The 57,671-nt window shown below is 39.8% G+C and carries 54 protein-coding genes and 1 pseudogene (1 of these 55 only partly in view); 49 read left to right on the top strand and 6 right to left on the bottom strand.

The genetic code is table 11. From position 1 onward, the window contains the following. Positions 1 to 112 precede the first annotated feature (112 nt). The 17 genes from atpD to spoIID all read left to right on the top strand — a co-directional run bounded on the left by atpD (position 113) and on the right by spoIID (position 17,723). Positions 113 to 1,534, top strand: coding sequence for a F0F1 ATP synthase subunit beta (gene atpD, locus ACRX5O_RS14350; RefSeq protein WP_119710247.1), 1,422 nt, complete (start codon positions 113 to 115; stop codon positions 1,532 to 1,534). A 22-nt stretch (positions 1,535 to 1,556) separates the two neighbouring features. After that, on the top strand, positions 1,557 to 1,961 hold the full coding sequence (locus ACRX5O_RS14345) for a F0F1 ATP synthase subunit epsilon (RefSeq protein WP_251520576.1): 405 nt from the start codon (positions 1,557 to 1,559) through the stop codon (positions 1,959 to 1,961). Positions 1,962 to 2,935: 974 nt separating this feature from the next. After that, positions 2,936 to 3,310 carry an NADH-quinone oxidoreductase subunit A gene (locus tag ACRX5O_RS14340; protein ID WP_433906570.1) on the top strand — a complete coding sequence of 125 codons (375 nt, stop codon included), beginning with the start codon at positions 2,936 to 2,938 and terminating at the stop codon, positions 3,308 to 3,310. Further along, on the top strand, positions 3,301 to 3,813 hold the full coding sequence (locus tag ACRX5O_RS14335) for a NuoB/complex I 20 kDa subunit family protein (RefSeq protein ID WP_066059965.1): 513 nt from the start codon (positions 3,301 to 3,303) through the stop codon (positions 3,811 to 3,813). Before ACRX5O_RS14340 ends, ACRX5O_RS14335 begins: the two co-directional genes overlap by 10 nt. A gap of 3 nt (positions 3,814 to 3,816) precedes the next feature. After that, positions 3,817 to 4,974, top strand: a complete 1,158-nt coding sequence (locus ACRX5O_RS14330; RefSeq protein WP_433906569.1) for an NADH-quinone oxidoreductase subunit C — start codon at positions 3,817 to 3,819, stop codon at positions 4,972 to 4,974. A 3-nt stretch (positions 4,975 to 4,977) separates the two neighbouring features. Further along, positions 4,978 to 6,078, top strand: a complete 1,101-nt coding sequence (locus ACRX5O_RS14325) for an NADH-quinone oxidoreductase subunit D (RefSeq protein WP_119710244.1) — start codon at positions 4,978 to 4,980, stop codon at positions 6,076 to 6,078. After that, positions 6,078 to 7,091, top strand: a complete 1,014-nt coding sequence (nuoH, locus tag ACRX5O_RS14320) for an NADH-quinone oxidoreductase subunit NuoH (RefSeq protein WP_119710243.1) — start codon at positions 6,078 to 6,080, stop codon at positions 7,089 to 7,091. Before ACRX5O_RS14325 ends, nuoH begins: the two co-directional genes overlap by 1 nt. 204 nt (positions 7,092 to 7,295) lie before the next feature. Next, on the top strand, positions 7,296 to 7,715 hold the full coding sequence (nuoI, locus tag ACRX5O_RS14315) for an NADH-quinone oxidoreductase subunit NuoI (RefSeq protein WP_119710242.1): 420 nt from the start codon (positions 7,296 to 7,298) through the stop codon (positions 7,713 to 7,715). Further along, positions 7,712 to 8,233: an NADH-quinone oxidoreductase subunit J gene (locus ACRX5O_RS14310; RefSeq protein WP_433906568.1), complete on the top strand. Its 522-nt coding sequence runs from the start codon at positions 7,712 to 7,714 to the stop codon at positions 8,231 to 8,233. The genes nuoI and ACRX5O_RS14310 overlap by 4 nt, the downstream gene beginning before the upstream one ends. Beyond that, positions 8,230 to 8,544, top strand: a complete 315-nt coding sequence (nuoK, locus tag ACRX5O_RS14305) for an NADH-quinone oxidoreductase subunit NuoK (protein ID WP_066057903.1) — start codon at positions 8,230 to 8,232, stop codon at positions 8,542 to 8,544. The genes ACRX5O_RS14310 and nuoK overlap by 4 nt, the downstream gene beginning before the upstream one ends. A gap of 89 nt (positions 8,545 to 8,633) precedes the next feature. Beyond that, on the top strand, positions 8,634 to 10,502 hold the full coding sequence (gene nuoL / locus ACRX5O_RS14300; protein WP_433906567.1) for an NADH-quinone oxidoreductase subunit L: 1,869 nt from the start codon (positions 8,634 to 8,636) through the stop codon (positions 10,500 to 10,502). Continuing rightward, complete coding sequence (locus ACRX5O_RS14295; RefSeq protein WP_433906566.1) at positions 10,499 to 11,995, top strand: complex I subunit 4 family protein; 1,497 nt, start codon at positions 10,499 to 10,501, stop codon at positions 11,993 to 11,995. Before nuoL ends, ACRX5O_RS14295 begins: the two co-directional genes overlap by 4 nt. A 6-nt stretch (positions 11,996 to 12,001) precedes the next feature. Then, positions 12,002 to 13,519: an NADH-quinone oxidoreductase subunit NuoN gene (nuoN, locus tag ACRX5O_RS14290; protein WP_433906565.1), complete on the top strand. Its 1,518-nt coding sequence runs from the start codon at positions 12,002 to 12,004 to the stop codon at positions 13,517 to 13,519. 460 nt (positions 13,520 to 13,979) lie between these two features. Next, complete coding sequence (locus ACRX5O_RS14285) at positions 13,980 to 14,225, top strand: DUF1146 family protein (protein WP_251520597.1); 246 nt, start codon at positions 13,980 to 13,982, stop codon at positions 14,223 to 14,225. A gap of 164 nt (positions 14,226 to 14,389) precedes the next feature. Beyond that, positions 14,390 to 15,136: a YwmB family TATA-box binding protein gene (locus ACRX5O_RS14280; protein ID WP_433906564.1), complete on the top strand. Its 747-nt coding sequence runs from the start codon at positions 14,390 to 14,392 to the stop codon at positions 15,134 to 15,136. Positions 15,137 to 15,168: 32 nt separating this feature from the next. Further along, positions 15,169 to 16,476, top strand: a complete 1,308-nt coding sequence (murA, locus tag ACRX5O_RS14275) for a UDP-N-acetylglucosamine 1-carboxyvinyltransferase (RefSeq protein WP_433906563.1) — start codon at positions 15,169 to 15,171, stop codon at positions 16,474 to 16,476. A 227-nt stretch (positions 16,477 to 16,703) separates the two neighbouring features. After that, entirely contained in the window at positions 16,704 to 17,723 is a 1,020-nt protein-coding gene (gene spoIID / locus ACRX5O_RS14270) for a stage II sporulation protein D (protein WP_433906562.1), read from the top strand. 20 nt (positions 17,724 to 17,743) lie between these two features. Here spoIID and ACRX5O_RS14265 read toward each other — a convergent pair whose 3' ends face one another. Beyond that, entirely contained in the window at positions 17,744 to 18,118 is a 375-nt protein-coding gene (locus ACRX5O_RS14265) for a VanZ family protein (protein ID WP_433906561.1), read from the bottom strand. A 123-nt stretch (positions 18,119 to 18,241) separates the two neighbouring features. On the opposite strand from ACRX5O_RS14265, the gene spoIIQ reads away from it, so the two are divergent. The 8 genes from spoIIQ to ACRX5O_RS14225 all read left to right on the top strand — a co-directional run bounded on the left by spoIIQ (position 18,242) and on the right by ACRX5O_RS14225 (position 27,098). Next, positions 18,242 to 19,147, top strand: coding sequence for a stage II sporulation protein SpoIIQ (gene spoIIQ / locus ACRX5O_RS14260; protein WP_433906560.1), 906 nt, complete (start codon positions 18,242 to 18,244; stop codon positions 19,145 to 19,147). A 516-nt stretch (positions 19,148 to 19,663) separates the two neighbouring features. Next, positions 19,664 to 21,271 (top strand): gamma-glutamyltransferase family protein, encoded by a 1,608-nt coding sequence (locus tag ACRX5O_RS14255; RefSeq protein WP_433906559.1) that lies wholly within the window; start codon positions 19,664 to 19,666, stop codon positions 21,269 to 21,271. A 14-nt stretch (positions 21,272 to 21,285) separates the two neighbouring features. Continuing rightward, positions 21,286 to 21,894: a pyroglutamyl-peptidase I gene (locus ACRX5O_RS14250; protein ID WP_433906558.1), complete on the top strand. Its 609-nt coding sequence runs from the start codon at positions 21,286 to 21,288 to the stop codon at positions 21,892 to 21,894. A gap of 298 nt (positions 21,895 to 22,192) precedes the next feature. Beyond that, complete coding sequence (locus ACRX5O_RS14245) at positions 22,193 to 22,372, top strand: hypothetical protein (protein WP_430774511.1); 180 nt, start codon at positions 22,193 to 22,195, stop codon at positions 22,370 to 22,372. 140 nt (positions 22,373 to 22,512) lie between these two features. Next, on the top strand, positions 22,513 to 22,815 hold the full coding sequence (locus tag ACRX5O_RS14240) for a DUF4212 domain-containing protein (RefSeq protein ID WP_251520620.1): 303 nt from the start codon (positions 22,513 to 22,515) through the stop codon (positions 22,813 to 22,815). Positions 22,816 to 22,887: 72 nt separating this feature from the next. Further along, positions 22,888 to 24,555 carry a sodium:solute symporter family protein gene (locus tag ACRX5O_RS14235; protein ID WP_433906557.1) on the top strand — a complete coding sequence of 556 codons (1,668 nt, stop codon included), beginning with the start codon at positions 22,888 to 22,890 and terminating at the stop codon, positions 24,553 to 24,555. Then, positions 24,536 to 26,419, top strand: a complete 1,884-nt coding sequence (locus ACRX5O_RS14230; RefSeq protein WP_433906556.1) for a DUF294 nucleotidyltransferase-like domain-containing protein — start codon at positions 24,536 to 24,538, stop codon at positions 26,417 to 26,419. Before ACRX5O_RS14235 ends, ACRX5O_RS14230 begins: the two co-directional genes overlap by 20 nt. 13 nt (positions 26,420 to 26,432) lie before the next feature. Continuing rightward, entirely contained in the window at positions 26,433 to 27,098 is a 666-nt protein-coding gene (locus tag ACRX5O_RS14225) for a 3'-5' exonuclease (RefSeq protein ID WP_433906555.1), read from the top strand. Positions 27,099 to 27,128: 30 nt separating this feature from the next. On the opposite strand, the gene ACRX5O_RS14220 is transcribed toward ACRX5O_RS14225, so the two are convergent. After that, entirely contained in the window at positions 27,129 to 27,965 is an 837-nt protein-coding gene (locus ACRX5O_RS14220) for a LysM peptidoglycan-binding domain-containing protein (protein WP_433906554.1), read from the bottom strand. 662 nt (positions 27,966 to 28,627) lie between these two features. On the opposite strand from ACRX5O_RS14220, the gene spoIIID reads away from it, so the two are divergent. The 8 genes from spoIIID to ACRX5O_RS14180 all read left to right on the top strand — a co-directional run bounded on the left by spoIIID (position 28,628) and on the right by ACRX5O_RS14180 (position 34,207). Continuing rightward, positions 28,628 to 28,900, top strand: coding sequence for a sporulation transcriptional regulator SpoIIID (spoIIID, locus tag ACRX5O_RS14215; protein ID WP_119710225.1), 273 nt, complete (start codon positions 28,628 to 28,630; stop codon positions 28,898 to 28,900). A 334-nt stretch (positions 28,901 to 29,234) separates the two neighbouring features. Then, a complete protein-coding gene (locus ACRX5O_RS14210; RefSeq protein WP_433906650.1) occupies positions 29,235 to 30,236 on the top strand; it encodes a rod shape-determining protein in 1,002 nt (333 codons plus the stop codon). Positions 30,237 to 30,608: 372 nt separating this feature from the next. Next, positions 30,609 to 31,448 carry a flagellar hook-basal body protein gene (locus ACRX5O_RS14205; protein ID WP_433906553.1) on the top strand — a complete coding sequence of 280 codons (840 nt, stop codon included), beginning with the start codon at positions 30,609 to 30,611 and terminating at the stop codon, positions 31,446 to 31,448. A gap of 18 nt (positions 31,449 to 31,466) precedes the next feature. Further along, entirely contained in the window at positions 31,467 to 32,294 is an 828-nt protein-coding gene (locus ACRX5O_RS14200; protein WP_433906552.1) for a flagellar hook-basal body protein, read from the top strand. A gap of 14 nt (positions 32,295 to 32,308) precedes the next feature. Next, positions 32,309 to 32,593 carry a DNA-directed RNA polymerase subunit beta gene (locus ACRX5O_RS14195; RefSeq protein WP_433906551.1) on the top strand — a complete coding sequence of 95 codons (285 nt, stop codon included), beginning with the start codon at positions 32,309 to 32,311 and terminating at the stop codon, positions 32,591 to 32,593. Between the two features lie 108 nt (positions 32,594 to 32,701). Then, complete coding sequence (gene fabZ, locus ACRX5O_RS14190) at positions 32,702 to 33,136, top strand: 3-hydroxyacyl-ACP dehydratase FabZ (protein ID WP_119710220.1); 435 nt, start codon at positions 32,702 to 32,704, stop codon at positions 33,134 to 33,136. A 49-nt stretch (positions 33,137 to 33,185) separates the two neighbouring features. Then, positions 33,186 to 33,884, top strand: a complete 699-nt coding sequence (locus ACRX5O_RS14185; RefSeq protein ID WP_433906550.1) for a polysaccharide deacetylase family protein — start codon at positions 33,186 to 33,188, stop codon at positions 33,882 to 33,884. 47 nt (positions 33,885 to 33,931) lie between these two features. Continuing rightward, positions 33,932 to 34,207: a hypothetical protein gene (locus ACRX5O_RS14180; protein ID WP_433906549.1), complete on the top strand. Its 276-nt coding sequence runs from the start codon at positions 33,932 to 33,934 to the stop codon at positions 34,205 to 34,207. Between the two features lie 226 nt (positions 34,208 to 34,433). Here the strand turns inward: ACRX5O_RS14180 and ACRX5O_RS14175 are convergent, their stop codons facing one another. Continuing rightward, a complete protein-coding gene (locus ACRX5O_RS14175; protein ID WP_433906548.1) occupies positions 34,434 to 34,859 on the bottom strand; it encodes a YwpF-like family protein in 426 nt (141 codons plus the stop codon). A 176-nt stretch (positions 34,860 to 35,035) separates the two neighbouring features. On the opposite strand from ACRX5O_RS14175, the gene ACRX5O_RS14170 reads away from it, so the two are divergent. The 7 genes from ACRX5O_RS14170 to ACRX5O_RS14140 all read left to right on the top strand — a co-directional run bounded on the left by ACRX5O_RS14170 (position 35,036) and on the right by ACRX5O_RS14140 (position 45,870). Beyond that, positions 35,036 to 35,578, top strand: a complete 543-nt coding sequence (locus ACRX5O_RS14170; RefSeq protein WP_433906649.1) for a DUF6944 family repetitive protein — start codon at positions 35,036 to 35,038, stop codon at positions 35,576 to 35,578. An 833-nt stretch (positions 35,579 to 36,411) separates the two neighbouring features. Further along, a complete protein-coding gene (locus ACRX5O_RS14165) occupies positions 36,412 to 37,767 on the top strand; it encodes a tyrosine-type recombinase/integrase (RefSeq protein ID WP_433906547.1) in 1,356 nt (451 codons plus the stop codon). After that, entirely contained in the window at positions 37,760 to 40,162 is a 2,403-nt protein-coding gene (locus tag ACRX5O_RS14160) for a site-specific integrase (RefSeq protein ID WP_433906546.1), read from the top strand. Before ACRX5O_RS14165 ends, ACRX5O_RS14160 begins: the two co-directional genes overlap by 8 nt. 38 nt (positions 40,163 to 40,200) lie before the next feature. Next, positions 40,201 to 42,051: a hypothetical protein gene (locus tag ACRX5O_RS14155; RefSeq protein WP_433906545.1), complete on the top strand. Its 1,851-nt coding sequence runs from the start codon at positions 40,201 to 40,203 to the stop codon at positions 42,049 to 42,051. After that, entirely contained in the window at positions 42,018 to 42,581 is a 564-nt protein-coding gene (locus ACRX5O_RS14150) for a hypothetical protein (RefSeq protein ID WP_433906544.1), read from the top strand. Before ACRX5O_RS14155 ends, ACRX5O_RS14150 begins: the two co-directional genes overlap by 34 nt. 342 nt (positions 42,582 to 42,923) lie before the next feature. After that, complete coding sequence (locus ACRX5O_RS14145) at positions 42,924 to 44,900, top strand: HsdM family class I SAM-dependent methyltransferase (protein ID WP_433906543.1); 1,977 nt, start codon at positions 42,924 to 42,926, stop codon at positions 44,898 to 44,900. Next, entirely contained in the window at positions 44,890 to 45,870 is a 981-nt protein-coding gene (locus ACRX5O_RS14140) for a restriction endonuclease subunit S (RefSeq protein WP_433906542.1), read from the top strand. The genes ACRX5O_RS14145 and ACRX5O_RS14140 overlap by 11 nt, the downstream gene beginning before the upstream one ends. A 200-nt stretch (positions 45,871 to 46,070) precedes the next feature. Here the strand turns inward: ACRX5O_RS14140 and ACRX5O_RS14135 are convergent, their stop codons facing one another. Next, positions 46,071 to 46,427: a helix-turn-helix domain-containing protein gene (locus tag ACRX5O_RS14135; RefSeq protein ID WP_433906541.1), complete on the bottom strand. Its 357-nt coding sequence runs from the start codon at positions 46,425 to 46,427 to the stop codon at positions 46,071 to 46,073. A gap of 51 nt (positions 46,428 to 46,478) precedes the next feature. Between ACRX5O_RS14135 and ACRX5O_RS14130 the strand changes: the two genes are divergently transcribed. The 9 genes and pseudogenes from ACRX5O_RS14130 (at position 46,479) to ACRX5O_RS14090 (ending at position 53,697) form a co-directional block, all read left to right on the top strand. After that, positions 46,479 to 47,141, top strand: a complete 663-nt coding sequence (locus ACRX5O_RS14130) for a hypothetical protein (protein ID WP_433906540.1) — start codon at positions 46,479 to 46,481, stop codon at positions 47,139 to 47,141. Continuing rightward, positions 47,134 to 47,427: an HNH endonuclease gene (locus tag ACRX5O_RS14125; protein WP_433906539.1), complete on the top strand. Its 294-nt coding sequence runs from the start codon at positions 47,134 to 47,136 to the stop codon at positions 47,425 to 47,427. The genes ACRX5O_RS14130 and ACRX5O_RS14125 overlap by 8 nt, the downstream gene beginning before the upstream one ends. 654 nt (positions 47,428 to 48,081) lie before the next feature. Next, entirely contained in the window at positions 48,082 to 48,882 is an 801-nt protein-coding gene (locus ACRX5O_RS14120) for a HipA family kinase (protein WP_433906538.1), read from the top strand. A gap of 4 nt (positions 48,883 to 48,886) precedes the next feature. Next, positions 48,887 to 49,612: a DUF3037 domain-containing protein gene (locus tag ACRX5O_RS14115; protein WP_433906537.1), complete on the top strand. Its 726-nt coding sequence runs from the start codon at positions 48,887 to 48,889 to the stop codon at positions 49,610 to 49,612. A gap of 20 nt (positions 49,613 to 49,632) precedes the next feature. Next, positions 49,633 to 50,226, top strand: a complete 594-nt coding sequence (locus tag ACRX5O_RS14110; protein ID WP_433906536.1) for a hypothetical protein — start codon at positions 49,633 to 49,635, stop codon at positions 50,224 to 50,226. 659 nt (positions 50,227 to 50,885) lie between these two features. Then, entirely contained in the window at positions 50,886 to 51,242 is a 357-nt protein-coding gene (ssb, locus tag ACRX5O_RS14105; protein ID WP_433906535.1) for a single-stranded DNA-binding protein, read from the top strand. 385 nt (positions 51,243 to 51,627) lie between these two features. After that, positions 51,628 to 52,026, top strand: a complete 399-nt coding sequence (locus tag ACRX5O_RS14100; protein WP_433906534.1) for a CidA/LrgA family protein — start codon at positions 51,628 to 51,630, stop codon at positions 52,024 to 52,026. Further along, positions 52,002 to 52,693 (top strand): annotated as a pseudogene (locus tag ACRX5O_RS14095) (LrgB family protein). The gene ACRX5O_RS14100 and the pseudogene ACRX5O_RS14095 overlap by 25 nt, the downstream one beginning before the upstream one ends. Before the next feature lie 77 nt (positions 52,694 to 52,770). Continuing rightward, complete coding sequence (locus tag ACRX5O_RS14090; protein WP_433906533.1) at positions 52,771 to 53,697, top strand: LCP family glycopolymer transferase; 927 nt, start codon at positions 52,771 to 52,773, stop codon at positions 53,695 to 53,697. Positions 53,698 to 53,881: 184 nt separating this feature from the next. Here ACRX5O_RS14090 and ACRX5O_RS14085 read toward each other — a convergent pair whose 3' ends face one another. Together ACRX5O_RS14085 and ACRX5O_RS14080 are read right to left on the bottom strand one after the other, a co-directional pair. After that, a complete protein-coding gene (locus ACRX5O_RS14085; RefSeq protein WP_433906532.1) occupies positions 53,882 to 56,707 on the bottom strand; it encodes a DEAD/DEAH box helicase in 2,826 nt (941 codons plus the stop codon). Beyond that, positions 56,700 to 57,671, bottom strand: partial view of an SWIM zinc finger family protein gene (locus ACRX5O_RS14080; RefSeq protein ID WP_433906531.1) — the 3' portion only. The gene runs 651 nt beyond the window's last position; 972 of the gene's 1,623 nt are visible here — the last part of the coding sequence; its start codon lies off the right edge, out of view; the stop codon is at positions 56,700 to 56,702. Before ACRX5O_RS14080 ends, ACRX5O_RS14085 begins: the two co-directional genes overlap by 8 nt.

The following is a 57,671-nucleotide window of genomic DNA, read 5'->3' as shown; positions in this document are numbered from 1 at the left end:
CCTCGAGGTCACAAGTCAATCCTTTCCGGAGGTCAGGACCTCCTACAAGGCTCGCCTTGTGCTTGTCGGGGCTGAACGAGGCGCTTACGCATTTCTATTAGGAGGGAACACAATGACTAAAGGACGCGTTCTTCAAGTTATGGGTCCGGTTGTTGACGTAAAGTTCGAAAGCGGTCATCTACCACAGATCTATAATGCACTTAAAATTGTAAACAACGCGCAGAGCGAATCTGAAGTTGATATCAACTTAACCCTTGAAGTTGCCCTTCACTTAGGTGACGATACAGTTCGTACCATCGCAATGGCTTCTACTGATGGATTAACTCGTGGAATCGAAGTAGAAGACACTGGTGCTGCTATCTCTGTACCAGTTGGTGATGTAACACTTGGACGTGTATTTAACGTACTTGGTGAGGCAATCGACTTAAATGAGCAGATTCCTGCGAGTGCTCGTCGCGACTCTATCCATAGAGAAGCACCAAAATTCGAGCAACTTTCTACACAAGTAGAAATTCTTGAAACAGGTATCAAAGTAGTAGACCTACTTGCTCCATATATTAAAGGTGGAAAAATCGGTCTATTCGGTGGTGCCGGTGTAGGTAAAACAGTTCTTATCCAGGAGTTAATCAACAACATCGCTCAAGAGCACGGCGGTATCTCGGTATTCGCAGGTGTTGGTGAGCGTACACGTGAAGGTAACGACCTTTACCACGAAATGACTGACTCTGGAGTTATTAAGAAAACAGCGATGGTATTCGGACAAATGAACGAGCCGCCTGGAGCACGTATGCGTGTTGCTCTAACGGGTCTGACAATGGCTGAATTCTTCCGTGACGACCAAGGACAAGACGTTCTTTTCTTCATGGATAACATCTTCCGTTTCACACAAGCAGGTTCTGAGGTTTCTGCCCTATTAGGCCGTATGCCATCAGCGGTAGGTTACCAACCAACTCTTGCTACTGAAATGGGTCGACTGCAAGAACGTATCACATCTACTAACGTAGGTTCTGTTACATCTATCCAAGCGATTTACGTACCTGCCGATGACTATACGGATCCGGCTCCAGCTACAACTTTCGCTCACTTAGATGCAACAACTAACCTTGAGCGTAAGCTTTCTGAGATGGGTATCTACCCTGCGGTGGATCCACTTGCTTCAACTTCTCGTGCATTGTCACCTGATATCGTTGGAGAAGAGCACTACTCAGTTGCTCGTCAAGTACAATCAACATTACAACGTTATAAAGAACTTCAAGATATTATTGCGATCCTAGGTATGGATGAGCTTTCTGACGAAGATAAGCTTATCGTAGCTCGTGCTCGTCGTATCCAGTTCTTCTTATCTCAAAACTTCCACGTGGCTGAACAGTTCACGGGACAACCAGGTTCATATGTTCCTGTTAAAGAAACGGTGAAAGGCTTCAAAGAAATCCTAGAAGGTAAGTATGACCATCTTCCAGAAGATGCATTCCGTCTTGTAGGTAGAATTGAAGAAGTAATCGAATCAGCAAAGAAAATGGGCGTAGAGGTCTAAAATAGGACCAGGAGGGTAAAAAATGAAGACGATTAAAGTCAGTGTTGTTACTCCCGATGGCCCGGTGTATGAATCAGATGTGGAAATGGTAAGCACGAAAGCTCAAAGTGGTGAGCTAGGTATTTTACCAGGACATATTCCAATGGTCGCACCGTTACAAATTGGATCTGTTCGTTTGAAAAACGGCGGCAAAACAGAATACGTAGCAGTAAGTGGCGGTCTTTTAGAAGTGCGCCCTGACCAAGTGTCAATCTTGGCTCAATCTGCGGAAGTATCTGATAGCATCGACGTCGAACGCGCACTACGTGCAAAAGAGCGTGCAGAAGAACGCCTGCGCGAGCAACAACGTGCACACGTAGACTTCAAGCGTGCCGAAATGGCATTGCAACGTGCCATCAACCGTATCTCTGTTTCAGAGAAGCGATAAAACAATCAATCAACCCCCTTGGGCGATCCTTAGTCAGATCGTCGGAGGGGGTTTTTTATGTTTTGATTTCTTGGAGAGCGGGAAAATGGGGGTACGGTAGTTTGGTTCATGTGTGGGTGTGGAAAAACAGTGAGGCGGTAACCAAAGTGGGAGTTAGATTCCCGTGAGTGAGGGGAAAACAGTGAGGCGGTAACCAAAGTGGGGGTTAGGTTCCCGTGAGCGAGGGAAAAACAGTGAGGCGGTAACCAAAGTGGGGGTTAGGTTCCCGTGGGCGAGGGAAAAACAGTGAGGCGGTAACCAAAGTGGGGGTTAGGTTCCCGTGAGCGAGGGAAAAACAGTGAGGCGGTAACCAAAGTGGGGGTTAGGTTCCCGTGAGCGAGGGAAAAACAGTGAGGCGGTAACCAAAGTGGGAGTTAGGTTCCCATGAGTGAGGAAAAAGCTGTGTGACGGTAACCAAAGTTGGACTTTAGTGCCCGTAGAGCCGATAAAAGAGTCCGAATGGTAACTGAAAGAGTGTTTCAATGCCCGTGGAGCCGATAAAAGAGTCCGAACGATAACTGAAAGAGCGTTTCAATGCCCATAGAGCAAGACAAACAACCCCGATGGTAACTGAAACACCATCTCAATGCCCATAGCCCATAAAAAAACTCGTTCACGGTAACTGAACCAAACATACAGCCCCAAACAACTACAAAAATCACCCCAATAATCAAACAATCCTCAAAAATAACAACAATATTTTCATATTTTCAAAATATTATTGATTATTCTCACAGACAAACACCGCTTTTTACCATTTAATAGAATAAAGATTATTATTTCACATACTATATCCTCGAGGGACAAGAAAACATTTTTTTAGAAATTCCAATAAAAGTCTTTGGCTTGTCGACACAAATTTGTAACAGTGTTATAATGAATTCGGTTACATAATTAAATGTTTAGAAAATTATAAGACATTGGAGGGGATGGACATGGAGCTGTTAAATGTATATCAGAATAACTATCTGATTGTCTTTGTGTTTCTATGTCTAGGTGTTTTATTACCTGTGGTTGCGCTGTTTCTTGGGAAACTATTGCGTCCGTATAAGCCTTATGATGCGAAGTACACCACATACGAAAGCGGAATTGAACCATTTCACGATTCAAGAGTGCAGTTCAATGTCCGCTATTATATTTTTGCTCTAATGTTTGTAATCTTTGATGTAGAAACCGTGTTTCTTTATCCATGGGCAGTAGCTTATGAGAAACTCGGTATCTTTGCATTGATTGAAATGTTTATTTTCGTATTAATGCTGCTTGTAGGACTTGTCTACGCTTGGAAGAAGAAGGTGTTAAAATGGACTTAAAATTGGAAAACATCTCACCAGAAGAATTAGAAGAGTTAAAGAGAAATGTATTTTTAACGACACTGGAACAAATTAAAGCATGGGCGCGAAGCAATTCATTGTGGCCAATGACGTTCGGGCTTGCTTGTTGTGCGATCGAAATGATGGGCGTAGGTTCTTCACACTATGACCTTGACCGATTCGGATCGTTTTTTCGTACGTCTCCACGTCAGTCAGATGTCATGATTGTATCGGGTACTGTGACGAAGAAAATGGCGCCAATTGTCCGCCGACTATACGATCAAATGCCTGAGCCTAAGTGGGTAATCGCTATGGGATCATGTGCGACAGCAGGTGGACCTTATGTAAAGTCGTATGCGGTCGTTAAAGGTGTCGATCAAATCGTACCTGTCGATGTGTATATCCCAGGCTGCCCTCCTAACCCAGCAGCACTTATTTACGGAATTAATAAATTAAGGGAAAAAATTCGCTATGAGGCTAAGACTGGGAAGAGGGTGATCTAATCCATGAGTGGGGAAAAGGACCTGGAACAGTTAAAAAAGGAAGCTGCGGAAAAAGCCAAAGCTGCCGCACTTGCAAAAATGAAAGCGAAGGAAGCTTCAACAGAAGCATCCAATGAGAAGCCGATGACGGATGAGGAAAAAGCAAAAGCAAAGGCTGCCGCCGCTGCAAAGGCGAAAGCTGCTGCGTTAGCGAAAATGAAGGAAAAAGAGCAAGCCGAAGAAGAATCGTCTAGCTCAGAGGACACGGATTTAGCTAAACAAAAAGCTGCCGCAAAAGCCAAAGCCGCCGCAGCCGCAAAAGCGAAGGCCGCTGCACTAGCAAAACAGCAAGGTGGAGCAGAAGAAGCACCAGCGGGAGACGACGAAAAGGCAAAAGCGATCGCCGCGGCGAAAGCCAAAGCCGCAGCAGCCGCGAAAGCAAAGGCTGCCGCACTTGCAAAACAGCAAGGCGGGGCAGAAGGTGCTCCAGCAGGAGACGATGAAAAGGCGAAAGCGATCGCAGCAGCAAAGGCCAAAGCCGCAGCCGCTGCCAAAGCGAAAGCTGCAGCACAAGGCGGAACTGCTGGAGATGATGAAAAAGCAAAGGCGATTGCTGCCGCGAAAGCCAAAGCTGCTGCTGCAGCCGCTGCAAGAGCTAAAGCAAAGCCTGCTGAGGAAGAGGCTCCTGAAGAGCTGGTCCCTTCGCCAAACCAACCGTATTTGGATAAATACGTGAAGGTCATTGAAGAGCATCTGGGCAAAGATGTATTAGAAGACTTCTATATTAATAATCTGTCGAAGGACGTACCAACCTTGGTGGCAAAGCCGGAAACATATTATAAAATTGCTGAGTTCCTTCGTTATAATGAGCAGCTTGGCTTCAATTATTTATCAGAATTTCATGGGGGAGATTTTGAGACGCACATGGAAGTGTATGCTCATCTTTACTCATATAATAACCAGCAATCCGTTGCGTTAAAGGTGAAGATTGATCGCGAGAAACCTGAGGTGGAGTCGCTTTCGAAGCTTTGGGCAGGTGCCAACTGGCCTGAGTGTGAAGCATATGACTTACTTGGAATTCATTTTAAAAATCATCCGAACTTATACCGAATTATGCTCGGTGATGATTGGATTGGTCACCCTCTACGCAAAGACTATGAACCATACGATGTGGAGGTGTAACGAGTGCTTCGAACGGAAGAAATGCTATTAAACGTAGGGCCTCAGCATCCAAGTACGCATGGTGTATTCCGACTGGTGTTGAAAATTGATGGAGAAATCATCAAGGAAGCAAAGCCGGTCATTGGATATTTACACCGCGGAACGGAAAAGTTAGCTGAGAATCTACAATACACTCAAATCATTCCTTACACAGACAGACTCGATTATTTAGCAGCGATGACGAACAACTATGTGCTCTGTCATGCAGTTGAAACGATGATGGATTTAAAGATTCCAGACCGAGCGGAATACCTAAGAGTAATCGCGATGGAGCTTGGTCGAGTTGCTAGTCATCTCGTTTGGTGGGGTACATATTTACTGGATATTGGAGCGGTAAGTCCGTTTCTATACGCGTTCCGTGAGCGTGAAATGATTATTAATATGTTAAATGAATTATCCGGTGCGCGTCTTACTTTTAACTACATGCGTGTAGGAGGCGTGAAGTGGGATGCACCTGAGGGCTGGATTGAAAAAGTGGGAGAGTTTATCCCCTATATGCGTGAGCAGCTAAAAGGCTATCATGACCTCGTGACGGGGAATGAAATTTTCATGAACCGGGTTAAGGGTGTGGGTCGCTACACGAAAGAAGATGCGATTAATTACTCATTAAGTGGAGCTAATCTAAGATGTACCGGAGTTAAATGGGATCTTCGCAAAGATGAGCCGTATTCGATTTATGACCGTTTTGACTTTGATGTTCCTGTTCAAGAGGGTGGAGACGCATGGGCAAGATACCATGTTCGTTTAGATGAGCTCGAGGAATCTTTGAAAATCTTAGAACAAGCAGTCGAGCAGTTCCCGAAAGAAGGGGAAATCCTCGCTAAAGTTCCAAAGATTATTAAAGCACCAAAGGGTGAGGCGTACGTTCGTATCGAGTCACCTCGTGGAGAAATTGGATGTTACATCGCGAGTGATGGAAAAAAAGAGCCGTACCGCTTGAAGTTTAGAAGACCTTCTTTTTACAATTTGCAAATCCTTCCAAAGCTATTGGAGGGAGAAAATATAGCAAACTTAATCGCGATTTTAGGTGCAATTGATATTGTCCTAGGGGAGGTTGATGGCTAATGGTAGAGGAACTGCTGCAATCACAACCAGGACTCTTAAACTTTGGGATTTTCTTTTTACTAGCAACGGTTCTATTATTAGTGGTTTTAGGATTTGTTACGTATGCCATTTTAGCAGAAAGAAAAGTCATGGGTTTCATGCAGCTACGTCACGGACCGAATCAGGTTGGAGGACGATGGGGGCTTTTGCAAACGGTAGCTGACGTATTAAAGCTTCTATTAAAAGAAGATACCATTCCGAAGCTAGCAGACCGCCCACTCTTTATTCTTGCTCCTGTCATTGCGTTTGCACCGGCATTTATGGTGCTGGCAACGATTCCGTTAACCGATCACCTGCAGTTTGCTGATATTGGTGTTGGGTTATTGTACTATATCGCCATTTCAGGTTTAACCACTGTGGGAGTGGTAACAGGTGGATGGGCATCGAATAATAAGTACGCACTACTTGGTGGTATGCGTGCGGCTGCCCAAATGATTTCCTACGAAATCCCACTCGTTATGTCGGTAATTGGGGTCATCCTTTTTGCAGGCAGCTTGAATTTGAATGATATCGTCGCCGCTCAGGATGAGCAAGGATGGTTCATTATTTGGCAACCGATTGCGTTTCTTGTGTTTATCATCGCTTCCGTTGCTGAGTTAAACCGTACGCCGTTTGACTTACCAGAAGCCGAGTCCGAACTAGTAGCGGGATTCCACGTCGAGTATTCAGGCTTCCGTTGGGCATTTTTCATGCTCGCTGAATATGTATATCTATTCGCGATGGCATCACTAACAACCGTGTTATTTTTAGGAGGATGGCTACCGCCGTTCGACTTCTTAGGATTCATTCCGGGAGCCGTATGGTTCGCCCTAAAATTCAGCGTCGTCATCTTCTTCCTAGTCTGGATCCGAGTCACCTTCCCGCGCCTAAGAGCGGATCAACTGATGGAATTCGGATGGAAAGTATTACTACCAGTCGCATTAGCGAATATTTTCCTAACCGCATTGGTGAAAGAATTGTTAAAGCTTTTTTAAGATAGAAACTCTGTTGATTATACACTGTGTTGATTGGAGCGGAAGGCGCTTGACTCCTTGGGGATCAGCGTCACAGGCGAGACCCCGCAGGAGCGGTAGCGACGAGGAGGCTCAGGCGTTAGCCCCCAGGAAAGCAAGCGCCCGGAGCGGAAATCAACACCCCAGTTTAACAATAAGCCTACTTACTAGAGAGGGTGAGTCAACGTGCTTGGATTAGCAAAAGGGTTAGCGTATACACTCAAGAACCTAGCAAGGGAAAAAGTAACCTATGATTATCCAAATGAGCCGCTGCCACTTCCGGACCGGTTCCGTGGGATACAGAAGTTTTACCCCGAAAAATGTATCGTTTGTAATCAGTGTGCAGCCATTTGTCCAACCGATTGCATTCAATTGACCGGGAAAAAACACCCTGACCCTACGAAAAAAGGAAAAATAATTGATACGTATGATATCAATTTTGAAATTTGTATCCTATGTGATCTTTGTACGGAGGTTTGTCCGACAGAGGCCATCATTATGACGAATAATTTTGAGCTCGCGGAATATAGCCGGGATGAGCTTTTTAAAAACCTAGAATGGTTAGATGAGAACGATGAAAATATTCGGAAGGTGAATAAAGCATGACAGTTACGGGTGAATTAATCGCATTTATGTCGCTAGCGCTCGTTGCGGTCATTGGCGGCGTTCTGTTATTGAATTTGACGAAGGTTGTTCATATGATCGTGGCTCTTGTGTTCACCTTTGTGAGCATTGCGGGAATTTACGTCATGCTCTCTGCTGAATTTGTCGCTGCGGTTCAAATTTTAATCTACTCAGGCGCCATTACGATCATTATGTTATTCGGGATTATGCTTACCCGCCATAATGATACGAACGAGCCGGAGGAAGGCTGGATTCGGAAGACTCTCCTCTTTATCGGTGTCCTCGGTTTTGCGGTTGTGATGTATATCGGGGTGTATGATTTAGATTTGGCTTCTGTACCAAACACTCTTCATGAAAATAATACCGAGCAAATTGGTGTGGCGCTTTACTCAAAGTTTGTCATTCCATTTGAAATCACTTCTGTCATCTTGTTAGTTGCTTTGATCGGAGCGATTGTGTTAGCGAAAAAAGATGATGAAAAGGAGGCGAATAAGGAATGAGCTCAGTTCCCGTTTCAGCCTACCTCACGCTTGCGTTAATCCTGTTTTGTATCGGATTGTACGGGGCATTAACGAAGCGCAATACGGTTATCGTATTAATTTCAATTGAATTGATGCTAAACGCAGTCAATATTAATCTTGTTGCCTTTAGTAAGTACGGAGCGAATCCAGGGATTACGGGTCAAGTGTTTGCATTATTTTCGATCGCTGTGGCAGCAGCGGAGGCAGCAGTTGGGTTGGCGATTTTAATTGCACTTTACCGTAACCGAAAAACAGTTAATATTGATGAAATGAACACATTAAAGCATTAGAAAAATATGACTCGCTTATTTACAGCGGGCCTCAATCAAACGCGCAACATAACAAAACCGGTGCGCGTTCTAAAAAGGGGATTGTGATATTGATGGAAAATGCATGGATCATACCGCTTTTCCCGCTACTATCATTTTTGTTCCTTCTTCTGTTCGGAAAAAAGCTAAAGGAAAACAGCGCCTATGTCGGTATCCTGCTAGTGGGTGTGTCGTTTGTTTATTCGCTCATCGTCTTATTTGAGCGGTTCACACAACTGACCTATAAAGCAGAGGGCACATGGCTTTCGATCGGAGATGTTCAACTAACAGCGGGTTTTGAAGTAAACCAGTTAAATGCGCTAATGCTCGTCATCGTATCTCTCGTTAGTTTGCTTGTACATACGTATTCAAAGGGATATATGCACGACGATGAACGCTTTCATGTGTTTTATGCGTATTTAGGATTATTTACGTTTGCAATGCTTGGTTTAGTTTTATCGCCCAATCTATTACAAACGTATATTTTCTGGGAATTAGTCGGAGTTGGATCCTTCCTATTAATCGGTTTCTACTTTTACAAGGAAGACGCCAAAAAGGCTGCAAAAAAAGCCTTTATCATGACCCGAATTGGGGATGTTGGTCTTTTTATTGGGATGATTCTATTATTCTGGCAGGTAGGAAGCTTTGAATATGATGAGATTTTTGCTGCGGTAGAGGCAGGCTCGATTTCTGCAGGCATGATCACAGTAACGGCGATCCTTATCTTCATTGGGGCCGTTGGGAAATCAGGTCAATTCCCGCTTCACACTTGGTTACCGGATGCGATGGAAGGTCCGACACCTGTGTCGGCATTAATCCACGCGGCAACGATGGTTGCTGCAGGGGTATACTTAGTAGCGGCTTTGTTCCCGCTTTTCACCGCGAGTGAAACCGCCTTAATGACCGTTGCTGTAGTTGGGGCGATTACCGCTATCTTTGCTGCTAGCATCGGCTTAGTTCAAACCGATATCAAACGGGTACTTGCATACTCTACGGTATCTCAGCTTGGATATATGATGTTAGCGCTTGGATCGGCTGGATATGTGGCAGGGGTATTCCACCTTATGACACACGCGTTTTTCAAAGCGTTATTGTTCTTAGCAGCAGGGAGTGTCATCCATGCCGTTCATACGCAAAACATTGAAGAGATGGGTGGTTTATGGAAAAAGCTTCGCGTCACTGGTCCATTATTTTTAGTGGGAACATTGGCGATTAGTGGTGTTCCATTATTCTCAGGGTTTTTTAGTAAAGATGAAATCTTAATTTCTGCTTGGGTTCATGGAAACACGGCATTATTCTGGTTAGCTGTTATCGCAGCCTTCTTTACTGCTTTTTATATGTTCCGTTTATTCTTCCTTGTCTTTACGGGTGAGGCTAGAAAAGAAATCAAACAGGTTCACGAGTCTCCGGCTGTGATGACTCTTCCAATGGTTGTGCTCGGTGTTCTTGCCGTTGTAGCTGGATATGTGAACACACCTTGGTTTGGAACATTTTTAGGAGATTGGTTAGTGGAAGGCAATGAAGCGCTTGGCCATGGTCACGTCGAAGGTCCAGCATGGATCATGATTGTGGCAACACTTGTGTCACTAGCGGGAATTTTCCTTGCTTATCTCATGTATGGGAAAAAGTCTCTGTCACGCGACTGGCTATCCAGCCGTGCACCAGTGACGTACAGTGTTTTATACAATAAGTACTTTATTGATGAATTTTACGAGTTAACGATTGTGAACCTAACAAAGTTCTTTAGCTTGTTCCTCACGTTTATTGAAGTATTTATTGTGGAAGGAATCATTAAGCTGATTGTGGAAGCTGTTCAAACGTTTGGAAAAACAGGTTCACGTGTGCATAACGGTCAGGTGCAAATGTACGGAACCGTTGCCTTCGTTGGCTTAGCTGTATTATTTGTGATTTTTGCTGTAACAGGGGGGTACTTCGGATGAATTTGATGTTAGCACTCATCGTGTTTTCCCCGTTACTTGGGATTCTCGTTTTATCATTTATGCCAAAAATGCAGGAGAGCTCCATTAAGCTGGTTGGGATACTTGCCACTTTGCCAGCAATGGTTCTTTCATTGGCAGTTTTCTCTCAGTATAAAAATGGAACAGATTTGTTTGCCTACAACCTGAAATGGGACTGGATCCACTTTGGAATAAGTGAAGGAGTATTTGAAATCCCGTTTGAGTTGGGGATGGATGGCTTCTCACTAATCATGGTGGTTTTAACAAGCATTCTTTCCGTGTTAGCGGCCATTGCTTCGTTTCATATTAAGAAAGAGTGGAAGGGTTACTTCATGCTATTCCTTCTACTTGAAGTAGGGATGCTCGGAGTATTCGTTGCCGAAAACCTTATTCTGTTCTTCTTATTTTTTGAAATCACACTCATTCCGATGTTCTTTTTAATCGGAAAATGGGGTTATCATGAAAAAGAAAAAGCAGCGTATAGCTTCCTGATTTACAATGGACTTGGTTCAGCAGTTCTGTTGATTGTCATTATGATATTGTTTGCTCGCACAGGAACATCCAATATTGATGTGTTGCAGCAATTGCTAACAGCGGATGCAGGTCATGCACGAATCACCGACCCTGTAAAAATGGGGCTTTTACTAGCATTATTAATTGCGTTTGGTGTGAAGCTTCCCATTTTTCCGTTACATACATGGATGCTTCGCGTTCACGTTCAGGCTCCACCATCAATCGTTATGCTTCACTCAGGAATTCTTTTAAAAATTGGGGCTTACGGGTTAATTCGCTTCGGGATGGGGATTTTTCCAGAACAATTCACCTCCATTGCATGGTTGCTTGCCACGCTAGGTGTTGTGAACTTGCTGTATGGTGCCTTCCTTGCACTGATTCAAAAGGATTTCAAGATGGTGCTAGCTTACTCTTCGATTTCTCATATGGGAATTGTGTTAATCGGAGTGGGAGCACTAAATGAAGCGGGGATTCAAGGAGCGATCTTCCAAGTGGTTTCACACGGGTTAATCTCTGCCTTATTGTTCTTCTTAGTAGGAATCTTTTACGATCGTTTCCATACGTCTGAGATTACCAAGCTTGGGGGAATGGCGAAGGGGATGCCAATTACGGCTGGGTTCTTACTGGCTGGAGCAATGGCTTCACTTGGTCTACCGGGAATGAGTGGATTCGTAAGTGAGTTCATGGCCTTTTTAGGATTATTCGAGGCAATGCCTGTACTCGCTGCAGTCGGCTGCTTAGGCATCATTTTAACAGCTGTGTACTTACTGCGAGCGGTGTTAGGGATAACGTTTGGAAAAGCGCACCGAGAATTCACAGGGGTAACGGATATTCGTTCCTTTGAATGGGCTCCGGTTCTTGTTCTTGTCGCGTTAATTGTATTAATTGGTGTTTACCCAAGTGTACTAAGTGAGCCACTGCAAGCCACACTTGAGACTATCATGCTTGGGTTAGGAGGGTGATGAAGGATGGATCTTGAACAAATGTTATCGTATCAATGGGCAATTATGACACCGGAGTTCATCATCCTTGGTATAGCAACCGTCCTATCCATCATGGACTTGTTCATGCCGAAAAACCAAGATCGTAAAATTCTTGGCTGGATTGCATTTACTGCCATTATTGCAGCGTTTGTCTCTTTACTAGGATTGGTAGATTTAGAATTAACGAGTATTTTATATGATACGTTTCGCTTAGATTCATACGCAAAAGCATTCAAGCTGTTACTGCTCCTTGGTGCAGCGCTTGTTATGCTACTCGCGATCAGCTATGAACCAAAGGAAGAGATGAAAGAATACAAGGGAGAGTTCTACTATTTGTTTTTAACCGCTTTGCTCGGAGCGATGGTGATGTCGTCGAGCGGAGACTTAATCACATTATTTGTCGGACTTGAACTCTTATCACTTTCTTCCTATATTTTAGCGGGCATTCGTAAAAAGCATCTTCCATCGAATGAGTCAGCCATGAAATACGTCATCAATGGCGGAATTTCAACAGCTGTCACACTGTTTGGATTAAGTTATGTGTTTGGATTAACAGGATCAACCAACTTAACAGAGATTACAGGTGTATTATCAGCGAACTTTGATACACAGCAAATCTACTTGCTTGGATTATCCTTTTTACTAGTATTTGTTGGTTTATCGTTTAAGTTAGCATCTGTACCGTTTCATATGTGGGCGCCAGATGTGTATCAAGGAGCACCAACACCAGTTACCGCATTTTTAAGCGTTGTATCAAAAACAGCTGGATTCGTAATTTTGCTTCGTATTCTTTTGTCTGTATACGGGGCGGCACCATCTGGTTCGAGTACGGCATCGTATCCGATGTTGATTAAGATGCAGGATTATATCGCACTGCTTGCAGGAGCGACGATGATCATCGGGAACGTCATTGCGTTACGTCAGCGCAATGTGAAACGACTTTTCGCTTACTCGAGTATCGCGCATGCGGGTTACCTATTGGTAGCCATTGCAGCACTATCGGCGTTCATGTTTGACGCGATGTGGTTTTACCTAGGAGCATACTTGTTTATGAATCTTGGTGCGTTTGCCATCATTCAGCTGATCAGTGGAAAAACAGATAATGAAGATATTAGTGCATTTGCTGGCCTTTATAAGCGTTCACCAATCTTGGCTGTTTCTATGGGAGTGTTCCTCCTTTCGTTAGCGGGAATTCCAGGGACAGCAGGCTTTATTGGAAAGCTGAACATCTTTATGGGAACGTTCTATGTGGATCCAGCACACTATGTGCTAGCATCGGTCATGATCGCCACGACCGTCATTTCGTACTTCTACTATTTCGGCATTTTTACACAAATGTTCTTCCGACCAGCAGCAACCGATGAAAAAATCCAACTGCCAGCTGGAATCATCGTCGTGTTAGTTATTACGGTCGCAGCAACAATTGTGTTTGGTCTATTCCCGAATTTGGCGTTTGATTTCTTGCACAATAACTTCAACGGCTTTTCGGACATGTTTCAATAAGTAATACAGGGAGAAAAACTAGCAAGAGTTGGGGGACTTTTGCTAGTTACACACGGTAAGATGGGGTTTTAATAGAGGTAGCAAGAAGAGGGTTGGGGGACCCTCTTCTTTTTTGTATATAGAGGTTTTTATTGTTGGGGTGTGGGGTAAAGAGAGTTTTATGACTTGTTAAACGAGAAATTCACTTGCTGCGTGTCATAAAGATCCGTTTATGACATGAAAAGGTGAAAATGAGGATACATAAGGTCATAACTATGGTTTTATGACGCTTAACGGTGGTTCTCAAGCCTTGAATATGTCATAAAACCCCGATCCATTAAAATCTCCCAAAAAAACGAAACTTTTTCACATCCTCATTCGTCAATAATGAGGTATGTGGTTCTGTTTTCGTTACAAAAATGATACAATGAAAGGTAGGCTTGCCCAAAGACCAATTGTACAAGGGAGAGAAGAAGTACCGATGATCGCAGAATTTGGACATCAAGCGTTGATTAGCATTTTGTCGCATTTGTTTTTTATTGCACTTGCCTGGTGGGCGCTACAGTCCATTAATTACGAAAAGCTACTAAGAGCGAACCATGTATTGCAAGCACGAGTGTTGTTTATATTTTTATCGATTGTGATTGGTTCTACTGTTAGTAATTTTTTCCTGGATTACTTACTGTGGTCACAACAACTACCATTACTCTTCCAAATGATTATGTAAAATATAGGTCTTCTGACATTTTTATTAGCGGCTAAATTTAAGTAAAATTCTCTTTGTGTGTTACTGCACAAAAACTTACATAAGACTTGTCAAAAAGTGACGACAATTCCCAAGTATGACCTTGAGCTACCTGGTAACAATGGTAGTAAGGGGAGGAATTGTAGATGAAAAAACTTTCTTATGTCTTATTAATCATTTGCTTAACAGGTTTTGCTATTATAAACATTGGGAATAAAACGATAGTAGCCAAAGAACAGCTTGACTTACTAACGATTGCTTCTGTCGTGGAAGGGGAACAAATTCCCATCACTGAATGGTCTCTACATGCAAGAGAGAAAATGGATCATTTAACCAGTCTTAAGGACGTGAAGGAGTTCAGTAACGACTTGCAAAAAAAATTTCCTGAATGGTCATGGAATGTGAATTCTAAAGCGAATATGTGGGAAGCTACAGGTATAAGCACCACTGACCATGGTCCAAAGGAAAAAATCCAAGTTTTAACAACCCTCACAAATCAGCACCCTCAAACGTATATCATTTATGAGGTGAATGACGAGAAATTTTCGCAACAAACCACACAATTTCTTGAAAAGGAACTACCATTGCAGCTCTCTGACATATTTCGAGGAAAACCAACAATTTTCTCTTGTATAAAAGGCGAATTCAGTGATAAGATGAATACGTCTTTGCCTGATACTGTTAATCGTTTGCTAACGCAGTTTAAGGCAGAAGAGATCGAATCATTAGACGAAAATAATTTTGTATCCACATCGGCGTATTCGCCTATGTTGTCAGAAACCTTAACAAGCAAACAGAAAGAAATGAATCTACAAGTAGGACTTAGAACGCAAGGATTGGGCGCAAAGACTACCCTGGTAGTTGGCACACCAATCATTACGATTGAATATTAATATAGAGAAAATGGACGCGGAGGGGAATACACTTGGAAAAAATCATCGTCCGCGGCGGAAGAAGGCTTAGTGGCTCAGTGAAAGTAGAAGGCGCTAAAAATGCAGTTTTGCCTGTGATCGCCGCAACATTATTAGCAAGTGATGGAAAATGCGTAATTAAAGATGTGCCGACGCTCTCCGATGTATATACAATCAATGAAGTGTTACGCTATTTGAATGCCAATGTCGGATTTAAAGATAACACTGTTACGGTTGATGCATCTGGAGTATTAAGAGAAGAAGCACCATTTGAATATGTTAGAAAAATGAGAGCATCTGTACTAGTAATGGGTTCATTGCTAGCTCGAAATGGCCGTGCACGAGTTGCATTGCCGGGTGGCTGTGCAATTGGTTCACGTCCCATTGATCAGCATTTAAAAGGCTTCGAAGCTATGGGTGCCAAGGTGAAAGTTGGAAACGGATTTATTGAAGCCGAAGCTCCAGAAGGTCGCTTACACGGCGCAAAAATCTATCTAGACTTCCCAAGTGTCGGTGCGACTGAAAATATTATGATGGCCGCGACTCTTGCTAATGGTACGACAGTAATGGAAAACTGTGCGAAAGAGCCAGAAATTGTGGACTTAGCTAATTTCCTTAACAAAATGGGTGCCAAAGTAAGAGGAGCAGGAACAGGTACGATTCGCATTGAAGGTGTAGACGTTCTATTTGGTTGCGAACATCATATTATTCCTGATCGTATTGAGGCTGGAACATTCATGGTTGCTTCCGCTATTACTGGTGGAAATGTGCTTGTAAGAGGAGCCGTTCCAGAACATTTAACCTCACTTATTGCGAAAATGGAAGAGATGGGCGTTATTATTGAAGAAGAGGCTGACGGCTTACGTGTCATTGGACCAGAAAACCTAAAAGCCGTTGATATTAAGACGATGCCACATCCAGGATTCCCAACAGATATGCAATCACAAATGATGGCATTACTTCTTCACGCAAAAGGAACAAGTATGATTACGGAAACGGTATTTGAAAACCGCTTTATGCACGTGGAAGAATTCCGTCGTATGAATGCTGATATTAAAATTGAAGGTCGTTCAGTTATTATGAATGGACCATCTAACCTGCAAGGAGCAGAGGTTGCTGCAACTGATTTACGTGCGGCTGCTGCGCTTATTTTAACAGGATTAGTTGCTGATGGCGTAACTCGTGTAACAGAGCTTAAGCATTTGGATCGTGGGTACGTTGACTTCCATCATAAGCTTGCAGCAATTGGTGCAGATATTGAGCGTGTGACAGAAGTCGTTGAAACGATCGCAGAAAAATACGTTAGCGATATGAATGCTTAAATAAATATATATTCGAAAATGTAAACCGTAGAAGTATTCCATACTCTGCGGTTTTTTACATTTTTATTACATAAAATGATGACCACCTAGAATATTGTGATGCTTCATCGATGTTTTTATTCATGAAAGAAGAAAAAGTCATATTTGCTTGTCCAAGTCCATATGTATGAATGGAGACGGGACTACATATTCCTTGTTACCTAATGCGTACTGGAGGCACAAGCACAATGAAACTAAAACCATTTGTAATCGTATCAGCCATTCTATTTGTCGTCACACTCATGATTCCTACACTCGTCGTGCTCCCTTTTTCAGAGGGTAAGGTAAGTGGTAAACTTGGAGAGGAAACCGCCAAAGAGACGGTAGCTGAAGCACCACCAACGGGTCCAGCCGTAGAAGTTGCTGTCTATCGTACGGCATCAGAATCGGTTGAGACACTTGAACTGGATAACTATGTAACAGGCGTCGTTGCATCAGAAATGCCAGCCACGTTTGAACTTGAAGCTTTAAAGGCACAAGCTCTTACAGCAAGAACCTATATCGTAAGACAAATGATCAGCTCGGAAAAGCTTGAGGTACCTGACGGGGCGCTCGTAACGGACACGGTGCAGCACCAGGTATATAAGAATGAAGAAGAGCTTCGGAAAATTTGGGGCAAGGACTACACCTGGAAAATAGATAAGATCCGTAAAGCTGTACAGGAAACGAGCGGACAGATCCTTACTTACGAGGGAAGCCCGATCGATGCGACGTTCTTTTCAACAAGTAACGGTTACACGGAAAATGCCGAAGCGGTTTGGCAAGGTGCTCTTCCTTATTTAAAAAGCGTCGAGAGCCCTTGGGATTTGGACTCAAAGGAATTTAACGGACAAAAGGTCGTTTCAGTGGCAGACTTTGAACGCCTGTTAGGAGTAAAGGTTGGTTCAGGTGATACGATCGGGAAAGTGGTCGAACGAACATCCAGTAACCGTGTCAGCAAAGTGGATTTTAGTGGCACGGTTTTAACAGGGCAAGACATTCGTACGAAGCTGGAGTTAAAATCCACCGACTTTACGTGGGAGCGAAAAGGCGACCAAATCGTTATTAATACAAAGGGATACGGCCACGGCGTTGGTATGAGCCAATACGGGGCGAATGGAATGGCGCAAGAAGGAAAATCGTATGTGGATATTGTAAAGTACTATTACCAAGGAGCAGAAGTCGTATCATCAAACGATCTGCTCACGAAAATTACTGCCCAGAAATAAGCTAGAGCGACTGCTCTAGCTTATTTCTTTTTCAAAAAATAAAAGCGGTTGACGAAATAATAAGCTACTGTGACACCAATGACGTCTTTTACAAGGTCAATCCATGTGGCAGAGCGGTATGGAACGAAGGACTGGTGGATTTCATCTAGCGCCCCGTACAGGCAAGCGATGACCGCAAAGATGAGGCTCGTCTTTTTTGTAAGCTGTCCATTTCCATATAGTGTAAGGGCGAAGAGAAGATATAGAATTCCAAACTCGACCAGGTGTAGCGATTCTTTAATGATGCGATCGAGGGACAAATCTGGCAGGGCGACAAATTCGTCAGCCGGAAAGCTAGATAGTGTCCAAATGAGCGCCATATATGCAATGGGAAGGGCCCAAAGAATTTTTTTCATAAAACATTCTCCTATCATGAATAATTGTAAAAGCTTTGTCGAAAAATAAGTCTAAAAATTTTTTTTGTCACAACGTATATATTTCTCTCACATTGTTCAAACTGATTGCTGAGGTGATGATAAATGAGAGAGGAAGAAAAGAAACGATCTTCTCAAGATTCAAATGTTAAGCGCTTATTAAAGAAAAGATGGGCATTCCCAGCAATTTATCTAGGAAGCGCAGCGATCATTTTAACCGCGGTTTTATGGTATCAAAGCAGTGCAACAGACTCAGACAAGTTTGGGTACAACAACGAGGCTACTGACGTTACAGACAAGAAGTTCAATGAGCCAGCTGTTGAAGTATCACGTACAATGGAAAATTTTGTAATGCCGGTGACGGATCCAAACAAGGTCGAAATTCAAAAGCAATTCTATGATAATAACGGCTCAACAGAACAGCAAGAAGCAGCCCTAGTATTCTACGACAATTCATACCATCCAAACACGGGTATTGATATTGTTCAAAAAGATGGGGAAGCATTCGATGTAGTAGCAGCAGTTAGCGGAACAGTTACGAAAGTGGTTGATAACGATTCCCTACTTGGAAATGTGATTGAAATTGAGCATGACAAAGGAATTGTAACACAATATCAATCAGTTAGTGACATCAAAGTAAAAGTGGGCGACGAAGTAAAGCAAGGTAAGTCAATCGCAACTGCAGGTGAAAGCCTTGTTAACGAAGAAGCTGGCGTTCACGTACACTTTGAAATTCGCAAAGATGGAGTAGCTCTAAATCCAATTGACTACTTCCAAAAGCCTTTAAGTGCACTGAAAGATGTTAATGTGTCTGATATGGAAAATAGCGGAAAAGATGATCCAAGTGCAGTAGAAGAAGAAGAGGAAGCAACGGATGATGCAGCAGAAAAGAAAGCTGCTGAAGAAGAAGATGCGGACAAGTCTACTGAAGAAGAAGGAACAGATTCTGGTAAAGAAGAAACTCCTGGAACTGAAGAAGGAACCGACAGCACAGATAATTCTGATGCATAGGATATGAGGAAAACCCGCCATGTGCGGGTTTTTTGTTGTGTGGGCGATGTTGAGATGTAGATTTGAGCCATTATCTTTGATTTGTGAGCCTTATCACCAGAAGGGTTATGGGTTTTTGGGTTGCAAGCCGAGCATTTCTCCTTTTAGGAAGAAATTTAGAACAAATACCTATTATATAGGGGGTATTCCACATAATATAGTAGGTTTCAGAATATCAAATTCGATTATATGAGCCTAAATGCCAGATTTAAGAGACTAATGATGAAAAAGCGGAGTCTAAAGGTGAAAATTAGAGCCAAACTAAGTATTTATGAGTCGATATACTAATGGGGGTATGTGAGAAACCCATTTATGCGTAACTTTTAAGATATATGCGTGACTTTCCATCAGATTTGCGTAACTTTTCCATTATATGCGCATCTTTCTCCGATTTTTGCGTAACTTCTTATTATTGGAAAAATTCAAAATCTATCGTATAATATTTCGAAAGACGAAGTTTAATAGGGGGAGTTTCATTTGTCATACCTTACCTATCCGTATCGTTCGCAGCGAATGGCGACGATTGCTAGAAATGGCATGGTGGCGACATCTCAGCCACTTGCAGCACAGGCAGGTCTTGATATGTTAAAAAAGGGCGGAAATGCCGTGGATGCAGCGATTGCGACAGCAGCATGCTTAACCGTTGTTGAACCAACGTCGAATGGCATCGGTGGTGATGCATTTGCCCTTGTGTGGATCAAAGATAAGTTGTACGGGTTAAATGGGAGCGGACCTTCCCCGCAAGGAATTTCAATTGAAAAAGTGAAAGAGCTCGGACATGAAAAAATGCCATCGCATGGCTGGATTCCCGTCACGGTACCTGGTGCTCCATCTGCGTGGGCAAAGCTCTCCAAACGCTTCGGACGTTTGCCGTTAACGGAAGTATTACAGCCAGCGATTACTTACGCGCGTGGTGGTTACCCGGTATCCCCAACGCTAGGAAAGTACTGGGCTGGTGCTTATAAAATTTATCAGAAACGCTTTGGGGATGATGCTTCATACCAGGAATGGTTCCGCGTGTTTGCTCCAGATGGAAAGCCACCACAAATCGGTGAGATGTGGAAGTCGGAGGATCATGCAAATACCCTTCAAGAAATCGCAGAAACCAATGCAGAAAGCTTTTACCGAGGCCGATTAGCAGATGAAATCGATGCTGCATCCAAGGCACATGGAGGATTTTTACGAAAAGAGGATTTAGCAGCCTACCAAGCGGAGTGGGTGGATCCGATTAGCGTAAACTACCGAGGCTACGATGTGTGGGAAATTCCGCCGAACGGTCAGGGTTTGGTCGCGCTGATGGCACTCAATATATTAAAAGGCTACGAGTTTTCGCATCGTGAAGATTTAACTGGATTGCATCTGCAATTAGAAGCGATGAAGCAGGCATTTACAGATGGGAAAACGTATATTACGGATCCAATAACGATGAAGGCAAGTGTTGCAGATATGCTCTCGGAGGAATTTGCCCAGCAGGCGCGCGAAAAAATTACAGATGAAGCTCAGATACCAGAACCAGGCACACTTCCAAAGGGTGGAACGGTGTATTTGGCTACCGCTGATGGAGAAGGGAATATGGTTTCTTTTATCCAAAGCAACTATATGGGCTTTGGCTCTGGTATCGTCGTTCCCAACACAGGAATCGGACTGCAAAATCGCGGCCACGATTTCTCATTGAATGAAAAAGACGAAAATGCTCTTGCTCCTGGGAAAAAGACGTATCACACGATCATTCCTGGTTTTATGACAAAGGGTGGAAAGGCTGTCGGACCGTTTGGTGTGATGGGTGGATATATGCAGCCTCAAGGACATGTGCAGGTAGCAATGAACATGATTGATTTTGACCTCAACCCACAAGCGGCGCTGGATGCTCCTAGATGGCAATGGATATCAGGAAAGAAGATAGAAGTAGAGCATGATTTCCCGAATCATCTGGTTCAGGGGCTAGTGAGAAAAGGCCATGAGATGGTCGTTGCTCATGATTTTGGCAGATTTGGTCGTGGTCAGGTGATTGTTCGTAATCCAGAGACAGGCGTGCTAACAGGAGGTACGGAGAAGCGTACGGACGGTAGCATTGCTAGTTATTAGGGAGAGACACATCTATGAAAAAGCTATTATTAACGGGGTTTGAACCTTTTTTAAATCATCCGATCAATCCAACAGAGGAATTGGTGTTAAGACTCGATGGAGCACAAATTGGTGAATACGAGGTGAAGGGAGTACTTTTGCCAGTAGATTTTGAAAAAGCCCCAGTGGCTATATTGGAAGCGGTTCGTGAGTTTTCCCCTGATGCGGTACTGTCGCTCGGCCTTGCTGCTGGACGGACGGAAATGACACCAGAGCGGATTGCGATTAATTGTCGCGATGGCGCAGCGGATAATAGCGGGCGAGCTTTAGTAGATTCTAAGATCGTTGAAAATGGAGCGGACGGCTATTTTTCTACTCTTCCTATTCGGATACTAGTGGATGCCCTTAATGAGAAAGGATATCCTGCTAGGATCTCCAACAGTGCGGGTACGTATTTGTGCAACAATGTGATGTACATCGTTTTGCATGAGCTAAAGGAGAAGCAGGTGGACATTCCAGCTGGCTTTGTACACGTTCCAGCATCCCACGAGCTTGTGATCGATGAGAAAAAGGCAATGCCAAGCTGGTCCTCAAGAGACTTGCTTGAAGCAGTTAAAATTATGATTAAGGCACTGAGCATGTGAGGTTTCACATGCTTTTTTCGTGTTACAATTCAGGATGGGATATCTAATTTCAACATAGTGTTAACTATAAGGATAAACTCCTTGAAATAAAAAAGTTTTCGACGGATGTTTCATTAGGAAAGTATTGGTAATGCTGAATTTCAAAGTCCCATCTTCAAATTTCGACAAGCCCTATGAAAATTTAATGGCTAGTCTTACTTGACCAAGAGACAGTTTATGTAGATAATAAATATTGAATTTTCTTAAAATTTCAGAAAATTAAAAATTGTTAACGCTTTCACATAAAAGGAGGCAAGAAATGATCTTTTTTGGCTTACTTCTCATCTCAGTCGTTTGTTTGTTTTTTGCATTTAAAAAGAAAAGACCCTTCTTCTTAGTGATTCCATTCCTATCCATTTTTGTTTACTTCATCGTACAAATCATCCTAGTTCCCATGCCATTCATTGATACCATCAAATTTATTTTCAGCTTAAGCTAATACGGTTGATGACTTTTTCTTGCATAAGTGGCGAGTAAAAGTTCATATACATTTTTCGAAAAGAAAGGAGGATCGGTTTTACAAAAAAAGCTGTTCATCTAGACACGCACAGGAACATCATTTTTCATGGGGGTGTAAGTGTGAAGAAAATTGATAAAGAGGTAGCAGATAGTTATTTCCGCGAAAGAACTCGCAATATTATTATTTATTTTATCGTCTGGTTTCTCGTTTCTTTTGGAGTGGTCTTTTTTGCTGAGCCATTAAGTCAGTATTCCATTAATGGATTTCCACTCCATTATTTCATGGGAGCTCAAGGGGCAGTGATCACGTTTATCATTTTACTTTTTGTAAATGCAAAGCTTAGTGACAATGTGGACAAAAAATACGGAATTGATGAGAGCAAAAATGAACAAATCAGTTCTGGAAAAGTGTTCGAGCATTAAAGGGGAATGCTCGGGGGTCTCAAATAGAAAAAGAAGAAACAAGGGGAAATCAATCAATAGGGGGGAATACATTTGGATACACAATTCTTGGTCTCATTAACGATCATTTTAGCGACGTTTGCCCTGTATATCGGGATTGCCATTTATAACAAGGCGAAGGCAACATCTGATTTCTATGTAGCCGGACGCGGTGTACCGCCTATTTTTAACGGAATGGCCATCGGGGCGGACTGGATGAGTGCGGCTTCATTCATTGGTATGGCGGGTACGATTATGCTACTCGGATACGACGGTCTTGCTTATATCATGGGCTGGACGGGCGGATACTTATTGCTTACGTTCTTACTTGCTCCTCAGCTTCGTAAGTACGGTCGCTACACGGTTCCTGAATTTATCGGTGACCGCTTTGACAGCCATACGGCTCGTGTCATTGCGGCTGTCATTACGATCATTATTTCTTTTACGTACTCGATCGGTCAGCTGTCAGGTTCTGGGGTAGTTATCGGACGACTGTTTGAAATCGATGCGAAGCTTGGAACGATGATCGGGGTTGTGTTAATTGCATTCTATGCGGCGTTCGGAGGAATGAAAGGGATTACATGGACGCAGGTAGCTCAGTATATTATTTTGATTATTGCCTACTTGATTCCAGTTATTTTTATGAGCTTGCAAATTACAGGCAACCCAATGCCATGGCTATCATACGGGGAGCTTGTTGGAAAAATGGGTGAACTTGACCGGGAGCTTGGCATATCAGAATACTTTGCACCGTTTACAAACGGAACGAAGTGGCAGTTCCTTGCTCTTATGTTTACGCTCATGGCTGGGACGGCTGGTCTTCCACACGTAATCGTTCGTTTCTATACGGTATCAACGATGAAAGCGGCTCGTTGGTCAGGAGCTTGGGCACTGCTTTTCATCGGATTATTATACTTATCCGCACCAGCTTATGCGGCGTTTTCACGCTTTATTTTAATGACAAAAGTGGCTGGTAGTAAAATTTCTGAGCTTCCGGCTTGGACAAAAACATGGGTGGACACTGGAAAGCTTCAAGTAGCTGATGGCAATGGGGATGGCATTCTTCAGTGGAGTGAGCTAGTAATTTCTAACGATATCGTTGTAATGGCGACACCTGAAATTGCCAACCTAGGTGTATTCGTAATCGGTTTGGTAGCTGCTGGTGCGATGGCAGCGGCTTTATCAACGGCAGGTGGATTGATGATTGCAATCTCCTCTTCCTTTGCACATGATATTTACTATCGTGTGTTAAAGCCAAATTCAACAGAAAAGAAACGTCTATCTGTTGCTCGCTGGTCGATCGTTATTGCGACTTTATTTGCAGGGCTTATCGCGCTTAACCCACCAGGAGCCATCACACAAATTGTGGCTTGGGCGTTTGCGCTTGCAACAGGAACGTTCTTCCCAGCACTTGTTCTGGGTGTTTGGTGGAAGCGTTCGAATGCTAAAGGTGTTATTGCTGGTCTATTAGTCGGACTAGGGGTGACCTTAACGTATATTTTTGCCGCCAAATACGGCGGATTTACGATTTTAGGCATTATTGATACGGGAGCGGGAGTGTTTGGAGCTGCAGCAGCGTTCCTTACTAATATTATTGTTTCTCTATCAACTGAAGCTCCATCTCAGAAAATCCAGGAGGAAGTTATTGACTTACGCTATCCAGAGCAGATGGTGTATAAGAATGGCGAGGTTTGGATGAACGATGGAACAAAACAACTATAATGAAACCATTTTAGAGGCTGTACGGTTTCACCCCTTTTTTCAAGGGGTGGATGTCCGTACGGCCCTTTCCCTTATCGAGCTTTGCGAGCTTCGAATGTATGAAAAGCAAGAAACAATGCTGAAAAAAGAGGCTCAGCGTGACGGCTTACTCCTCATCCTATCAGGGATTGCAGAAGTGTATATAAAAAATGAGCACGGGACGCAGGAGGAAGTGTTAGAGATTGTTCAAAAAGGGGAGTTGATTGGCTTTTCGAGCTTGGCTGATTTCCTAGGTGTCTCCAAACCAGGCAAAGAGGCAGCTACTCAAGTGGAGGTTCGAGCGGTCGAGTCGTGCAAAGCCCTTTATATCCCTTTTACTGTCATTACCAAGCGATGGGATGACCCGAATGTTCATGATTATTTATTAGCTCAGGTGAGTGTGCGGCTTAAGGATATTTATGCCTCGTTAGCGGAGCAGGTTCAGCTAGCGCGTGATTTTGGGGAAAGAGATGCGTTCATGCTGCGCGTTCAAGATTTGATGACGGAACAAGTGGTGAGTGTTTCCCCGACAACAACGGTTCAAGAGGCAGCTCTTCTGATGCATAAAGAGCGCACAAGCTCTGTGCTTGTAACAGAAAAAGGGAGGCTTAAAGGAATTATCACAGAACGAGATTTGGTCGAACGGGTGATTGCGGCAGGACGATCTTTGGATTGTGTTGCAGGAGATGTCATGACACCCGATCCGGTTACCATCTCACGTTTCTCCTATTATTATGATGCGTTATCTTTAACACTGTTAAAAGGAATCAAGCATTTGCCAGTCATAGAAGGTGAAAAACTCCTCGGAGTGGTTACGTTATCGGACTTATTACGGAAAAAGAACGAAAATGTGATGAAGACGATTCAAAAGATCGAGCAATGCACAGAAGAGACGATTGTTCATGTGGAAAAGGCGATTTATGACATACTTGAAACGCTTATTAAAGACAAGATTCCTATGTTAAAAACGTTAGAGATTGTGACTCAGCTGTACGATCGACTAGTAAAGAGAGCGGTGGAGCTTTCCATAGAGGCACTAGAGGAAGAGGCTCCCTGTCACTTCGCTCTTTATCAAATGGGAAGTGCGGGCCGAGGAGAGCAGTTTTTGCTCACGGATCAGGATCATTTTCTTGTTTACGAGAAGGCGGAAGAGAAGGAGTATTTTACAAGATTAGGTAGGGAGATTACAAACATGCTTGAAAAAGCAGGATATGCCCGTTGCCTTGGATTGATGATGTGTAGTGAGGGGAACTGGCGGGGGACAATCGAAGTGTGGCAGGAAAGAGTCAGAGGCTGGATGCTTCAAGCGACGAATAACCATCTCCTACTAGCGCAAAACTTCTTTTCGTATCGTTTTTTAACAGGATCACACCCGTTGAATGAGAGATTTGAAGAGGGAATACGAGAGTTATTACAACGCTCCAAGATTTTTCTGTATCGACTGTCTCAAGTGGAGAGAGAGCATGTGATTCCGACTCTTGATCAACCGATACGGTCTTTATTTAAGCTAGAGCGAAAGCAGCTTGATATGAAAAAGGAAGTGTTATTTCCTTATCATCATAGCTTGCAAATTCTCACTCTTTTACATGGAGGAATGTCTGGGACGTCCGTTGACAAGATTTCCTTTTTAAAAGAGAAAGGGGTGCTTTCGGAAGCGTTTGCCACCGATTTGAAGCAGGCGGCAGAAGAGGTACTGCGCCTGTATGTGACTCAGCGCTGGCAGCAGCAAGGAAAGTCCCATATTGAGTTTGCTAGACTATCAACCCGTGAAAAAGAAGAGCTTATTCTTAGTTTAAGATCATTAAAAGAGTTGCAAAGCCAAGTGTTTGCTAATTTTACTGTATAGAAGGAGGGAAGAGATGTTCTTTTTACGCAAATCAATCACCTGCCCGCTTCTATATCAGGAAATACCGTTATCCACTCCACTAGATGAGCTGAAATTTGTCGTTTTTGACACGGAAACGACAGGGTTCGAAATAGCTACATCAGACAGATTGATAGAAATTGGGGCTGTTTTAGTAGAGGGTTTTAAGGTTTGTGAGGCTTCTAGCTTTCAAACCTATGTGAATCCATCTCGACAAATTTCTCGGGAAATAACGGAATTGACGTCTATTTCTAATGAGCAAGTGGCTGGTGCACGATATGCATTTGAGGCGATTTCTGATTTCTTTTCGTATGTGAGAGAGCAGGAGACCGTGAGTCTAGTCGGGCATTATGTAAGCTTTGATACGCTTGTGTTGAAAAATGAATTGAAGCGAGAAAAAATGGGGCTAAAGGGGACTTTTACGATTGATACACTTGATCTGATTGGGTTTCTCGCTCCGTCCTATGATATGCGCGACCTCGAGCGATACGCGCGTGCGTTTGGAACAAGAATTTATGAGCGGCATAACGCGGTAGGTGATGCAAAGACAACGGCGTATTTATTTGTGGAGCTTATCCAGCAATTTCGTGATCGCGGCTATCATACGTGGGGGGAGCTGGTGAAGGCAACAGAGAGTCAAGCTCGGTTCTTACAGCTGTAAGAGCATGGGGAAAACCCCATGCTCTTTATGTTATTCTGGTTGTAGGGATACTAACGCACCATTTTTATAAGAAAGAATGTACTCTTTACCTGAAAGCTTTTGATAAGCCTCTGCCGTTCCGTAGGACACTTTTAAGGGAAGTGTTCCTGTGGCTGTTTGGAACTCGACGGTAAACTTGTCAATGGCACCAACCACTTTGGCTCTTGTGGTAACTGGTGTATCGGTAATCAGTAATTTTTGCCCGATGATAATCATTTCTGTATTTAGTCCATTTTGTCCTTTTAACACATCAATGGATGTACCAAAGCGCTTTGCTAACCCATAGATTGTATCCCCAGGGGCAACGGTATAAAACTTCGCAAGCTGCTTAACTTTTTGTGATATTTCCTTTTCCTTAGATGGAATGTGTAACGTTTGTCCGATTTTAATTGTATCGGATGATAGTCTGTTTGCTTTTTTTAGTTCTGAAATCGTTGTTCCGTATTTGATGGAAATTCGATATAACGTATCTCCAGAAACCACTTTGTGTGATTGAACGGAAATCTCCTCGTAGTCCTCTTCTTCCCCAAGATGTGTTGGAACCTCAAGCTTTTGTCCGATATAAATCCTGTCGGAAGCAAGCTTATTTTCCTTCATCAATTCGTTTACGCTTACATTGTATTGTTTTGCAATACGTGTTAGGGTATCACCCCTTTGGACGGTGTAGAAGCCTGCTTCTGTTTCTGCTTTTGCTGACTTCATACCAGATCCAAATAAGGATGAAGCTGTAATCGCTGCCATCATGGTCACACCAGCAAGTTTACGACGGTTTGCCTTTGAAGCAGCTTTTCTTTCGTTTTGAATCCTTGCTTTTCTTGAATAGTCCATAATATCTCCCCAAAATGTAGTAATAAAACCAATATTTATGTATAAATTCACCTCATTCTACGTAATATGTCCCTGGGTAGACAATAGGGATAACCTCTCTAAAATTTCGACAGAGTTCTTCAAACCTTTCGCCTATTTTTCAACAAACTATGAGAGTTTTTGGCATAATACGACCTACGCTTTTGGATTGTATTTCCATAATTTGCGGCAACAGGGTCAAAACGACCGGTAAATGATAGGTAGCTTGTCCTTTATATCGAATGGTCCTTTTTACTTGTTTTTGACGATTTTGTAACATTTATTACGAAAAAAATGTGAGAGGATAGGTTGTTTTTGTCCAATTTTTCAAAAAATTTTCAATAAGCCTTGTCCCTATTGAGTTTTTCGTGCATATATTCTCAACCAAGCTAATAAAATGGTTACAAACCTACAAAGAGAGTGTATGAGGTGAGGAGTCGTTTGCAAATGCGCGAGATTTAGTTCCATACATGTTTATTCCTTGTAACGTTTAGAAAGTGTCACACTTTCTGCCGCACACAATGCTCAGAAGAAATTGTTTTTTGAAAATAATAATGGATGTTGTGCGGGTAACAATACACCAACGAAGCGGAAGCGGGTCTCATTTCACACTTCTCACATCCAATTTAGGGAGGGCGAGTGGTGTGCACGATTACATCAAAGAGAGAACTATCAAGATTGGAAAGTATATCGTGGAGACGAGAAAAACAGTTCGCGTAATCGCGAAGGAGTTTGGCGTGTCCAAAAGTACAGTCCATAAAGATCTAACCGAAAGACTACCCGAGATAAACCCAGAACTGGCAAACGAAGTGAAGGACATATTAGATTACCATAAATCGATCCGCCATTTACGTGGGGGAGAAGCGACAAAAATGAAGTATAAGAAAGAAGAACTAGAAGGCGAGCCTGTTCAGTGATTTTTAAAACCTTCCATGATATGTATGGAGGGTTTTTATTTTGTTTGGGATGCTCGGGGGACAGGTTCTGAAAATACGGGTATTGGCCTTGTTTTACATAGAAAAAGCTGATGAACTTTCGCATTTCAAAGTTTATTTGACATTTTTTCCGACTTTTTGACAAATTATTATTGTAATTTACCTATTTGTGATAAAATATTCTATTAGAGACATTAGGTTCGTAATAGGTAAGTCTCTTTTCCTACACACCGAGTTTTTGATAAGAATTTAACCCATGATATATATGAGAAGAGCACGAATACGATTGTTACCTTTCAAGGAGGAAATGAAAAGGATGTTTGCGAGAGATATTGGAATCGATTTAGGAACAGCTAACGTACTGATCCATGTGAAAGGCCGCGGCATTGTGTTAAATGAACCATCTGTTGTGGCTATAGATAAGAATACGAATCGTGTGCTTGCGGTTGGTGAAGAAGCGAGAAAGATGGTTGGACGTACACCAGGGAATATCGTTGCGATTCGCCCGCTTAAGGATGGAGTAATCGCTGACTTCGACGTAACAGAAGCGATGCTTAAGCACTTTATTAATAAGTTAAATGTAAAAGGCTTCCTTTCTAAGCCACGCATTTTGATTTGTTGCCCAACAAACATTACAAGCGTTGAGCAAAAGGCGATTAAAGAAGCGGCTGAGAAGAGCGGTGGAAAGAAGGTATACCTAGAAGAGGAGCCAAAGGTAGCAGCTATTGGAGCAGGGATGGACATTTTCATGCCAAGCGGAAATATGGTTGTTGATATCGGGGGCGGAACAACGGATGTTGCTGTTCTTTCTATGGGTGATATCGTTACTTCTTCTTCCATTAAGATGGCTGGAGATAAGTTCGATAACGAAATTCTTCATTACATTAAGCGTCAATACAAATTATTGATCGGTGAGCGTACGGCAGAGAATATCAAAATTAATATCGGGACAGTTTTCCCAGGTTCTCGTTCAGAGGAAATGGAAATTCGTGGGCGTGACATGGTGTCAGGACTTCCACGCACGATTACGGTTCGTTCAGAAGAAGTCGAAGGAGCACTTCGCGAATCAGTGGCTGTCATTGTACAAGCTGCGAAGTCTGTTCTTGAGAGAACACCACCAGAATTATCTGCGGACATCATTGATCGTGGAGTGATTTTAACAGGTGGAGGAGCACTACTACACGGCATCGACATGCTTCTTTCCGAAGAGCTGAAGGTTCCTGTATTAGTAGCAGAAAACCCAATGGACTGCGTAGCAATCGGAACAGGTATCATGCTTGATAACATCGACCGTCTACCACGAAGAAGACTAGGCTAAAACCAAACATAAGGCACTTCCGTCCGGAAGTGCCTTTCCTATGACCACTACTTCGGGTGTCTGTCACCCTTCGTGGACAAAACAGACATTTTTTCCACCTCAGGCGGACAGTTCAACGAGTGTCCACTTCAGACGGACAAAAAGGGCCGATCTGTATTTCTGTGGTGACAGACACCCTCCGTGGACAAAAGGGGTCGATTTGTCTTTTTGTGGTGTCTGTCACCGTGGGGGATACCGGGAAATATTACCCGTTCCAAATTTCCTGAAAAAACATAATGTGCTTTTCGACATTTTTTTTTATAATAGATACTAAGTGTGGTTTTAATTATTTTTGATATTCATATAGATAGTTGAAAATGAAGAGGTGACAGGATGTTTAGAGGGTTTTATACGGCTGCGTCAGGTATGATCTCCCAACAGAGAAGAACAGAGATGTTCACTAATAATATGGCAAATGCGAATACTCCGGGATTTAAGGCGGATCAGGCGTCGATGCGTGCATTTCCTGAGATGCTGTTAAAACGTTATGATTCGCTATCCATTCCGACTGAAAAAGGGTTGAACCTTACGACCGGAACAACGATTGGTGCGATTAACACGGGCGTATATATGCAGGAAGCGATTCCGAAGTTCATTCAAGGAGATTTGCAAGCAACAGAGCAACGTACGGATATTGCACTAGTTGATTTGTATATGCCACCAAATGCGCAAAATGGCCTAGCAGGTTCGGTTTTTTATAGCGTACAAGGTGCAGATGGTACGGTAAAGTATACTCGTAATGGTGACTTTACATTAGATGGTCAAGGGTTTTTGACAACATCTAGCGGGAATATGGTCCTTAATGATCAAGGCGAGCCAATCCAGCTCTCAAGCGATCAGTTCACGGTTAGTGAAGATGGCCTTATCACCGGTGCAAATGGAGAAACAGCCCGCCTAGGTGTAGGATTTGCCGCAAATCCACAGCGTATGATTAAAGAGGGCGACGGATTATATCGTACAGAGGATGGCAATCCACTTGCCAATGCCTTTAACGAAGCAGGCATTCAGTTTAAACTGCAGCAAGGGTATTTAGAGCGATCAAACGTCGATGTGAGCCGCACGATGACAGATATGCTAACGGCGTATCGTGCCTTCGAAGCCAACCAAAAGGTGCTTCAAGCGTATGATAAGAGCATGGATAAAGCAGCCAATGAAATCGGAAGAATTGGATAAGGAAGGAGGCACTAATTCATGAATCGTACGATGATTACAGCAACTAACACATTATCCCAGCTTCAAAAGCAAATGGATATTATCTCTAATAATATGGCAAACGTAGATACAAATGGCTATAAAAGAAGAGAAGCTACTTTCACTGATCTATTGGTTCAAGAGTTTAACAACCAAGAGCGTGCGAATAAAGAAGTGAACCGACTTACTCCAAATGGAATCCGCCAAGGAACAGGGGCAAAGCTTGGACAAGCTCAACTAATCATGAATCAGGGAGCCCTTAAGCAAACCGGTCGTTCACTTGATACGGCTTTTACAAAAGAAGGACAACTTTTTAAAGTACTTGTTCAAACAAATGGGGTAAATGAAGTTCAGTATACGAGAAATGGTGCGCTTTATTTATCGCCTCTTTCCGATACAGAAGTGATGCTTGTTAATGGCGATGGATTGCCAGTACTTGACGAAAACAATAATCCGATTACAATAAATGGTGAAGCCAAGGATTATAACATCAATGCAAATGGCCAGTTAACGGTAACGAAAACGGCAGGTGCGACAGAAGTGTTTAACCTTGGAGTGGTTCGTGTGAATAAGCCACAATTCTTAGAGCAACGTGGAGGAAACTTACTTGGTCTTCCAGCAAATGTTGCTGAAGATGAAGTATTAACAGAGCTAAATGGAGGGCTAAGAGCAGAAATCAGCCTTCAACAGGGAGCTCTTGAACAATCGAATGTGGACCTTTCAAAAGAAATGACTGAGCTAATCAATGTTCAGCGTGCATACCAATTTCAATCTCGCTCCGTGACACTTGCGGATCAGATGATGGGACTTGTGAACGGAATTCGTTAAAAGGGGAATCAACCATGGCTGTAAACAATAGTAACCAGGAAGCTGTTTCCTTACGCGAGCAGCGAAAAAAGGAACGCAGAGAAGAAAAGGAGAAAGCGCTGAAGGAAGGCCGAAAGCGAATTCGCATTCGTCTGATTCCGATCTGGCTTCGGGTTATCATCGTTGCCATTCTACTTATTGTTAGTACCGTATCTGGTGCAATGGTCGGATACAGCGTCATGGGTAATGGCAAACCCAAGGATGTGTTTGACAAATCAACGTGGACGCATATCGTTGAATTGGTGAATAGTGATAAATAAGCAGAAAGCAGTCATGTGTTTGACTGCTTTTTTTGTTTGCTTTTCCTAGTGGCTTTCCGCTACAATAGAATATATAAAACCTAGTATTAGTAGGAGGTACTAATTCTCATGTTGAATATAGAACAAATTAAAGAAATCATTCCGCATCGTTATCCATTCTTGCTAGTGGATCGTATTTTAGAGCTAGAAGAAGGAAAGCGCGCGATCGGTATTAAAAATGTGACAGCGAACGAAGAGTTTTTCAACGGACATTTTCCTGAGTTTCCTGTTATGCCAGGTGTTTTAATTGTAGAAGCTCTTGCGCAGGTTGGAGCGGTTGCGATGCTCGTTAAAGAAGAAAATAAAGGTCGTCTGGCATTTTTTGCAGGAATTGATAACTGTCGCTTTAAGCGTCAAGTCGTACCTGGCGATCAACTTCGATTAGAAGTAGAAATGACAAGAGTACGCGGCACCTTCGGCAAAGGGAAGGCAGTTGCTACGGTAGAAGGCGAACTTGTGTGTGAAGTGGAAATTATGTTTGGTCTTGGAGACAAAAAGGAATAGATTAAATTAGGCCGAATCATAGGATTTGGTCTATTTTTTTGGAGGATATATGAAAAAGCTTTTGATCGTTTTAATCGTACTCATAGCGGTGAGTTATTCTTTATTTCAAGTATCCAAATCTCGAAGCTTTCAATTTTTTGGAGGCATTGTAGAAAAAGTAGAGACAGAAGAAAAAGTCGTCGCATTATCCTTTGATGATGGACCAGGGGTTCATACAGATGAGATCCTGTCTATTTTACAGAAAGAAGAGGTAAAAGCGACCTTCTATTTAACAGGTAGAGAAATCGAAGAAAATGTGGAAGAGGCAAAAAAGCTCGTTCAAGCCGGTCATGAAATAGGCAACCATACGTATTCTCATCAACGGATGGTGTTAAAATCACCAAGCTTTATTAAAAACGAAATAGAATCAACCGATGAATGGATTCGGACGGCTGGATACAAAGGGGAGATTACGTTTCGACCTCCTTACGGGAAAAAGCTTTTTTTCCTCCCTTATTACTTGAATAAGCATGATCGACCAACGATTCTGTGGAATATTGAGCCAGAGACAGATCCAGACATTGCAGCAGATTCTGAGAAAATAACGGATGACATTGTTACCCGTATTGAGCCTGGTTCGATTATTTTGCTGCATGTAATGTACGAAAGTCGGACGAAATCCTTGGATTCTGTAGCACCAACCATTGAAGCGCTTAAAAAGAAAGGTTACACCTTTGTGACGGTTTCTGAGCTTCTACAGTATGAATGAAAAACATGGTAAGTAGGAAACTCTAAGGAAAAAAGGAGTTTCTAATCATGAAATTGAGACAGCAATGGACAGTTAATGTGATCATGGTGATTGTCTCTTGGACTACGGCCTTATTTTTAGGAAAACAAAATATAAAGAGATTCATGCCTGCATCATTTTTTGCAGTAGTCTTCGAAGCCTTCAGTGTGTTGTATGCAAAAAAGAGAAAATGGTGGGTTTTTTATAATCAACCAAAATCGTATATGTCAGGCGAAATGTCCTTTAATATTGGCCCGTTTATCGTAGCTTCCATGTGGATATTAAAGTGGACGTATGGAAACTAAAAAAAGTTCCTGTTACTCAATGCAGGGGTAAATGCATTTTTTGCTTTTATCGTGGTTCGGTATTTGGAACGCTTAAATGTGGCAAGATTGAAGAACATCAATCACTTTCAATTTTTTCTCTACTTCTTTTTTAAAGCATTCTTTTTATATGGATTTCAGTCTCTGTTTGATAAAATAAGAAAATAATAAGCGAAACGTCAACAAGCATTTGCTCGTTGACGTTTTCTTATTTGGTGGAAGTTAATTTTGGTTTGGTCATCATTTTTTCTCGGAATGCGCTTAATAGCTCTTCCCCGCTTAATCCTTTTTCAATCAGATCACTTAAAAGTAGCTCTGCATAATTTTTCGATCTTTTTAAAAAGCCTTCAAATAAAACGGAAAGGCGCCCATCGATTTTTTTCACGGCAAGAACTCTTGTTGTAAAGCTAGCAGGATCGTTTTCCTTTTTGGATATGACAACTTGCGCTGGTGTCTCTTTTTCTGACTCAAGAAGCCTTGTAAAAAAATCATGATAGTTAGCATCGACATACGCTTCAATCAGCCATCTGTTTCTTTCGTCCTCTTTGTTGATAATTAGTCCGTCATGGAGAGTAATATCTTGTGCTTCACTGTCGTCAATGATTTGTAAAGAAATCAATTTGAACGTTTTCATTTTGATACCTCCCGAACAAGCTTTCCTAAATTATAACATATGCAGAGATGAAAGCGAATTCTGCTCACTTTTGAAAAAATCCACTCAAAATAGTCATGGAAAAGCCCTTTGAATAAGATAGAGCATGAGCTAGTTTAGAGGTGATTTCTTTGTATTTAGAGGGAGACGAATTGATTGTGGTCGGGGCTAATTTACTGGCGATAGGTGCCTTCATTTCGGCAGTTGGGGAAACGGGGGCTCATCCAGTTGAAGAAATCAATAAGAAGCTCGTGCGTGACGGCAATGCGGTACAAGCGGTCGGGAATACGTTGCAAGGAGTGGGCCGGTTAAAGCTCTTGGATCAGCCTGAGGAAGAGAGGTATGTCCTTGGGATGGTAGGAACCTTTGTGCAGGCCAGTGGAAATACCATTAATAGTTTGGCCACAGATGTGGAAATAGAAAGTCCTTCTTTAGAGAATACAAGATTCAATTCCTTAGGAAGCACCATCCAATCGATGGGTGCGTCGTTAGAAGCGACTGGTGTCGCCCAAGTGGAAGAAGGGACGTCACCTAACTTAGAGGTGGTTGGACTTAGTCTGATTACCATTGGGACGATGCTCGATTCAATCGGTGTACTAACTCCTGAAGAAAAGGAGAAACAAAAACGAATTCTTCTTTTTGCAGGCGGTTGGATTGAATTCGCAGGGACACTCCTCGTTGCTTATGCTATTAACAAATAGTTTTGTCGAAAAAAACTTTTGAGAAGTTGAAAATCGTAATTTGGAGGGGTGTTCATGGGATAAAATTGCATTTTTGTCTAAGGAAATGATGGAAAGTTCACGGGAAATAAATAGGAAAATAGAACTAAGACTATTTTACATAGGCCTTCTATTCCGATTATGATAAGAGCATCAATTGGAGAGGAGATGACAGATGATAAATCAAGTGACGTTGGTAGGTTATGAGAAGCCAATAACTTGAACAAAGATACAGGAATATGTTGTAAATTTATTTAATATATTTTATACTTATGATAAGTGAAATACTGTCTAAGGTTATTAGACTTATTTAATAATAGGATTTCAAACAAGATATGGGTAAGGTAATCAATTTCTAAAAAAATATTGTTTACTTTTCCAATTGATGTGTTATATATTTTTAAAAAAGGAAAGCAAGAATCGACAATTTCATTTAACTAATGGGAACGACCCAAGCGTATGAGTAAGGTAAACATCTTACACATATTTGCTTGTGGTCGTTTTTTGCTTTTTAGCCTAAAAAATATAAACAATTTAGTTGGGGAATTAACATGGGGGAGATTGTAACTCTATCGTGGAATTTCACAGAAAAATTAGAAAGTCTTGATAGGATGAAAAGAAAAAGAGAAATCGTTATAGGGTTATCTCAAGCATAGGAACTAAAATAACAAAGGTACAAGATGGTAATTGATACATTGCTACGAAGATGGAAGTAGCTGAAGGTGGAGTGAAAGCCTACTAACTTGCTAATGAGCAATAGTAAGCCATCCCCACAAACTGGGCATCGTTGGACTTTAATTTAGGGGGAAATCAATATGGGTGTTATTAGGGAAAAACAAACAGCATTAGGAACTGTGTATAAACGCTATGATAGCAATAATGAACTTATTCAAAGGTTTGGAGCAATTGGTTTTATAAAGGAGTCAACAGAAAGTAAAATGACATATTTTATTGTTAGTGATATTAATGGGAACTTAATCAAGGATGCAAATATATATTTAAACAAAGTGATTGGTAAGGCAAAGTATAAAAAAAGAGAAAGAGCCTTCTCTGCTTTAAAGATTTTCTTTTCCTTTCTGGAACTAGTACATATTAAAAATCCCACAGATTTAACAGATGATGATATCAAAGATCTTCGGTTGTTTTTGGAGGGTGGAAAAAAAGAAGGTCAAATATGGGGTTTAGACTTTCAAGTTAGACGAGATAATCAAACATTCAACCACTATTTAAATGTGTACAGGGATTTTTTATATAAATTGTATGGTTTCTCAACCACCACCTTATTTGCCACTATTAAAACTGGAGTATCAAATAGTAAGGGTTTTTTTGCACATACAAAGAAAGAGACACACGAACGATACGTGGAAAATAAAATAGTAGGCCACCCAGGTATATCGGTTCCCAGATACATAAGAACTTACGAGTATGAAAAAATCATGGAAATCGTAGAGGAAAGTTACGGTTCGCGTGAAAAGGCTATTATCAACTTGATGTATGATTATGGACTTCGTTTAGGAGAGGTTTTAGGCGTTACATTTGAAGATATTGAGCAAATCAATATGGAACATTATAAACTTATCATTCGAAATAGAGTTTCCGACAAGCCTACACAGAGGGCTAAGGGAGTTCTTGTTCCTGAAACCGTAGATGATTATAAAAGTCGCAGCTACAATACTGAAGGTAATGGTCTTGGATACCAAGTAGTTTTTATTGATGAAGATATGGCGGAACTTATCCAAGAATATGTTGATGAATCAAGAGATAACGCTGTATTAAGCAGAAGTTTTAAAAAAAGAGAAAATTTGAATAGTAAGGCAACTGCGGATAAGGTTAGCGCAAACCCTATTTTGAATAATCAGAACCAATATATTTTCTTAAACCAACAACATTATACCCCCTTATCTCAGGCAGGTTGGAATTACGTTCTTCGGAAAATTTTTAGCAGTGCAGGAATTTCAATGGATAGGGATAAAAAGGAAATAAACTTAAGTCATAGATTCCGCCACGCTTTTGCTATGAAACTTGTAAAACAGGGTTCACATGAATATGAACTTCAAAAAGCACTTCGTCATCAACATCCAGATAGCTGTAAAGCATATTTTAATCCAGACGACGATGATAAGGTAGAACTTTTAATGAAGAACAAAGAAAGGTCTTATTACAATGAATAGAACAAACAACTTTTACAATAAAAAAGAACTCGAAGCTATTAATAAAAATATAGAAAAATTTGAATCTGATAATATAATAAAAAGTTTTTTGTTGGAATGGTTACAAACAAGTGACATGCAGAATATTTTGTCACAAAGACCTTTTATAATGTATCCCAAAAATAGATTTGATAATGTAAAAATTTCACTTATAAATCATTTTATTGGCATTTTGGAAAAGTTTATCCTTAAACAAGAGCACTTGACTTGGGCAAATTACTGTAGGATTATTCATGAAATACCAGGGGGGAGGAGCAATAGATTCGATTCACCTTTAAGGGAAATGTCACGGAGTTTTTATCTGCATGCAATGGATTCTAATATAATAACTAACTTACAAGTTAAATCTTTTATTTCGATCAATAGAAATCTTTTTTTATCCGAAGAATTTAAAAAGACTAAAGGCAAACAAAATAACACTCCTTACATAAATAATTGTATTCGCACTAATTTTCCTATTGATTCAAGGGAAGAACACATTATTCAGGTGGAATATGTTATTAATGATGGTAGTCTGATTACTGCCAACTTTTATTTACCAGCCCATAGTCAATTTTTAATAAAAACAATGAAATCCTTCCTAGACATTTTACCTAAAAGGAAACTAAATAATGTTTATAACAGGGTCATGGTTACCATTTTTGAGGATAGCTTAGGAGGTCAAGAAATTAATAAATTTGAAGACTTTAATGAACAAGCGTTTAAAAAACAATTAAATTATATTGATTCGTTCGTGGAATCCTATGATCCTTCTTCGCGTGTCTATTACCGGCAATTTTTAATTAAATTTTATAGATATATTGATGACCTCTATTTGGAAAAAAATGGTGTTAGGCTATTCGATTCATTATCATTCAATAGAGATCTTATTATTCATAAAAACTACTTAACCAGCGTAGTAGAGGGCTATGAGATAGTTAACCTTAATTCATTGGGAAACTATCCTGAATCGGATAAATGGTTTGTTGTTGCAGATGATAATAAGCATGGTACTCATATCTCAAACTCCATAAACTTTTTTATTAATTTTGAATTAGTTCATAACATTGAATTTAGAAATGTTTTAAAAGATTATATTTGGAAATTGGATTCATTATATATTAATACGCCTAACCATTTTCAGGTAGCCGTAGATTTTCTGAACCAAGCTGACACTTACTATCAACAAGAGCTACAGGTCAAACAATTAAATAATGCATTGATAGATGATTTGAAGCCATTTTCAAGTAGATTTCTAAATTTCTATTATGCAAATCTCTTGTCCAATAATAAATATACAGAAAAAACGATAAATGGCTATATCAAGCTTATTAGAAAGTTTATGAGGCACATTCAACGAAAATTTTACATTCCCGATATTTTAATGGAACAATTTAATACATTTAATGTGGATGATAAAGGTGGAAATCCAATCCCTTTTGAAGATTTCAAAAAAATACAAAAGGGATTTCAGAGAAAATATAATGATGAAAATCAAATAATGTTAATAATTTTACAGTTGGCCGTAGAAACAAAAATGCGCCCCGGTGAAATTTTAGCGCTAGAAAGAGATTGTATTCTTTCAATCGATAAGGGTGGGGAATTTGGAACTATTCAATATTTCGTAAAAACATCAGGTAGAAAAAAGAGATCAGAGGTTCTCTTGATGGAACATATAAGATTGTTACAAAAAGCGATAAAAATAACTCAACCTTTATATGAAATGTCAGAAAAATCTCTAAAAAAATATATTTTTCTTTGTACCCACTACCGTTATAAAAATCAAGTTATAGCAGCAAAAAATCCATTTAAAAAAGCATTTACAACAATGGCGAAGAATTTCTTTGACCAAGGGGAAATACAATCTAACTACACACCTTATAATTTGAGAGACACCTATATTGATAAGGCCTGGCAAATGGTTGAGGATGGACTCGTTTCAACGACAGAGGTTGGGGTTATTACAGGAAACTCAGCAGTTGTTGCTGCAAAACATTATCGAAAAAGGGAAAAAACAAAACGCTATGTAGAAGCTCTTTATGAGGTCTCTATCCTGGATGGTGAAATACCAGGCTCTATCGTTGATATAGAATCTGTTGACAACCTCCCTCCTGTCCAAGATGGTGCTGGTAATTGTGCTAGTGAATCATGTGTAAAAATTGATACAGATGAGGACAGTTTTTATAAATGCCTTACATGTAAAAAGTTCGTAACAACCGTTGAAAGAAGTCCTTTTTTTGAACAACGAATGAGGATATATATGAACAAAAAAGAGGTTGCAACGTCTGCTGTTGAAAGAAATTTTTATAGCGGATTAATTGAGCTATATGGTAGTTACCTAACTGAAATGTATAACGTTATGGAGGAGACAGTATGACAATAACTCCCACGGAAAAAGAAGTAATTGATTGGGAATTGAATAATGCGGGTTGGATAGTAGGACAAGAATACTATGTAAAAGGGGATTATATTGATGAACCACCTCTTTATATTACAACAACCATAAGATTTTCTGATAACACATGGGATTTTTCCGATGTTTTACATAGGAATGTGGTAATTAATTTTTCAAGTGTTGAATCGAAAACTTTCCGAGTGCTATCAAAAAAAGTTGCCCTTAGAGAAATGTTCTTTGTGGGTAATAGAAGCATCTCTGTAAAAAAAGATTGCTTACATATAAATAGCTTTATGAGGTTTTTAGAGAAAGAAAAATATATGTATGAATTAAGGTTTTTAACACCTGAAATCATTGAGGAATATATTGAAGAATTTAAGAAAAAAGGTAGAACGAAGCTAACTTTGGCAAATAAACTTGGTGCAATAGGAAAGCTTCTTAAAGAGGTCGAAATAGCAGGGTATGAAATTGACTTATCGCAATATCAAGATATCCTTCACAGCATCTCCTGGGCAGAAATAAAGGCTGAAATGCTTCAAAATAAAACACCTAACATTCCTAAGAGAATCTTTAACAAAGTTGTGGAGACTGCCCTAAAAGACATGGATGATCAGCGTCTTTCAATTAAAGACAGAATGATGGCTTGTTTAATTGTGATTCTATCCCATACTGGAATCAGAAAAGGAGAGCTTAAGTTATTAGAAGCAAACAAATTAAAAGATATAGCAATCCTGAACAAAAATGAAAAAGCTTATATTCTTGAATATTTCACTTACAAAACAACTGGTAAGAAAAACGGTCGTTGGACTACAACGATTGCTTTTCGTAATACTATAAAAGCTTATAAAACCCTTGAAGAATTATCAAAAGAAAGAAGAATAATAGGAAAAACCAATTACCTATATCTTAGTAGGAAGGGTAAACTGTATAGTAATACATCCTTTGAAAATATGTTTGATTTGTTTTTTTATAGACATCAGGAACTGTTCGAAGGTTTAAAGGATTATGAACGAACTCAAGTCCATTATCAGAAAGTAGGATCTTTCTTAATGATGCAAATAAGTGGAAAAAATTTTCCGAACAAGTCAATCGATAGTTATTTTTTCACTTTGAATGCTCATCAATTTCGGGTCGCTGTTGCCAATGTTCTAAAGGATAAAGTTAGTTTGCAATGGATTCGGGAACATATGAATCACCTTGATGAAGAAATGACTAAACACTATTTTCGAGATGATGAAATAATAAAAGAAACATTATACAAACGAGCATCATCAGATGGAGATTCGTTAGGGTTAGATTCTAAAAATCGAAATGATTTTATAACAAATGAACTATTAGAACCCAACTTGCAAAAAGCATATGAGGAAATGAATAAATTTCTTAGAAAAAAAAGACTCAATATTTTTAAGGATATAGAGGAAATCATAAATACCTTAAAATATAATCCCTTAAGGGAAACGGTAGTAGGAGTCTGTACAAAACATCTTGGGATATTATGTGAGCGTCAATATCGTCTTGCCACCTTTGAAAAATGGTATTATCTTAGCCCGACTATTCCTAATATTGAATCCTTTGATTTTACATATAAACGGTTTTTAGACAAAGCTAAAATAGTTCAACATAATAAGCTGCTAGTCCAACAAGATTCAAAGTATCAACTAGATTATGAAAATGAATTTATTGCTTTAAAGAAATTTTATCAGAACCGTTTTTTACCGGAATATGAGTTAATCCTTACTAAGGTGAAAGGTGAAGGCGAAGAATCCTTCCTCTCTTCTTTTCCACAATTAGAAGTCATTATATCCAATCTAGATGAAATTAGTAAGGAGGTTTCAACATGGGAATCCGCATTAACATTGAAGAGTGTGTAGGGAAAAATACTATTAAATTTGGAATTGGTGAATTGAGACAAATCAGTAGTTTAACTATTCAAAAACAGTTAATTCAGATAGAAAAATTTCTACATGAATTTTGTATGGGTCAAAAACAATTGAGTGAACAAATAAGAGAATGCAGTAAACTATCTATATCGTCAGTTTCAACAGGCGCAAAAGTTCCAAGGAGCCAGATTAATTTAAATACTAATACTTTAAAACATTACATAGAAAAGCGTATTTTAGAAATAGAAAAAAAAGATGTTCTAAACGTCAAAAAGTTTGAAAGACTAAAAAGTGAAAAGCGAGAACTTGAAACCTATATAGATGGATTAAGACAACAAACAGTTGATTCTTTTGAATTGAAGTTACGATTTGAAATGTTGGAAGCACAAAATAAACGACTTATCCTTCAGATGGAATCAAGGCAAAAGGATGTTCAGAAACTTGAAGAAGAAAATATAAAGCTAAGGAGGGTTTTAAACGAACAAAATCCGAATAAAGTTGTGTTATTCAATAATCAATAAATTTTTACCTCCAAAAATCTTAAGTAATTTACTTTTAAATATAAAGAATATAGTGAGATTATGGAACCATTAAGAATCCCATAACTGTACTGTGTGATTCAAAAGATCAAATTAAGGAATTAAAGCTGGTTAAAAATAATTTCTCCTAAGACCTTATCCACACTGAAAGTTACAAACATGTTCCAGTTGGACAACCTGTGTTTCAAAGTTCCGTCTCTAATCATCAATTAATCAACTTGTATCTCCTTGTAATAGGCACAATAAAAATGGGTATGGCCTTATTCTAAATGATTTATTTTGATATAATAAACTTAAAATTCTCGGTAAAGGATGAACATGTCTATGTCAATGAAAGATATTATTGATGCTCAGATTTTATTAGCTTTAAATAGGAAATCGTTTCAAAAACAATGGTCACGTGCAACTGTTCACGAAGATATAAAATCTGTATTACGAACAGCTTCTAAAAGAAAAACTGGTGAGCCAGGGTATCCTGATCAAGTTTACGTTAATGAAGTTGAACATTTATTAATATTAGTAGAAGATAAAACAAATGTAACTTCTCATCAATCAGATCCAGATGTTCCCGATATGCCTGAACGATATGCTGTAGATGGATTAAAATGGTACCTATCATTATTTATGGCTAATCCTATATTCGCATCTTGGAAAATTGTTGGTATAGCTGTATCTGGTGACATTGAAGATACATATAATCATAAAATTTCTACATTCATAGTTAAAGATGGTGAAATAGAATTAATTCCACAAATTAATTCATTTTTAGATGAAAAAGATTACTTAAAGTTATTCACAAATGTTAATGAAGAAGAAATGATTGAAAGAATAGGTTCATCATCTAAGAAAATCAATAAAATGTTGCGTAGCATCGATTCGCAAAAACGACCTATTTTGTTATCAGCTCTAATGATTGCACTTTTCGAAATCGCCAATAGTCATAATAGCTTCATACGTGAATTCGAGAGTAATTCAGGTGGAGAAATTATTACAAAACTACCGAATCGTGTACGTGAGGTCTTAAGGTCAGAAAATATTCCTGAAGAAAAGATGAATGTAATACTTAATCAAATTACATTTTTAGAAACTCAGTTGGATTTAAGATCAAATAATATTTTAAGAGATATTCTAAAAGAACTTCGAGATGAGGTAATACCATATTTTGATACATCTTCTAATTATGATATTATGGGGAGCTTCTATTCAGAATTCTTAAGATATGCGGGTATATCCAATGTAAAAAATGGTATTGTTTTGACACCGGCCCATATTACTCAATTATTTACAGAGTTAGTACCATTAAGACCCACAGATGTAATATTTGACCCAGCAGCAGGTAGTGGGGCTTTTTTAATTGCAGGTATGAATGCACTTATTAATAAAATTGAAGGCTCAAATTTACCTGATAAACAAAAAAAGATCCAAAATGTTAAACAAAAACAGCTTATTGGTTTTGAAATAAATGCAACAATGTATACATTAAGTATTTCCAACATGCTATTCAGACATGATGGTAAATCTCAACTGTATAATTTGGATTCATTTAGTGAAGAAGCAAAGCAGACTCTACGTAGGCTGGCGCAAGAGGGAATAAAGCCTAACATTGGGTTTGTAAATCCTCCATACGGAGGTAAAGAGACTGCAAGTGATCCTACACCAAAAGAAATTTCATTCTTAAAGCTATTATTGGAGTCAGTTAGTGATTATGTAGTAATGATTGCACCATTATCAACTTATTTTAAAGACGAGACTATTCGAAATGGAATTTTATCTCAACATACATTGAAGTATGTTATAAATATGCCAGCAGATTTATTTCAACCAAACGCAGCTACAATAACAGCTATAAGCGTATTTAGAGTTGGAGAACCTCAAGGTAATAAAGAAACAATTATGGTTGATTTAGCAGAAGATGGATTTGTTCTTTCGAAAAATAAAGGAAGAACAGATATTTTTAATCGTTGGCCAGAGATAAAGGAAGAATTATTCAATAAATTAGAGAATATCGAAGAATATGCAGATAATATTACATGTTTAAAAACTAAACTAAAAAACGGAGATGAATGGTTATTACAAGCTTTTGCAACTACAGATTATAGTAATTTAAATGAAAATAGTTTCGAAAATGCAATAAAAGAACAATTAATCTTTGAAGCGAGAAAAGAGCTTGATTTGTTGGAAAAAGATATTGATGAAGTAGAATTACTTTCAATTTTATCGGATTACTATTCAATGGAAGATGATAATGAATTAGAAGAAGTTAATGAATCAATGGAAGAAGATAATGAAAATGAAGAATGAATTGGTACCTATTACTAAAGTTTTTAACATTTATCGAGGAGATCGTTTAAAAAAATTTGATCATGTAGCTGGAGAGATACCTTATATAAGTTCAACAAAGTTGAAGAATGGTATCGATAGTTATGTGACACCCCCTGAGGACTGGCCAATATATTCAAATGCGATAACTCTTTCTAATTCTGGTTCTGTCGGTTATGCGTTTTATCATCCTTATAAATTTATAGCTTCCGATCATGTAACTGTCCTCGAATTAAAAGACAAAATACTTACTCGCAATATTTTTTTATATATGAAACCTATTTTAGAAGCTATGAAATCAAAATATAATTTTGGGCGTGAAATTAGTAATAAAAGATTGCGTAAAGAAAAAATCCTATTACCAATTAACAATTCCAATACAATCGATTGGGATTATATGAATAAAAAGATTTCTGGAATTAAAGCCAATATTTCATTTAAAAAAATCAATAAGCGCTCTACAATAACTTCATTTGATATATCGAAATGGGAAGAATTTACACTTGGAGCAGTGGTGAATATTTTACCTGGTAGACGACTTACAAAAGCAGATATGATTCCTGGAGGTATTCCATTTGTAGGTGCTAGTTCACGCAACCATGGGATTACTTCTTGGGTGAGTAATATGAATGATAGCTATGATTCTAAAGTACTGGGAGTTAACTATAATGGTTCAATAGCAGATTCCTTCTATCATGAAGAAGGTTCTTTATTCTCTGATGACGTGAAACGTATAAAGATCCGAGATGAAGATAATCCAACAAAATTAAAATATCTCTTTTTAAAAGCTTTAATTTATGAAAATAAGAAAAAATATCCGTACGGTTATAAGCTTAGTGAAAGTCGCATGAGAAATATGGTTATAAAAATGCCGGCTAAAGGAGATAAACCTGATTGGGAATATATAGAACAGTTTATGTCTAAAATAGGTTATTCCAATTTATTGAAATAAACAACCAAATTGAAATGTGAACTGCCTCTTATATTATTAATACGAGAGGCAGTTTATTTTACTTTTTTTACTATTAAATTTGAATATGATGTGGGGCAAAAAACATAATAGGTAGATTGCATGAAGAATGAAGAGTACTTACATAATCAAAATTTTAAAACCAAACCTTTGAATTTTGGTTACTTCATAGCTTGAAATTCCTATTTAAGGTTTGTGTTGGTGTAATCTGTCACGGAGTTAATAATTTTACTTATTAACATTAATTCATCGATACTCATACATTGCAGAGAATAACAAAGGTCAGTTAAAAACTCCTTCTTATTCTTTTCTTTTTCAAAATCAATAGAATTGTGTTGAAATAAGAAACCAGGTGTTATTTCTAAACCAATGCTGATTTTTTCTAGAGTTTCTAAAGAAATGTTTCTTTCTCCTCTTTCAATACCTCCGATGTAAGTCTCTTGCAATCCAGTCTTTTCTGCAAGTTGTTCTTGTGTTAAACCTTTTAGTTTTCTAATAGTTCTAACTCTTTTACCAATCAAATCTAATATATTTGACACTAGAGAATCACCCCTCTCTATAGACTAAGAAAGGGGAATTTTTTAGTTAAGATGCATAAAATAGAAATATTTTTGGAAAAGATACTTATAAGTATTTTTTTGAGGGGTGTTTTAATGATGAATTCAATTGCAAAAGTAAAGATAAAAGGGACAAGGCCATTTTTATTTAATAATTTTTCTATAGAACGAATACCATTAAAAAGAACAACAAAAGGAGGGGTAGCTGGAAATAATCCTGAAGAGTGGAAAAGCTCCTACAGGGTTACTGAAGAAGGTCAGCTATATATAGAGCCAAACTATATATTCTCTTGTTTAAGAGCTGGAGGAAAATATATACCAAAATCTAGAGGCTCTCTGGAAAGTGATGTTGCTGCAACAGTACAAGTAATTTCTGAGAAGATATTATTGGATAGGTATGTTATATCCCAAAGTAATATTACAACTGATAGCAATGATGAAGTTTACATAGATGTAAGACCTGTATCTAGAAGAGGTGTAAAGAACATTCGTTACAGACTTGCTACGCAAAAGGGATGGGAAACAGAATTTGTGGTTAAGTGGGATAGTACGTTAATAAGTCCAGAACAACTACATTCAATATGCATTGAAGCAGGGTCATTTGCAGGGCTTGGAGATGGAAGAAAAATTGGATTTGGAAGATTTGAAGTAATAAGTTTTGAACAACTAAATCAAGAGGAAAATAAATATGCCTAAAAAACGTACTCCCTCAGAGACTTGGAAAAAAAGAATAAGACCAATTATTTGGAGGAGAGATAATTGCTCGTGTGTCCACTGCAAGAAATTATTAACATTAAAAGATTGTCATATTGATCATATAGTAAGTGGAATTAAAGGAACAAATAAAATTAGTAATTTAAGAACTCTTTGTAGAAAATGTCATGTACTAAGAATGGACCAAAGGCATAGGAAAATGATCTATAAAGCACTTAAGGATAAAGTAATTCCTCCTCAATGGAGACAGCATTTATGGAATGAGTAATAGTCGAAACAGATTTTTCTGTTCAATAGGAGTGACCTTCCTATTGCTGAGGAGACAGGTCAAAGCGGTCGGGTTTGGTGTGGTACGTGTTAGGTGCGGTAAGGTACGGTATGATGCGGTAAGGTAAGGTAAGGTAAAAAACATTTAAAGTTGATAAATTGTATTTGGCACTTAAAAAACGCTGCTTATAGCAGTGTTTTTTTGAATGGAAAAAGCCAATAATATGCAATTTATCCCCAAATAAATTCCTCACCAGTTTTTGATGTGTGTGAATAGATTGTCTATTTTTCTTCAACTAATCTTTCAACCAGACTTGAATTCATAAATATCTTCAAAATCATCCTCACTAAGTTCTCTGAGGAAAAGCCCTTTTAGTTCCCGCAGGATGAATTCTAGTCATTGATAAAACATCAACAATAAACAAACCTGTCCCTTTACTTGAACATGAAAAAAATTTTAATGAACATATCTTCCAAATTTGAAAAAATGGGCACGATCATTTCGTGGCAGACTTAGTACAATATGATTTTAAAAAAAACGTATATAAAATTCGGTATAATGTATATTTTTTAACAATGAATAGTTAAATATTTATTATTCAGGGAAAAACATGTATAATTTTACCTATTAGGATTATAGAAGGGGAAGTAGGGTATGTTACACTGTGAGACTACTATGGCTAAATACTGTAATAGTGACATGACAAATACTAAAGGAGCATTTTTTAGGACTTTTTCATGCTCTGATAAAAAAACTTATGCTGTTAAATTTTACGACGAAAACTATGGGTCTAGGATTCTACCAAATGAATATGTCAGCGGATTACTTGCTAAGAAACTGGGGCTACCTTGCTATGAGTTAAAAATGGTTAATATAGATAGGGACCTTTTAATAGAAGAAGGATATGGTTCTGTAACATGTGAACAACACTTAGGAATAGCTTTTGATGAGAATGCAAGTCGTTTAAGTCCATACAATCTAAATAGAATTACTAATTTAGATGATATTAGTAAAATACTTGTTTTCGACCAATGGATTTATAATGTTGATAGAGGTAATGAGTACAGTAATCTATTAATAACCAACGATTTTGGCCAATTGAGAATTATTGACCATTCCGAAGCATTTGGTGACAGAAAGTGGACTAATCAAAGCTTAGAAGAAAGGCTTTCATCAATTGTTAGCTGTTCAAGGCAAGATGTAGTCTATTTTAACCTTTTTGAACAATTAAAGAATTCTTTTTCACATCCTAATGAGGAAATTTTAGAATTTATTTCTCATTTAAAAGGGATATCGGACGATCATATAGAACATATTATTCAATCTATCCCTGATCAGTGGGGAATTTCGCAATTAGAAAAAGAAAAAATGTTTGCGTATTTAATTCATAGAAAAGGGCATATTGAAGAATATGTTTTTTCAAATCAAAATAAAATTTTTGAGATGGTGGGGTGATGTCGTGAAAGGGTTTTATTCTGTTATAAAATACATCCCTAAACTAACAAGGGACGAAAATATTAATATTGGTGTATTATTATTTTCTCCCCAAGAGAATAAGTTAATCTATAAATTAGATACAGAATTAGCATTAAAAAAGATGGCTTTTTTTTCTCAAGAAATTAATTGCAATTCTTTTAAATCTTTAATTGATGATTTTTTTAATTCTATAGATGGAATTACTAAAAATGTTTCACTTCCTATTAATCCCCTAGAAGAGTTGGCAAAACTTTTTAATACCTCTATAAAAATAAGCTCTTATAAAACTTATATAATTGAAGACCTTGAACAAGATCTTGAAAGTTTATTTGATGAGCAAGTGAGTATCGAGGAAGATGCTTTAAGAAAGAGGATTGCTTCGCTAGTACATCAAGAGGCCGTTAGTTTTTATCAATCTTCAATTTTAAAATCAGGAAGTGATTTTGTATCTAGGTATATTAGTTATTCTAATGATTCATTGGATATAATTGACGCAAAAATAAATAGCTCATTAAAACAAAATAGAGTAAGCTACCTAAAAAGGATATCTAATTTAGAAAAAGCGGTATCAATTGAACATTTAGTAGAGAATAGGCTACCAGAAGTCCAATTTATTAATAATCATTCAATTAATTTTAACCAATTCAAAAATAATATTATTAGAGAGACCTATGAAGAAGAGGAAATAGATTTAGTTAGTATTTTTTGATAAATTTAAGGGGAACTATTATGGAAAACATTGATGAAATATTAAATGGATATGAAGAATTTAGAACCAATGTAATAAATAAACATGGAGAGCTAGCTATTATTTCTAAACAGCTTTCTGAAGTAAATAATAGTGAGAATTACTTGGATCACATGGATTTTTTCTTTGGATACTATTTTCCTGCTAAATATGGTGAAGAGGCTGCTAACTTTTTGTTCACATTACTATCTAATTCCAAGAAAGTAATAAAATTATTAACCGAAAAAAAACTAATAAATACCTCTATCAAGGCAGAACTTGATCTCTTAGCTTATTTCCATAATGAATTAATAAGAAAAATATCATCCAATTTTGAACATCCATATAGCTTGAGAAGTACTAGTGTCCTTTCAAATAAAGATGGAGAGTATTTATTATCCCTCAAAAGATTAGATGGTCAAAGTATAAACATTTTCTTGAATGTGATTCAATCTTTTAAACTTTTAAATAATATTCTGGAAGTTCATGAGAAAAATATTAAAGAGAATATTACCAGTGAATCAGAAAGAGAGATTATTGATACCTTTATTACTCTTTCAAAAAAAGTTGAATTAGATTTTAAAGATAGGGATTAATTATTACAACATATCATATTAAAAAAGACCTCGGTATATTCTGAGGTCTTTTTATCTAAGTATCTGGTAATAGAAATCTCCCCACTTGTTAATAACTTTTAAGTCCAGCAAAGTGCTTTATGTTAACGGCTATGATAAAAATTTTGAGTGTTGTCAAGCTGGAGATGGAGAGGGATACGGCGGTCACGAATGGTTAACTGTAGCTGTTCCAGGCAATGAAATAGCAGTGTGGGCTCCAAAAGATTTTAAAGTTACTTAGTACCCTTCTTCAACGAGTGCTTATCTTCAACAGATTTTAAAATAAGGGCCCACTTATGGGTCCTTATTTTTTTTGATCATTTATCAACAATAGTATTTAACATAGCTTAAAAAAGTCAACAACCGTTTCATTATTGTTTTATCAAAAAGTTTATTACTAACTATTATTTAGCCCAAATATAATAGCAGTGGAAAAATAATGCAAGGAAATGAAAGTGAAACTTTCATTTGGAAATGTCCAAAATTTGATTAATAAGCACCGAAATAATACCTTTAAATAGATTGGTGTTTAATCAAATTTTTGTCCAATTATAAAAAAGCGGTATTTACCTTACAAATGGCTGTTTATCAATGGTTGATTAAGCATATACAAAAATACTGCTTATCATAAGTTTCGGAGGTTGACGAAGGATCCAGATTTGAAGGTTACCCCAGAAGGAGTATATCTCTGCAATATTACCCTCGCAGTAAACCGACAGTATCGAAACCAAAAAGGAGAGGTGGACGCAGACTTTGTTCATTGTACCTTATGGCGAAAAACCGCCGAGAACACGACTGCCTTTTGTAAAAAGGGCTCCCTCATTGGCATTACCGGCAGAATCCAGACACGCAGCTATGACCATCAGGGGAAAAGAACGTATGTAACGGAAGTGGTTGCAGAAAACGTTCGATTCATCGGTCCGAGAAGAGAAGATAACCGAGTGGAAAAAATCCCACTTCCAACTCCTCCCCCAGAAAGAGAGGTCGTTGCTCCTTGAAACAAATGAACGAAAATGTAGTGGAACAGCTGATCGAGCTCGTGGGGAAATCCCATGAACATATATCTCTCTTACAAATGAGAATCGCTCAGTTAGAATGTGCGATACGAGAAACACACTTAAGATATTACTAAAATAATCCTCATATTTCCCCCCTTATATAGAATCAATGACCACCTCACTCCCCCTCACTATTCGAGCAGCTTATTGGCTGCTCGTTTTTTTGTTTGGGTGGAAAAATCAATTGTCGATTGGAATGCAGAATCAAGCCTTTATTTCGATAGAAATAACAGCGAAGAGAATGCAGTCCAATCGACTCTCTACTAAAAGTTTTTATAGTAAAATGAGGATAGTCTTTTAAATAAGGTGGCGGATCAACTCGACTATGTATGTTACAAAGGTGATTTTTCAGATTGGTATTTTGTTTGGTTTATTTTATATAGGCAGTTTCCTTAAAGACTTTCTCCATATCCCTCTTCCTGGGAGTATTATTGGATTGCTATTATTATTGATTTTATTATTTTTAAAAATTATCCCCATCCATTGGATTCAGGACGGTGCGAATGTTCTCATCACTTTTCTCCCATTGCTTCTAGTACCAGCAACGGTCAGCGTGATGAATGAACCGTCCCTTTTTTCAGGAAAAGGGGTAATCTTATTCGGGATTATCATTGTAAGTACCATCGTGACGATGATTTCAGCTGGCTGGTGTAGTCAGCTTTTGGAAAGAATCGCACAAAAAAGAAAGGAGAAAATTCAGTGCAACAATTCCTTGTCTCAATAATCATTGTGGTTTAACAGTCGGCATGTACCTTGTGATGAACCGATTGTACTTGAAGTATTCTTTCGCGTTTCTTCTTCCGTTGCTAACGACAACCATTGCGATCATTGTGTTATTAAGCGTGTTTCAACTATCCTATGAAACGTATATGATCGGCGGAGAATGGATCAACCAGTTGCTTGGGCCAGCGGTTGTTGCTCTTGCTCTTCCGTTGTATAAGCAGAGAAAAACGTTAATGGGTCAGCTTATTCCGATTGTGGGAGGGGTGCTTATGGGTTTAGTGGTAGGAATGATCAGTGGCGTGTTGCTCGCAGAGGTTTTAGGAGTTTCTCAAGATATCATTCGATCTATTATTCCTAAATCGATTACTACACCAGTTGCCATCCAGGTGGCATCGGCGATCGGGGGAATTCCTTCTTTGACCATCGTATTTGTGTTGCTGGCAGGTCTTACAGGAGCCGTTTTAGGACCGCTTATTTTTAGGTGGTTCCGGATTACAAGTCCACTGGGAAGAGGAATTGCCTTTGGTAGTGCCTCCCATGCGATTGGAACCTCGAAAGCGAAAGAGTTCGATGAATTAACGGTTTCCATTAGCTCGGTTTCTATGACGTTAAGTGCAATTTTAGGTTCTAGTTTTGGGACGATGGTGGTTTGGTTGTTTTATATGTAAAAGAAATTGTCGAACACTTTTTATAAAATTGGATAATTTTTCTGGTATTCTGTTTTCATAAAGGGAGGTTTGTCTTTATGAGGGCAGAAAGGCGTAAGAAAAAGCGGAGATGGGTAAGGGTAACAGGAATCGTCCTGCTGCTGCTTTTTCTTGGAGCAGGTGCGTACGCATACTCGGTGTATCATTCATTAAGTAAAGCGGTGGAAACGATGCATGATCCTACGAGTCGGAAAGTTTCCAATAAAAGGACACAGGAGGTTTCGCTTGAGACGAAGGAGCCTTTTTCTGTGCTGATGCTTGGTGTGGACGAGAGAGAAGGAGATAAAGGCCGATCAGATACGATGATCGTGTTGACGGTTAATCCGGAATTAGAGACAGTGAAGATGTTAAGTATTCCGCGTGATACGAGAGTGGAGATTGTTGGCCGTGGTACCGAGGATAAGATTAATCATGCGTATGCCTACGGAAATGAAGAAATGGCGATGGCAACAGTTGAAAACTTCCTCGACATCCCGATTGACTATTATATAAAGGTGAATATGGAAGGCTTTCAAGATATTGTGGATGCAGTAGGTGGAATTACAGTAAACAACTCGTTTGAGTTTTCTAACGGTGGTGTTACTTTTAAAGAAGGTCAAATCAGCTTAACGGGTAAGGAAGCTCTTTCGTATGTACAGATGAGATACGATGACCCACAAGGAGATTTCGGAAGACAGCAGCGCCAGCGCCAAATTATTCGAGGAGTCATTCGTGAAGGAGCAAGCTTTAGCTCGTTAACCAATTTTGATAATATTTTCTCCGCACTCGGAGAAAATGTTCGAACCAACCTAACCTGGGATCAAATGGTCGATATCCAGAAAAACTATCGGAAATCTGGAAGTATGATTGACCAACTAACCATACAAGGAGAAGGCGGGTACATTGGAAAAGTATGGTACCTCTTTGTTTCCGACGAGGAAAGAGAACGAGTCCAACAGGAGCTAAAAGGACACTTAGCGATATAAAGGAAAAGCCCCAGCCATTGAGGCTGGGGCTTTCTACGTCCCGCTTGCGGTGACAGACACCCTTCGTGGACACTTTTGTTAGTTTTGTCCACCTGAGACGGACAGTAGACAAAATGTAAAATGTCCACTACAGGCGGACAAAATGGCTCAATCTGTCTTTCTGTGGTGACAGACACCGTTTTTACTAGGAGAGGAGGATTAAGTCGCGGAGCTCGTCGGTGGAGAGCTCGGTAATCCAGTTGTCGCTTTGGATGATGGCATCGTTTAGCGTTTGTTTTTTCTCTAGCATGGCATCGATTTTTTCTTCGAGTGTGCCTGTGCTGATGAATTTGTGAACGTGGACGAATCGCTTTTGTCCGATTCGGTACGCACGGTCGGTTGCTTGGTTTTCGACGGCTGGATTCCACCAGCGATCGTAGTGGATGACGTGATTCGCCGCTGTTAGATTTAACCCGGTTCCACCGGCTTTCAAGCTTAGCAGGAACACAGGGAACTCGCGGTTTTGGAATCGTGTAATCATTTCGTCACGCTTTGCTTTTGGCACACTTCCATTTAAGAAAGGAACTTCAATTCCATATTTCTTATTTAACACGCGTCGAATGATTTCACCCATCTCGATGTACTGAGTAAAGATTAGGCCGCTTTCCTCGCGCTCGAGTACGGCTTCGATGAGCTCGGTTAATTTTTCGAGCTTAACCGAACGTTCGAGAAGCTGTAACGGCTTTTCTTCCTTCAAGTAAAGAGCAGGGTGATTGCATAGCTGCTTTAAGCGGCTCAATAATTGTAAAATAAGACCCTTTCGCTCAAGCCCAGTAAGTGTTTCGATCTGAGCGAACGTATCTTGAACGAGTTGCTCGTACAGTGATGCCTGCTCGGCAGTAAGCGGACAGTATTCCTTTTGCTCCTGCTTATCCGGTAAATTGAGTGCCACTTCTTCATCTTTTTTCGTCCGTCTTAGTAAGAATGGTCGAATCAATGCTTGAAGCTCACCGATTTTTTCTTTCTCATTGTCTTTTTCAATCGGCAAGACGAACTTTTTCTGGAAATTCCCTAAGCTTCCTAGATAGCCGTGATTTGTAAAATCAAAAATGCTCCAAAGCTCGGTCAAACGATTTTCCATCGGTGTTCCGGTTAGTGCGATGTGGTGCTTACCATTCAGCTTTCGGACCGCACGGGACTGCTTTGTTCCAGCGTTTTTAATATTTTGCGCTTCGTCGATCGCAACTGAGCTCCACGTAATGGGATCGAATTCGGCTGTGTCGATATGAGTGAGTCCATAGGAGGTGAGGACGACGTCGGACTCCAGCACTTTCTCCTTGAACTTCTCTTCTTTCAAACGATTGGAACCGTAATGAAGGTATACGTTCATATTTGGTGCAAAACGTTCGATTTCCTTTTGCCAGTTGCCGAGTACAGAGGTTGGACAAACAATCAGAGCGGGTGCCGGGTTTTTGTCCTCTTTTTTCACCTGTAAAAGGTAACTGATCAACTGAATCGTTTTTCCAAGTCCCATATCGTCGGCTAAAATTGCGCCAAACCCATACTTACGTAAGAACAATAGCCAGCTCATGCCTTGTTTTTGGTATGGTCTCAGCTCACCGAGGAAACTTTCTGGCACTGCAACCTCGGGTATCGAACGAACGTCCTGAAGCTGCTTGATCATTTGCTTCCACTGACGGTTCAGCTCAATTTGTATTTTGGCAAATGCACGTGGATCATCTAGCGATTGTGAAGGATCTTCGTCATCCCCACCTAAAAGCTCCTGCTGAATGAGGTCCCTCACGTGTAAGCCTTCTTTTTCCGCCTTTTTCATCAGGTCTTGAATGGTGCGAATAAATCCTGGATCGAGCTTGATCCAACGACCGCGAATAAACACAAGACGTCTTTTTTCCTCAACAAGCTGATGGAACTCATCCTCACTCAGCTCCACTCCGTTCATCGAGAAGCGCCAGTTGTAATCAAGCATCGCCTGTAGGCCTACAAATGACTGACCGCGTGAGCCCGTTCCTTTGAGCTTCGCTTTGACCTTCAAGTTCGCATTCTTCATCGCTTGCCACCAAGAAGGGAGGAGAATTTCGACTCCAAGTGCCAGCAACGTTTCACTCGCATCCGACAAGAACATCCAAGCATCGTTTTCGGTTAACTGACTAGTGACTCCGCGTCTTCCTTCAAGCCATGGAAAAAGTTCGACCCAACGCTGCTGCTCACGTTCAATATACGAATCGTACGCATACCAGGCCGTTGGCTTATTGCTGTCATCTTTGACATCAACAATCAGATCTGGTTGATTTTTTCCGCGTAAAAAGACTTGTAACTCCCATGTTCCATCAAGATCAGCTGGCTCCTCTAAGCGGAGGCCCAGTGAAAAGGGGACTTGGGATTCCTTTAAGCCAATCCATTCACTCCATGTTTCTTCATCAAAATACGTAGCCAATGCGCGAGGAGACAAGGCTTGATTTTTCAAGGCATCAAGCTTCACTCCGACCTTTTCGTGCCATTCCTGATTTCTGTCGAAGAAGGCACTAAGGGAGGAATCAAACCATTTTTCTATAAAAAGTTGAACGGTTTCTTCCTCGGAAATCTGCTGCTCGAAAAAAGACGGATCAAATTCCTGCTTTACTCGTTCAGGAAGAGCCCAGCGGAATTCGTCTTGTTCCCACGCTGAAAAGTCAGGAAGCCAATCTTTTTCCGAAATTGCTTCGTGTAGTGAATGGGCAGAAGCTAGGCAGATTTGCGCCGTTTCATCCCAATCCCACTCAATGAGCTGGTTGAATTGCTCTTGTGCTAAAAGTGAGACAAGCTGCCAAGCGTCGATGGACACGCCGGGATGTTGGTCAATCGTCTCTTCATCGACAAAGGTTCCGTAATACGATTCCTTGTGGCGGTTAAAAAGAAGCGATTTCCACTGTGACGGTTGGACGTCGTCGTTATGGTCATTGGTTGCCCAAATAAAGTAGCGATTGTTCTCTATATGACGAATGTGTATGTGTACGAGTCTCGTTTTAAGCATGAATCAGCTTACCCCTTTGACATTCTTCGTGAAATGCTCGAAGACGTTTCGTTCGTTCAAGTAATAGGTCGAAAAATTGCTCAAACTCATCTTGGCGTTTGAGTTTTTTGTATAGTGTTCGAAGCTTTTTTAGCTCACGAACGGCTTGGCGATAGTTGCCTCGATTTTTCAAATCAATATTTTTTTGAATCGATTGATGATACAGCGGTAATAGGACGGATGGATCCTCTTTTTGTAGCTCTTTGATTTTATCGGTCGAGATGGAGGTCATGTCATAGCCGATATAGGCTTGCAGGTCGCTCCATTTTTCGTATTGCTTTTCCATATATAAGTATTGCTCGTATTCACGGTAGCTATAGGGAAGAAGCTGCATGAGAATTTTTTCATAAAGATCGATTCGATTCGATTCTGAGCAATACGATTGCAGCACTCTTGTTGCATACCGTGTGAAGTCAAAGCACGCGTAGCTGTTTGGTAAGCTGAGTAAATAGGGTCGTAAGTATCCAATAAATGCATCAACGAATGGCCCCATACGTTTCCAATCGCGCTGTGATTTAAAATCCTCTAACCAGATGAGAAGAAAAGGACTAATGTCTGCTTCGTGCTGGCTGATGATGGATAAAGCTTTTTCGTCTCGTTTTAACAATAGGTTGAGATGGATGTAGCCAAGTGATAGGGCGTAGGAGCCATTGATTTTTCCAAGGTTCGCAAGTTTTTCTAGCTCTTCTTCACGCCAATGCTTCTTTTTAAAAAGAGAACTCCAAAGCAGCTGATAAAGTTGGATCCGTTCGAATTCCAAGGCGACCTCGTCGATGAGAAGGTCGGTTACATCATCCTTCAATCGGGCAATGAACTCATCAAAGGCGAAGGGAAGGGCGTGTACGCTCAGGCGGTTGATGAGCACTTCGGTTTCGTCAATGAGAGAGAAAAATAGCTGCTGGTAGTTTCTTTCAATGTCATAGGA

This window comes from Robertmurraya mesotrionivorans (genome assembly GCF_050971805.1).
Taxonomy (GTDB): Bacteria; Bacillota; Bacilli; order Bacillales; family Cytobacillaceae; genus Robertmurraya_A.
Note: the sequence above shows the minus strand (reverse complement) of the source record. Positions and strands in the feature narration are given on the sequence as shown.

What these genes read in the sequence shown, in the direction of transcription:
- atpD (WP_119710247.1), top strand. Translation starts at nt 113, where the DNA reads ATGACTAAAGGACGCGTTCTTCAAGTTATGGGTCCGGTTGTTGACGTA.
- ACRX5O_RS14345 (WP_251520576.1), top strand. Translation starts at nt 1,557, where the DNA reads ATGAAGACGATTAAAGTCAGTGTTGTTACTCCCGATGGCCCGGTGTAT.
- ACRX5O_RS14340 (WP_433906570.1), top strand. Translation starts at nt 2,936, where the DNA reads ATGGAGCTGTTAAATGTATATCAGAATAACTATCTGATTGTCTTTGTG.
- ACRX5O_RS14335 (WP_066059965.1), top strand. Translation starts at nt 3,301, where the DNA reads ATGGACTTAAAATTGGAAAACATCTCACCAGAAGAATTAGAAGAGTTA.
- ACRX5O_RS14330 (WP_433906569.1), top strand. Translation starts at nt 3,817, where the DNA reads ATGAGTGGGGAAAAGGACCTGGAACAGTTAAAAAAGGAAGCTGCGGAA.
- nuoH (WP_119710243.1), top strand. Translation starts at nt 6,078, where the DNA reads ATGGTAGAGGAACTGCTGCAATCACAACCAGGACTCTTAAACTTTGGG.
- ACRX5O_RS14310 (WP_433906568.1), top strand. Translation starts at nt 7,712, where the DNA reads ATGACAGTTACGGGTGAATTAATCGCATTTATGTCGCTAGCGCTCGTT.
- nuoK (WP_066057903.1), top strand. Translation starts at nt 8,230, where the DNA reads ATGAGCTCAGTTCCCGTTTCAGCCTACCTCACGCTTGCGTTAATCCTG.
- ACRX5O_RS14295 (WP_433906566.1), top strand. Translation starts at nt 10,499, where the DNA reads ATGAATTTGATGTTAGCACTCATCGTGTTTTCCCCGTTACTTGGGATT.
- nuoN (WP_433906565.1), top strand. Translation starts at nt 12,002, where the DNA reads ATGGATCTTGAACAAATGTTATCGTATCAATGGGCAATTATGACACCG.
- ACRX5O_RS14285 (WP_251520597.1), top strand. Translation starts at nt 13,980, where the DNA reads ATGATCGCAGAATTTGGACATCAAGCGTTGATTAGCATTTTGTCGCAT.
- ACRX5O_RS14280 (WP_433906564.1), top strand. Translation starts at nt 14,390, where the DNA reads ATGAAAAAACTTTCTTATGTCTTATTAATCATTTGCTTAACAGGTTTT.
- spoIID (WP_433906562.1), top strand. Translation starts at nt 16,704, where the DNA reads ATGAAACTAAAACCATTTGTAATCGTATCAGCCATTCTATTTGTCGTC.
- ACRX5O_RS14265 (WP_433906561.1), bottom strand. Translation starts at nt 18,118, where the DNA reads ATGAAAAAAATTCTTTGGGCCCTTCCCATTGCATATATGGCGCTCATT.
- spoIIQ (WP_433906560.1), top strand. Translation starts at nt 18,242, where the DNA reads ATGAGAGAGGAAGAAAAGAAACGATCTTCTCAAGATTCAAATGTTAAG.
- ACRX5O_RS14250 (WP_433906558.1), top strand. Translation starts at nt 21,286, where the DNA reads ATGAAAAAGCTATTATTAACGGGGTTTGAACCTTTTTTAAATCATCCG.
- ACRX5O_RS14245 (WP_430774511.1), top strand. Translation starts at nt 22,193, where the DNA reads ATGATCTTTTTTGGCTTACTTCTCATCTCAGTCGTTTGTTTGTTTTTT.
- ACRX5O_RS14230 (WP_433906556.1), top strand. Translation starts at nt 24,536, where the DNA reads ATGGAACAAAACAACTATAATGAAACCATTTTAGAGGCTGTACGGTTT.
- ACRX5O_RS14225 (WP_433906555.1), top strand. Translation starts at nt 26,433, where the DNA reads ATGTTCTTTTTACGCAAATCAATCACCTGCCCGCTTCTATATCAGGAA.
- ACRX5O_RS14220 (WP_433906554.1), bottom strand. Translation starts at nt 27,965, where the DNA reads ATGGACTATTCAAGAAAAGCAAGGATTCAAAACGAAAGAAAAGCTGCT.
- ACRX5O_RS14210 (WP_433906650.1), top strand. Translation starts at nt 29,235, where the DNA reads ATGTTTGCGAGAGATATTGGAATCGATTTAGGAACAGCTAACGTACTG.
- ACRX5O_RS14205 (WP_433906553.1), top strand. Translation starts at nt 30,609, where the DNA reads ATGTTTAGAGGGTTTTATACGGCTGCGTCAGGTATGATCTCCCAACAG.
- ACRX5O_RS14200 (WP_433906552.1), top strand. Translation starts at nt 31,467, where the DNA reads ATGAATCGTACGATGATTACAGCAACTAACACATTATCCCAGCTTCAA.
- ACRX5O_RS14195 (WP_433906551.1), top strand. Translation starts at nt 32,309, where the DNA reads ATGGCTGTAAACAATAGTAACCAGGAAGCTGTTTCCTTACGCGAGCAG.
- fabZ (WP_119710220.1), top strand. Translation starts at nt 32,702, where the DNA reads ATGTTGAATATAGAACAAATTAAAGAAATCATTCCGCATCGTTATCCA.
- ACRX5O_RS14185 (WP_433906550.1), top strand. Translation starts at nt 33,186, where the DNA reads ATGAAAAAGCTTTTGATCGTTTTAATCGTACTCATAGCGGTGAGTTAT.
- ACRX5O_RS14180 (WP_433906549.1), top strand. Translation starts at nt 33,932, where the DNA reads ATGAAATTGAGACAGCAATGGACAGTTAATGTGATCATGGTGATTGTC.
- ACRX5O_RS14175 (WP_433906548.1), bottom strand. Translation starts at nt 34,859, where the DNA reads ATGAAAACGTTCAAATTGATTTCTTTACAAATCATTGACGACAGTGAA.
- ACRX5O_RS14165 (WP_433906547.1), top strand. Translation starts at nt 36,412, where the DNA reads ATGGGTGTTATTAGGGAAAAACAAACAGCATTAGGAACTGTGTATAAA.
- ACRX5O_RS14160 (WP_433906546.1), top strand. Translation starts at nt 37,760, where the DNA reads ATGAATAGAACAAACAACTTTTACAATAAAAAAGAACTCGAAGCTATT.
- ACRX5O_RS14150 (WP_433906544.1), top strand. Translation starts at nt 42,018, where the DNA reads ATGGGAATCCGCATTAACATTGAAGAGTGTGTAGGGAAAAATACTATT.
- ACRX5O_RS14145 (WP_433906543.1), top strand. Translation starts at nt 42,924, where the DNA reads ATGTCAATGAAAGATATTATTGATGCTCAGATTTTATTAGCTTTAAAT.
- ACRX5O_RS14140 (WP_433906542.1), top strand. Translation starts at nt 44,890, where the DNA reads ATGAAGAATGAATTGGTACCTATTACTAAAGTTTTTAACATTTATCGA.
- ACRX5O_RS14130 (WP_433906540.1), top strand. Translation starts at nt 46,479, where the DNA reads ATGCATAAAATAGAAATATTTTTGGAAAAGATACTTATAAGTATTTTT.
- ACRX5O_RS14125 (WP_433906539.1), top strand. Translation starts at nt 47,134, where the DNA reads ATGCCTAAAAAACGTACTCCCTCAGAGACTTGGAAAAAAAGAATAAGA.
- ACRX5O_RS14120 (WP_433906538.1), top strand. Translation starts at nt 48,082, where the DNA reads ATGTTACACTGTGAGACTACTATGGCTAAATACTGTAATAGTGACATG.
- ACRX5O_RS14110 (WP_433906536.1), top strand. Translation starts at nt 49,633, where the DNA reads ATGGAAAACATTGATGAAATATTAAATGGATATGAAGAATTTAGAACC.
- ACRX5O_RS14100 (WP_433906534.1), top strand. Translation starts at nt 51,628, where the DNA reads ATGTATGTTACAAAGGTGATTTTTCAGATTGGTATTTTGTTTGGTTTA.
- ACRX5O_RS14090 (WP_433906533.1), top strand. Translation starts at nt 52,771, where the DNA reads ATGAGGGCAGAAAGGCGTAAGAAAAAGCGGAGATGGGTAAGGGTAACA.
- ACRX5O_RS14085 (WP_433906532.1), bottom strand. Translation starts at nt 56,707, where the DNA reads ATGCTTAAAACGAGACTCGTACACATACACATTCGTCATATAGAGAAC.